This window comes from Nocardiopsis sp. NPDC049922 (assembly GCF_040660275.1).
Classification (GTDB): Bacteria; Actinomycetota; Actinomycetes; order Streptosporangiales; family Streptosporangiaceae; genus Nocardiopsis.
This window is the reverse complement of sequence record NZ_JBFAME010000002.1, coordinates 112796-170466: the sequence shown is the minus strand read 5'-3', so window position 1 is coordinate 170466 and position 57671 is coordinate 112796. Positions and strand designations below refer to the sequence as shown.

Genomic DNA, 57671 nt, shown 5'->3' with positions numbered 1-57671 from the left:
GCAGCCGCTCTCCCTCGACGAGGCCTTCCTGGACGTCTCCGGGGCGCGGAGGCGGCTCGGCGGCCCGGTGCGCATCGCCGCGATGATCCGCGAGCGCGTCCGCGCCGAGCAGCGGCTCACGTGCTCGGTGGGGGTGGCCGCCACCCGGTTCGTCGCCAAGCTCGGCTCCACGCACTGCAAGCCCGACGGGCTGCTCCTGGTGCCCACCGACCACGTCCGCTCCTTCCTCGACCCGCTCCCGGTCGGCGCCCTGCCCGGCGTGGGGGACAAGACCGAGCAGACCCTGGTGAAGCTCGGGCTGCGCACCGTCGGCGCCCTGGCCCGGACCGACCCCGACCTGCTCAGGGGGGAGCTCGGGGACAAGGCCGGAACCCGCCTGTCGGAGCTGGCGCGCGGGGTGGACGGCACCCCCGTGGTCCCCGAGACCCCCGACAAGAGCATCGGCGCGGAGGAGACCTTCGACACGGACGTGGACGACCCGGAGGTGATCCACCGGGAACTGCTGCGGCTGTCGGAGAAGGTGGCGCGACGCCTGCGCGCCTCGGGACAGGTGGGGCGCACGGTGAGCGTCAAGCTCCGCCGGGCGGACTTCTCCACCATCACCCGGTCGCGTACCCTTCCGGAGGCCACCGACGTGGGCCGGGAGATCAGCGCGGTGGCACGCGCGCTGTACGCGGCGGCCGGGCTGGAACGGGTGCGGCTCCGCCTGGTCGGGGTACGCGTGGAGGGCGTCGTCCCCGAGGAGGAGGCCCCGCGCCAGCTGGCCCTGGGCGAGGAGGAGACCGGCTGGCGGGACGTCGAGCGCGTGATGGACGAGGTCGCCGCGCGGTTCGGTCCGGGCGCGATACAGTCGGCGGTACTCGCCAAGCGTGACGAAAACGACGTATGATTCCGCAACTTCCGGGCCCTTCCGAGCGTTCCAACGGTAGGACCGGAGTCAGGGTAGGCAGAGAGGCATGGAAGCCGGTGTTTCCGATACGGAGTGTGGGTACCGGGACCCCAGTGGGTCAGGTGGTCACACAGCTTTTCTTTCCAGTAGGCGCTAGCGCGCCGTATTCTGGGCATACCACTGACCGAGAGACTGTTCATCAGTACCCGTCACCCCAACCGGGGACTGTCGTAGGGAGGCGCCGTGCCGCTCTCTGAACACGAGCAGCGCATGCTCGACCAGATCGAGCGGGCGCTGTATGCCGAGGACCCGAAGTTCGCGAACACCGTTCGGCAAACGAACCCCGCGGTCCATTACAAGCGCTGGATCATCAAGGCCGTACTCGGATTCGTCATCGGCGTCGTTCTGCTGCTGGCGGGCCTCCTGATCGGTAACCCGGTCATGCAGGTACTCATCAGTGTCCTCGGCTTCATCGTCATGCTCGCCTGCTTCCTGTGGGGGGCCAACGCATGGCGCAAGGCGGCCGGAGGGGGAGCCGAGGCCGCCGCGCCCGCCGCGGACGCCAAGCAGAAGCGCAAGGGTGCGCGCCCGGGCATGATGCACAGGTTCGAGGAGCGCTGGCGCCGCCGCCAGGAGGGCGAGGAGTAGTCCGGTTCCTCGGACGGCGCCCCGGCTTTCACCTCTCGGAGAGACGGGTCCGTGACCGGGAACGGATACGACGAGCACGGAAGCGGTGGGGTCCACGTGAACGCGTGGGCCCCACCGCTTCTCGCGTCCGCCGTCCATCGCGACCCCGACGGGACCGGAGCGGACACACACGAACGGACGAGCCCCCCGACCTGCCCAGGTCGGGGGGCTCGTCCGTCACCCGCTCAGGCCGTGGTCGGCACGGGTCGCGTGTCCGGGCGCGGACGGTTCCACGGAGCCAGCGACCGCGGCAGCAGCACCGCCCGGGCCCTCGCGGCCCGGCCGCTGGCCGCCGCCAGCGCCGCACGAGCCACCGCCAGGTCCGCGCGCGCCCCCGGCGCCGCGACCGGTTCGGGGGCGTACCGCGCCGACTCCTCGCCCAGGGCCAGGCGCCACAGCGCCGCCCGGGCCTCCTCCGGGACCGGTCCCCGCCGCGCCAGGCGCTCGGCCGTGCCCCGGGGGCTCTCCGCCAGGTCCCAGGCCACCCCCAGGTCCAGGCAGGTGTCACGCAGCTCCCGCCAGGCGGCGTGCGCCGCGGGGGCGGGGGCGCCGCCCGACACGGTGGCCGTCCGCGACCCCCGCACCGCGACGCGGACCAGGGCGGGCAGGGCCGCCAGGAGCAGCGCGACCAGGACGGCGCCCACGACCGGCAGCCACACCGGGACGGAACCCGCGTCCGCGTCCGCATCGGAGGCCGCGGCCGTCCCGTCGGTCTCCTCGTCCTCGGGCGCCGCGCTCTCCTCGGGGCGGTCGGACGGCTCGTCGGACTCGGACTCGGGCTCGGACTCGGCACTGGCGGAGGGCTCGGTCTCCGGATCCGGGCGCTCGTCCGTGGACGAGTCGTCGGACTCCCCGCTGGTGTAGTCGGGCATCGTCGCGGTCCCCTGCCCCTGCCCACCGGCGGCGGCCGGGGTCGGCTCGAACCGCAGCCAGCCGACGCCCTCGAAGTACAGCTCCGGCCAGGCGTGGGCGTCGCCCGAGGACACGGCCCACCGGCCGTCGCCCATCCGCTGGCCCGCGGTGTAGCCGGTCGCGACGCGGGCGGGGATGCCGGCCTGCCGTGCCATGACCGCCATGGCGCCCGCGAACTGCTCGCAGTAGCCGACCTTGTCCTCCAACAGGAAGTGGGACAGCGGGTGGGCGCCGTCGGGGACCGGCGGCGGCGTCAGGCTGTAGTCGAAGGACCCGTCCGTGAAGTACTCCTGCAGGGCGAGCGCGCGCTCGTAGGGCGACCCCGCGCCGCTGGTCAGCGTCTCGGTCAGGTGCTCCACGCGCGGATCCACGCCGGGGGGGAGGGTGAGGAAGGCGTTCGGCACCGACCGGGCGTCGCCCGCGTCGGCCAGCGCCTCGGCGGAGGGCGCGCGCGTCGCCGACTCGACGGTGTAGCTGAGCCCGGTGCGCGGGTCGTCGGTGGTGAACACCATGAGGCTGGCGGGGTCGGTGTACCACTCCCCGGACACGTCCACCGAGCGGGGCCAGTAGGGCACCGGCAGGAAGTCCATTCTGGTCGCGTCGGCGTCCAGGGAGACGCGGGTGGTCGAGGTCGCGCCGTCGGGCTCGGCCGCCCAGCCCGTCGGCAGCGGCAGGTCGTCCGTCATCCGGGTGTCGCGGGTCGCGTCGACCGGTGACATCGTCCAGTTCACGCCGTCGAACTCGTCCAGCACGTACATGCGCAGGTAGTCGGGTTCCTCGGCGTCGGTCGTGTAGGTGAGCACCGTGCGGCCGGAGTCCGAGGCCAGGTCGCGGCGCAGGGAGACCATCGGGTGCGTCGTGGTGAAGTCGGTCGGGCCGTCGCCGAAGGCGGACCCGTCCGCGGCCCCGTAGATGACGTCGGTCCGCAGGGACGGCGCCGCCAGCGGCACCGCCAACGCCACCAGCACGGCCACCACGACGGACACGGTGACGATCGCCGCACGCCACAGACCGCCCGGGACCCGGGCGGAGGGGTCGGGGATGAGCGTCCCCCACTCGCGCCCGCGCAGCCACACGTCCACGGCCAGCAGCGCGAGGAATCCGACCGACGCGCTCACCGCCGCCCCGGCGCTCACCCCTCCGTCGTCCACCACCAGGGGGACCACCAGCAACGCGACCAGCAGGGCGCCGACCATGCCGGGGCAGCGCGCGGTCACGGCGAGGAAGTCGGCGGTGCCGACGAGCACGGCCAGGGCCAGAGCGATGATCAGCGCGACGCCCGGGGTGCCGGTGACCGGCGGAACGCTCACGTTGATCGTGTCGACCCCCTCGTTCAACAGCTCGCCCAGGGCGGGGAGGGTGTCCCCGGTGGGGATCACCCCGAGGACGGCGGTGTCGGCGGCGAACAGCGGCGTGATCAGCACCGTGGCCACGAGGATCTGGAGGAACGGCACCGTGAGGGAGGTCCACCCGCTCAGCCGGTAGAGCGCGGAGGCCCCGGCCACGGCCGTCATCATCACCACGGCCGGAATCCACCAGCCGGCGCCCGTCACGACCGTGCCGAGCAGCGGAACCGCCGCCAGCAGGCTGATCAGTGTGGCCAGGGGCATCAGGGCTCTCAACGCGGACCCTCCCGGAGGGTGGTCGGCCCGGCCGCCGGGGAAAGGGCGGGGGCGGTCGCCCGCTGCCACAGCGGCGGCAGCTCGGTGGGCGAGGAGACGGTCAGGACCCGCCACCCGGACGCGCTCAGAATCTCGCCGGTGCCGCGGAGGGTGTCGGGGGAGGGCCAGGCGGCGTGGGCGCACAGCACGGCCACGCGCGCGCCGCGGACCCGCGCCAGCGCGGCGGCCTCGTCGGCGGACACCGCGCCGAGAACCGCCACCACCAGGCTGGGGGAGCCGCCCCGGTGGGCGGCGAGCATGTCGACGCCGCCCAGCAGGGCGGGGACGTCGGTGGGCTGGACCACGGCCAGGTCGTTGAGGACCCCGAAGGACGAGGCGGAGCGGCCCCGCCCCCACTCGGTGTACAGCCGCAGCTCGTGGCCGTGGTCGACGAGGTGCACCGCGACCGAGGCGGCGACGCTCACGGCGGTCTCCAGCGATCCGGCGGGGCCGTACCCCCAGTGGGCCCGGAGCCGGGTGTCGACCAGGACCGCGCAGTCCTCGCGCCAGTGCTGCTCGTCGCGCCGCACCATGAGTTCACCGTGCTTGGCGGTGGACCGCCAGTGCACCCGGCGCAGTTCGTCGCCGTGCTGGTACTCGCGGGGGATCGGATCCTGTTCGCCGGCGCCGGTCATCGCACGGCGGGGGGACTCCTCGCCCTGGTAGCCCCCGGCGGGGCCGAGGGAGGACAGCGGAACGGTCGGCGGCGTCACGAGCAGCGAGGAGGGAGCGCCGACCACGCGGGTGACGCGCACGCAGCCCAGCGGGTCGGAGACGCTGACCACCAGGGGGCCGATCGAGTACCTCCCGCGGACGGCCGGGCGCACCAGGTAGGAGACGTCGCGGACCGCGCGCGGCCGCAGGTAGCCGACGGTGAAGCGGGGCTGGGAGCCGAGGGGGACGGGCAGGCCGTCCTCGACGAACACCGACGCGACCGGCCACCTGGCCGAGGCGTTGCCGATCCGCACCAGCACGCGCGCGTCGTGTCCGGCCGGGACCCGGGCGGGGACGACGGTGCGGCTGTGCACGACCCGCGACACCGACCCGATCAGGGTGAGCACGGCCACCAGCGGCACGGCGGTCAGCAGCGCGCCCAGCCCCACGATCTCGCGCTGACCCACGACGAAGCCGACGACGAGGGCGACCAGGCCGAAGACGAGCATGAACCCGCCGCGGACGGTCAGGGTCCGCCGTGTGGGGGGCCGCACCACGGGTGTCTCCGGGGGGTGAGCCGGGGGAGGGGGGCCGTGACCGGTCACTGCGGGCCGGGGACGGGCAGACGGGAGACCAGCTTCGCGACGATCTGCTCGGCCGACAGGCGCTCCATCCCCGCCTCGGGGCTGGGCAGCAGCCGGTGCGCCAGGACCGGCACCGCCAGCGCCTGGATGTCGTCGGGGACGACGTAGTGCCGCCCGTCCAGGGCGGCGTAGGCGCGGGCGGCGCGGACCAGGTGCAGGGTGGCGCGCGGCGAGGCGCCCAGGCGCAGCTCGGGGCTGGTCCGCGTGGCGTTGACCAGGTCGACGACGTAGCGGCGCATGCCCGGGGCGACGTGCACCGAGCGCACCCGGTCGGCGAGGTCGCGGATGTTCGCGGCGTTGGTGACGGGCGCCAGGCCGTCCAGGGGGGAGTGGGCGCTGTGCGCGTCGATCATGTCCAGTTCGGCCTGCGGCGCGGGGTAGCCGACCGAGACGCGGGCCATGAAGCGGTCCCGCTGGGCCTCGGGGAGGGTGTAGGTGCCCTCCATGTCCGACGGGTTCTGCGTGGCCACGACCATGAACGGCCGTTCGAGCCGGCGGGTCTGGCCGTCGGTGCTGACCTGGCGCTCCTCCATGCACTCCAGGAGGGCGGCCTGGGTCTTGGGCGAGGCGCGGTTGATCTCATCGCCCAGCACGATGTTGGCGAACACCGGACCGGGGTTGAACTCGAACTCGTGCCGGTCCTGGTGGTAGACGTTCACGCCGGTGATGTCGCTGGGCAGCAGGTCCGGCGTGAACTGGATCCGCTGCACCGAGCAGTCGACCGCGCGCCCCAGGGCCTTGGCGAGCATCGTCTTGCCCACGCCGGGCACGTCCTCGACGAGCAGGTGGCCCTCGGCCAGCAGGACGGTCAGCGCGATGCGCAGGACCTCCGGTTTGCCCTCGATGACGGTCTCGATCGCGTGGCGGACGCGGTCGGCGACGCCGACGATCTCGCCGACGTCCGCCTGGGCGCCACCCCCGTGACCGCCGTGGTGTGTGCCGAGTGACACGAGACCCCTCCCACTCGTCCTGACTCCGTGTGTCGGTGTCGCTCCGAGGCTAGGCCCATTCGGAGTGATTGCAAACCAAAGTGCCGGAATCATCCGGCTCCGTCCCAGGTCGGAGAGGTCGGATGTGAGAGCACGGTTCCGACCTTCCGATCCGTGTCCGGTCAGATGCCTCCGCCGCCCTTCGGGTTCGCCCCACGTGTTCACGCGCCCCGACCGGAGGCGGCGTCGGTGAGGGGGAAGCGCCAGGCCGCGGCACGGCGCCCCACCCGGCCCACACGCTCCTGACCTGCGCTTTCAGTGTTGGATCCGGTGGTGGACACGGGCTTGCGCTGTTGACGGTGGGGAAGAGTGGAGTAAGGTGGGGCAGCGTGGGGAGAGTGAGTTCCCCATCACGGGGTGAGGGAGGTGGTGCTGTGTTTCTCGGCACGCACACGCCCCGCCTCGACCAGAAGGGGCGGCTGTTCCTTCCGGCGAAGTACCGCGACGAACTGTCGGGGGGGTTGGTGATCACCAAGGGCCAGGAGCACTGCCTCTACGTCTTTCCGCTGGAGGAGTTCCGACGCGTCACCGACGCGCTCAGCTCCGCCCCGGTCACCGCCAAGGCGGTTCGCGACTACGGTCGGGTCCTCTTCGCCAGCGCGTCCGACGAGTCCTGCGACAAGCAGGGCCGGATCACCATCCCGCCGAAGCTGCGCGAGTACGCGGGCCTGGACCGCGAGTGCGTCGTCATCGGCGCCAACACGCGGTTGGAGATCTGGGCCGCACAGGCCTGGTCGGACTACGAGGCCGAGCAGGAGCAGGCCTTCGCGCGGCTCTCGGAGGAGGTGCTGCCCGGGGTGCTGTGAACCCGGCGAGGATCGCCGGTGTGACCAGCACGACAGTCCACACCCTCGCAAGCCGGGGTCCGGCCGGACCCGCGGACGCGGCACGGACGAGCTGGCGCGACTTCCCCGGCGCCAGGTCGTCAACGCGAGTCCGCCGAAAGGTGGACAATAGCGGCCGTGTCCGGACGAGGTCCGGCCGGAACCCGGTCGGGCCACGCCGAGGACACCGCGCGACGCACGATCCCGTGCGCCCGCGTGGAGACTTCAGGGGGAGACGGCGACAGCGTGGAGGAACGGCACCGCATGGGGGACACCCGGAAGCACGAAGGCCCGGACGACGACATCGCGGCCAGGATCGCGGCGGCCAGGGCAGGGCTCGACCCCCTGCACGTCCCCGTCATGCTCGACCGGATCGTGGAGCTGCTCGCTCCCGCGCTCAGCCACCCCGGCGCCGTGTTCGTCGACGGCACGCTGGGACTGGGCGGCCACTCCGAGGCCCTGCTCAAGGCGTGCCCCACCGCGCGCCTGGTCGGCGTCGACCGCGACACGACCGCGCTGGAGCGCAGCGCCAAGCGCCTCGCCCCCTACGCCGACCGCACCCACTTCGTGCACGCGGTCTACTCCGACATCCCGCGCGCCCTGGACGAGGCGGGCGCCGCCGAGGCCGACGCCGTCCTGCTGGACCTCGGGGTGTCCTCGCCGCAGCTCGACGAGACCGACCGCGGGTTCGCCTACGCGCACGACGCCCCCCTGGACATGCGCATGGACCGCACCCAGGACCTCACCGCGGCGGACGTCGTCAACACCTACCCGGTCGCCGAGCTCACCCGGGTCCTGCGCACCTACGGCGAGGAGCGCTTCGCCTCCCGCATCGCCCGCGCGATCGAGCGGCAGCGCGCCCGCGCCCCCATCGCCTCCACCCGCGAACTGGCCGAACTGGTCCGCACGGCCATCCCCGCCGCCACCCGCCGGACCGGAGGCCACCCCGCCAAACGCACCTTCCAGGGCCTGCGCATCGAGGTCAACGCCGAACTGTCCATCCTCGAACACGCCCTGCCCGCCGCGATCTCCCGCCTGGCGGTCGGCGGCCGGATCGCCGTGCTGTCCTACCACTCCCTGGAGGACCGGATGACCAAGCGAGCGCTGGCCGCCCTGTCCACCGACACCACCCCCGCCGACCTTCCGGTCCCGCTCCCCGACCGGCAGCCGGAGCTGCGGCTGCTCACCCGGGGCGCGGAACTCCCCACGGACGCAGAGATCGAAGGCAACCCGCGCGCCCAGTCCGCCCGCCTCCGTGCGGCCGAACGCGTACGCGCGGCGTCGCGGTAGAGCGGTAGGAGAGCAGATGAGTTCGAGTACGGACACCCGCCGCGCGCCCGACCGGGGCGAGGGCGCCGGGCGGACGCGGTCGGCTCGATCCGGCGCGCGCGGGCGCGGGGCCGAGACCGCCGTCCGCGACGCGGCCGGACAGGGGCGCGCGCCGCGCATCCCGTTCGTCCTGCTCATCCTCTGCCTGCTCGGCGGGGCGCTGGTCAGCCTGCTCGTGCTGCGCGGCGTCATCGCCCAGGAGGCCTTCACCATCACCCGTCTGCAGGCCGAGAACCGCGAACTGGCCTACGCCCAACAGCAGTGGCGGGACCGGGTCGCGCACCTGGAGAGCTCCGAGCGCATCGCGCAGGAGGCCGAGGAACTCGGCATGGAGCAGCCCGAGGAGGCCCCGCGCTTCCTGGACCGGGACAGCGGCGAGGTCCTCGGCGGCGCCGGGAGCGCCGAGTGAGTCCGTCGCGCGACCGTCGCCCGCGCGGTCCCCAGCGCCCGGGGGCGACGGGACGGTCGGGGTCGCGGCCCGACAAGCGTCCCCGCGCGTCGTCCAGCCGCCCCGCCGGGGGCGGTCGGCCCAGCGCCGGCGCCCGCTCCGGGGGCCGACCGGCCAAGGGCGCCCGCCGGGAACGGGCGCCGGAGCGCCACCGGGCCGCCCCGCCGCCCCCACCGCTGCTCAGACGGACCTTCCGCCGCGGCGACCCGTACAAGCGCGTCAAGGTCGGCGGTGTGCTGATCGTCGTGATCCTGCTGCTGTTCGCCGGTCGGCTGGTCCAGATCCAGGGGCTGCAGGCCGACACCTTCGCCGAGGCCGCGGCCAACCTGCGGCTCCAGACCATCGCCATCCCCACGCTGCGCGGCCAGATCACCGACGCCGACGGCAACCCGTTCGCGCTCTCGGTGGAGGTCCGCACGGTCTTCGTCGACCCCGAGGAGGTCGAGGAGGACGAGCGCGACCAGCTCGTCGACGAACTCGTCGCCCGCTTCGACCTGGACGAGGACGAGGTCGCCGCACGCGTGGACGCCCGCCCCAGCCGGTACCAGGTCGTGGCCACCGACGTGCTGCCCCGCGACTGGGCGGACCTGCGCGACCTGGGCCTGTCCGGCGTGGGCTCCCAGGTCGACTACCGCCGCGTGTACCCCGACGAGACCGGCGCCGCCGACCTCGTGGGCTTCGTCGGCTCCGAGGGCCACGGCCTGGAGGGGCTGGAGGGGTACCTCGACTCCACCCTCGCGGGCGAGGAGGGCAAGCGCCAGGTCGAGGTCGGCAGCGACGGCACCCAGATCCCCATGGCGGGCGGCCTGGTCCGCGAACCCGTCCCCGGCCAGGACGTGCGCCTGACGCTGGACCGCGACCTCCAGTGGTACACCGCCCAGGTGCTGGCGGAGCGGGTGGAGGAGCTGGAGGCCGAGGGCGGCAGCGCCATCGTCATGCGCCCGAGCGGCGAGATCCTCGCGATGGCCGACTACCCGACCTACTCCCAGGAGGACATCTCCGACGCGAGCCCGGAGGACTGGGCCAACGGCGCGGTCCACGACACCTTCGAACCGGGCAGCACCAACAAGGTCATCACGATGGGCGCGGCCCTGGAGGAGGGGGTCACCACCCCCGACACGGTGTACACCGTGCCCTACGCCATCCAGTACTACGACCAGACCTTCCGCAACTCCAGCAACCGCGGGACCCAGCGGCTCACGGTCAACGGCATCATGGCCCAGTCCAGCAACGTGGGCACGATCCAGATCGCCGACCAGGTCGGGGCGGGGGTCCTGCACTCGTACCTGGAGCGGTTCGGCCTCGGCCAGCCCACCGGACTCGCGCTCCCCGGCGAGGAGGCGGGCATCCTCACCGACCCCGAGGACTGGTGGGGCACCCAGCTGCCGTCGGTGTCCATCGGCCACGGCCTGTCGGTCAACGCCGCGCAGATGGCGTCGGTGTACGCCACCATCGCCAACGGAGGGGTGCGGGCCGAGCCGCGCGTCGTCGCCGGGACCGTGGACAGCGAGGGCGAGTTCACCGCGGCCGAGCCGGGCGAGCGCAGCCGGGTGGTCAGCGAGGAGACCGCGGAACGGCTCGCGCTGATGCTGGAGGCGGTCACCAGCGACGAGGGCACCGCGCCCCAGGCCCGCATCGACGGCTACCGGGTGGCGGGCAAGACCGGTACCGCCAACCGGATCGACCCCGAGACCGGCCGCTACGAGCGCGGCGCCTACACCGCGACGTTCGCCGGGTTCGCCCCCGCCGACGACCCCGAGCTGGTCGTCCAGGTGGTCCTGCACAACCCGCAGGAGTCCTACTACGGCGGCGAGGCGGCCGGACCGGTGTTCAACGACATCATGTCCTTCGCCCTGCGGTCGATGCGGATCCCGCCCACGGGCACCGAACCGCCCGCCGTCCGGCTCTTCGAGGACGAGGAGGGCTAGAACATCCCGTCCACGCGGGCGCGGATCGCGCGCACGTGCTCCGGTCCGGTGCGGCAGCACCCGCCCACGAGCACGGCCCCGGCCGCGCACCAGCCGACGGCGGCGGCCCCGAACTCCTCGGGGTCGCTCGTGCCGGTCCAGCGACCGCGTCGGGCGTCCCATGCCTCGCCCGAGTTGGGGTAGGCGACCGCCGGCAGCCCCGCGGCGGCCACCGCGCGCACCAGGGACGGCACGAACCCGGGCGCCGTGCAGTTGACCCCGACCGCCACCAGCCGCCCGTCGGCGTGCCACGGCGCCAGCTCCCGGGCGACCTCCGCCAGCGGCGTGCCGTCGCTGATCCGCGCCCCGTCCACGCAGGAGAAGCTCATCCACGCGCGCACCCCCGGCGTCTCGCCCAACAGCCGGGCCAACGCCCTGGCCTCGTCCAGCGACGGGATGGTCTCGCACGCCACCAGGTCGGCCCCGGCGCCGGTCAGCAGCTCCCAACGCTCGCGGTGCCAGCGCACCAGCCCGTCCTCGTCCAGGTCGTAGTCGCCGGTGTACTCCGACCCGTCGGCCCGCGCCGCCCCGTAGGGCCCCACGCCCGCGGCGACCAGACCCGCGCCGAACGCGTCCCGTTCGGCGCGCGCCAGCTCCACCGAGCGCACGACCAGTGCCCGGGCCTCGGCCTCGCCGAACCCCCGGGCCGTGAACGCCGCCACGGTCGCCTGGTACCCGGCGGCGATCGCCACGTCGGCGCCCGCCTCGAAGTAGTCCCGGTGCACCCGGCTCACCAGCTCCGGTTCCTCCGCCAGCAGCCGCGCCGACCACAGCCCGCCGCCCAGGTCGCGGCCGTAGGCCTCCAACCGGGTCGCCAGTCCGCCGTCCAGCACCAGCGGCCGCCCGCCCACCACGCCTCGGACCATGGGCACCTCCCCGTGTCCCCCTCACCGTATCGAGCGGCTACGGTCCGCCTCCCGCGCGCGCACCCGGCGTAACCTGGGAGAAACGCCCACCGGAGAAACCGCGCCGAACGCAGCGTGGAAATTACCGAGCGGTCGTCCACAGCCGTTAACCTCCACACGTGCCACCGGTAATGCGACCTGAACACACCCAACTCCGTCCGCTGTCCGCCCTCGCGACGCTGCTCGGGCCGGACACCACACTGCTGCGCCCGGGGTCGGGCGCCGACGACACCGCCGAGGTGCCCGGCGAGGAGGTGCACGTCCGCGGCATCACCCACGACTCACGCCAGGTACGCCCCGGCGACCTGTACGCCGCCCTGCCCGGCACGCGCGCCCACGGCGCCGACTTCGCCGCCCAGGTGGCCGAGGCGGGAGCCGCCGCCGTCCTCACCGACGCCGAGGGGGCCGAGCGGGCGTCGGCCGCCGGGCTGCCGGTGCTCGTCGTCCCGGACGCGCGGGCCGCGCTCGGGACCGCGGCCGGATGGGTCTTCGGCGATCCTGCCCAGGACCTGCTCCTGATCGGCACCACCGGCACCAGCGGCAAGACCACCATCACCTACCTGGTCGAGTCGGGCCTGCGCCGGGCCGGGATGAGCACCGGCCTGGTCGGCACCGTCGAGATGCGGGTCGGGGACGAGCGCGTCGCCTCCTCGCTCACCACCCCCGAGGCCACCGACCTGCACGGCCTGTTCGCGGTCATGCGCGAGCGCGGTGTCACCGCCGCCGCCATGGAGGTCTCCAGCCACGCCCTCGCCCTGGGCCGGGTCGGCGGCACCCACTACGACGTCGCCATCTTCACCAACCTGTCCCAGGACCACCTGGACTTCCACTCCGACCTGCGCGACTACTTCGAGACCAAGGCGCGCCTGTTCACCCCCGAGTACTGCGACATCGCCGTCGTCAACACCGACGACCGGTTCGGCCGCGCCCTCGTGGACATGGTCCGCGGCGACGGCGCCGTACCCGTCACCACCTTCGGGGTGGACGGCTTCTCCGACGCGGCCCCCGAGGCGGGCGGCACGGCGGCCGACTGGCGCGCCGTCGACGTCCGGCTGGGCGCCACCGGCAGCACCTTCCGCATCGTGGGCCCCGGCGGCATGGAGGCCGACGCCTCCATCGCCCTGCCCGGCCCGTTCAACGTCTCCAACGCCATGGCCGCCATCGTCGGCCTGGTCGAGGCGGGGCTGCCCCTGGAGACCGCCATCGCCGGCGTGGCCGCCGCGCCCGGCGTGCCCGGGCGCATGGAGTCCGTCGTCGTCCGCGACGTGCCGAGCGCGCTCCAGGACTTCACCGCGATCGTCGACTACTCGCACAAGCCGGGCGCGATCGAGGCGGTCCTGGCCTCCCTGCGCACCACCACCCGGGGACGGCTGACCATGGTGGTCGGCTGCGGTGGCGACCGCGACCGCGCCAAACGCCCGCTCATGGGCGAGGCGGCGGCGCGTCTGGCCGACCACCTGGTCATCACCAACGACAACCCCCGCAGTGAGGACCCCGTCACCATCGCCGCCGCGATGCTCGAAGGCGTGGCCAAGGTGCCCGAGGACGCCCGCGCGCGCGTCACCGTCGAACTCGACCGCGCCGAGGCGATCCGCCTGGCCGTGGCCGGGGCCCGCACCGGCGACGTGATCGTCGTCGCGGGCAAGGGCCACGAGACCGGCCAGTACGTCAAGGGCGAGGTCCTGCCCTTCGACGACCGCGAGGTGCTGCGGGAGGCGCTGGAGGACCGGTGCGGCGTCAGTGCCCGCGAACGCCTGGGCGACGCCCTCCAGCACGTCCACAGGGCCCCTGACGAGGGATGACGGAGCCTCAGGTCCGGACGTGACCGATCGAACGCCCGGGGCGGGGGCCGCACCCCCGCCCCGGGCGCGGTCACGGGGATGTGTCGTGCGATCGCGTGGCGCGTTACACCAGGACGGTCACGAAGTGGCGCATATTGCTCTACACAGGCCCCGACAGGACCTCGGACGCCTCAACATGTTCTAAGGTGGGTCCGGCAATCGCAGCCCGGAAACGTGCCGCAGTGGCTCCCACGGCAGCGGCGTGTGCCGATCCGTGGCGAGGCCCGCGCGCCGTCGCGCGCACGGTGACCGCGGTGCCATCCCCTGACCTGAAACTCCGGCCGGGTGGCCAAGCGCCCCTGTGGCGCCGTGAGCCGGGCCTGACATGAGGAGTGGATTTGATCGCGCTCACGCTCGATCGGATCGCCGAGATCACCCAGACCGCCATCGGCGGACCAGCGCGCCCCGACACCGTCGTGGACGGCCCGGTCGTCATCGACTCGCGCCAGGCCGCGCCGGGAGCGCTCTTCGTCGCCCTGACCGGCGAACGCGCGGACGGGCACGACTTCGCCGCCGCGGCCGTCGAGGCGGGGGCGGCGGTCGTCCTGGCGTCCCGCCCCGTCGATGTCCCCCACCTGCTGGTGGACGGCGGCGACGACGAGGTCGTCACGGCGCTGGCGCGCCTGGCCGCGCACGTGGCCAGGGAGCTCGCCGATCCCCGCCGGGGAGCGGACGCCACCGAGGTGATCGGGGTCACCGGGTCGTCCGGCAAGACCACCACCAAGGACCTCATCGCCCAGGTCGTCGGTCGGCTCGGCGCCACGGTCGCCCCCGCCGGCTCGTTCAACAACGAGATCGGCCATCCGCTGACGGTGCTGCGCGCCGGCACGGACACGCGTCACCTCGTGCTGGAGAACGCCGCGCGTGGGATCGGGCACATCGCCCACCTGTGCCGCGTGGCGCCCCCGAGGATCGGCGTCGTGCTCAACGTGGGCAGCGCGCACATGGGAGAGTTCGGCGACCGCGACGCGATCGCCCGGGCCAAGGGCGAACTCGTCGAGGCGCTCCCGCCCGGCGGCGAGCGGCGCGGCGGGGGCGGTGTGGCCGTCCTCAACGCCGACGACCCCCGCGTGAGCGCGATGGCGTCGCGCACCCAGGCGCGCGTGGTCACCTACGGCCTCGCCGAGGACGCCGACGTGCGCGCCACCGACGTGGTCCTGGAGTCGACCGGGGCCCCGTCCTTCACGCTCCACCTGGGCGGCGAGTCCGCCCCGGTGCGGTTGGCGCTCGTGGGCGCCCACCAGGTACACAACGCGCTGGCGACCGCGGCGGTCGCCGACGAGCTCGGCATGGACATCGCGGCGATCGCCGACGCCCTGGGCGCGGCGACCCCGGTGAGCCGGTGGCGCATGGAGGTCACCGAGCACGACGGCGCCACGCTCGTCAACGACGCCTACAACGCCAATCCGGAGTCCATGCGGGCGGCCCTGGCCACCCTGGACTCCCTCGCCCGCGATCGCCGCTCCATCGCGGTGCTCGCCCACATGGCCGAACTCGGCGAGGACGGCCGAGCGGAGCACGAACGGGTCGGTGAGCTGGCGGCCCGCACGGGCGTGTCCCACCTGGTCGTGGTCGGCGAGGAGGCCGAGGGCATCGCCGTCGGCGCCGAGCGCGCCGCCAGAGAGGGCCGGTGGCGTGGCGAGACCGTCCGGGTGCCCGACGCCGAGGCGGCCGCCTCGGCGGTGCGCGAGCGGATGCGCACAGGAGACGTCGTCATTGTGAAGGGATCGCGGGTGGCAGCGCTCGAAAGGGTCATCGACCTCATCACCAAGGGTGATGTCCAGTGATCGGCATCTCCATCGCGGCGGCGCTCTCGCTGGTCGTGTCCATGGCGCTGATGCCGCCGCTGATCAAGCTCCTGTACCGGTTCAAGTTCGGCCAGGAGGTCCGCGACGACGGTCCCGAGGGCCACAAGACCAAGCAGGGCACGCCCACCATGGGCGGCATCGTCATCATCCTCGGCGCCGTGGTCGGCTACTTCGGCTCGCACCTGGTGCTCTGGCTGCTCCAGCCCGCCGCCACCGGCCCCACCGCCTCCGGCGTGCTGGTGATGTTCCTCTTCGTCGGCATGGGCTGCGTCGGCTTCCTCGACGACTTCATCAAGATCTACAAGCGCCGCAGCCTGGGCCTGCGCAGCGGCGCCAAGATGATCGGCCAGGCCATCGTCGGCGTCGGCTTCGCCTACGGGGTCACCCAGTTCCCCAACGGGTACTCCTACACCCCGGCCGCCCCCAGCCTGTCCTTCCTCCGCGACTTCGGCCCCACGCTGATGCTCCCGCTGTTCATCCTGTGGGCGCTGTTCCTCATCGTCGGCTTCTCCAACGCGGTCAACCTCACCGACGGCCTCGACGGCCTGGCCACGGGCGCGACCATCCTGTCGCTGGTCGCCTACGTCATCATCGGCAACTGGCAGCTGCGCCAGTCCTGCGTGTCCTACCTGGCCACCAACTGCTACACGGTCCGCGACCCCCTCGACCTGGCCGTCGTCGCCTCCGCCGTGCTCGGCTCGTGCATCGCCTTCCTCTGGTTCAACGCCCCGCCCGCGAAGATCTTCATGGGCGACACCGGCTCCCTGGCCCTGGGCGGCCTCCTCGTCGGCCTGGCGATCACCACCCGCACCCAGCTCCTCCTGCTGCTCATCGGCGGTCTGTTCGTCATCATCACCCTGTCCGTGATGATCCAGATCAGCTCGTTCCGCCTGACCGGCAAACGCGTCTTCCGCATGGCCCCGCTCCAGCACCACTTCGAGCTCAAGGGGTGGGCCGAGACGACCATCGTGATCCGCTTCTGGATCATCCAGGGCCTGTTCGTGGCGATCGCCATCGGACTCTTCTACCTCGAATGGATGCCGAGGTAGCCGCATGCCCGACCACGAGAACCCCGACACCGCGCCCGCCCTCGCCGGCCGTACGGTCTGCGTCGCCGGACTGGGCGTCTCCGGTCCGCCCGTCGCCCGCGCGCTCCTGGCCCGCGGCGCCCGCGTGGTCGTCGTCGACGGCCGCGACGACGACACCACGCGCGCGGTCGCGGCCGAGCTGACCGACGCCGGAGCCGAGGTCGTCCTCGGCGACACCCCGCTGCCCGAGGGCTGCGACCTGGTCGTCACCTCGCCCGGGTGGCGCCCCGACGCTCCGCTGCTGGTCCGGGCCGCCGAGGCCGGGGTCGAGGTCATCGGCGACGTGGAGCTGGCCTGGCGGCTCAAGCCCGCCGACCAGGTCTGGCTCGCGGTCACCGGCACCAACGGCAAGACCACCACCGTCCGCATGCTGGAGGCGATGCTGCGCGCCGACGGCCGCGACGCGCTGGCCGTCGGCAACGTCGGCACCCCGGTCATCGACGCCGTCCTGCCCGACGCGGACGGACGCGTCCACGACGTCCTGGCGGTCGAGCTGTCCAGCTTCCAGCTGCACTGGTCCTCCAGCGTGCGGCCGCACGCCGCCGTCGTGCTCAACGTGGCCCCCGACCACCTGGACTGGCACGGCGGGCTCACCGCCTACGCCCGCGCCAAGGGCCGGGTGTTCGCGCGCGGCACCGTCCGCGTGGTCAACACCGCCGACCCCTGGTCGGTGCGCCTGGCCGAGGAGGACGGCGACCCGCACACGCCGCTGGTGGGCGTGGGCCTGGACACCCCCAGGGCGGGGGAGCTGGGCGTGGTCGAGGACCTGCTGGTGGACCGCGCGTTCGTCGCGGAGCCGCACAGCACCGCCGAGGAGCTCGCCGGGCTCGCCGACGTGCGCCCCGCCGCACCGCACAACGTCGCCAACGCCCTGGCCGCCGCCGCGCTGGCCCGGTCGATCGGGGTGGCGGCGGAGTCGGTCAGGGCCGGGCTGACCGCGTTCGTCCCCGAACCGCACCGCATCGCCCACGTGGCCACCGTGGACGGCGTCGACTACGTCAACGACTCCAAGGCCACCAACCCGCACGCCGCGGCGGCCTCGCTCCGCGCCCACCGCCCGGTGGTGTGGATCGCGGGCGGCCTGCTCAAGGGCGCCGACGTCGACGACCTGGTCGCCATGGCCGCCGACCGCCTGCGCGGCGTCGTCCTCATCGGCGCGGACCGGGCGCGGCTGCGCGAGGCCCTGGCCAAGCACGCGCCCGACGTCCCGGTGGTCGAGGTCGAGGGTCCGGCCGAGGACGCGCCCGAGGGGCACACCGTCATGGACACGGTGGTGGCCGCCGCCGCGGATCTGGCCGAGGAGGGCGACACGGTGCTGCTGGCGCCCGCCGCCGCCTCCATGGACATGTTCACCAACTACCCCGAGCGCGGCCGGTTCTTCGCCGAAGCCGTCGAACGGCGCCGCTGAGTAGTCTCATCGCGCCCGTGCGTGACCGTCGCGCGCGCGGGCGCCCGCCGATGTGCCCGGTACCACCCTCCCGGGCGTCAAAGATGGCCAACACGCGGAAAATGTCCGCGCTCCCGCATGTGCCCGTGCGCCACTATTGAGGCGCGAATCGTGCGGAGGGTGTGGATGGCGGCGACGACAACGGTCCCAGGGGTGGCCCGGCCACGCGGGCGCGCGGCGACCGGCGGGCGTGAACGCGCACTGTGGCGTGAGTGGGCGCGGTCCCTCGACCGTCCCCTCACCTCCTACTACCTGGTGCTGGGCACCGGGGTGATGCTCATCGCCCTGGGCCTGGTCATGGTGCTGTCGTCGACGATGGTCGACTCGATCACCGCGACCGGCTCGGCCTTCTCGATGTTCCAGCGCCAGATGGTGGCGGCGTGCATCGGCCTGCCGCTGATGATCGTCGCCTCCCACCTGCCCCACACGGTGTTCCGCATCGCGGGCTACCCGGCGATGATCGTCTCCGTCCTGCTGCTCCTGCTCACCGCGTTCCAGGGCACCGAGATCAACGGCGCCATGCGCTGGCTGGAGATCGGCGGCCTGAGCATCCAGCCCTCGGAGCCCGCCAAACTCGCGTTCACCCTGTGGGGCGCCAACGTGCTCGCCCGCAGGGAGGAACTGCGGGAGATGACCGAGTGGCGGCACCTGCTCTTCCCGCTGCTGCCCGGTGTCGGCCTGCTCGCGCTGCTGGTGCTGCTGGGCTCCGACCTGTCCACGACGCTCGTCCTGCTGCTGGTCTTCCTGTCCCTGCTCTGGGTGGTCGGCGCGCCCGGCCGGATGTTCGTGGCGATGTTCGGCCTGGTCCTGGCGCTCGCCGTGATCATCATCGCGATCGAGCCCTACCGGATCACCCGCGTCACGGCCTTCCTCGACCCCGGCGCCGACCCCACCGGGGACGGTTTCCAGTCGCTGCACGGGCTGTACGCGCTGGGCACCGGCGGGGTGTTCGGCGTCGGCATCGGCGCCAGCCGGGAGAAGTGGGGCTTCCTGCCCTTCGCCGAGTCCGACTTCATCTTCGCGATCATCGGCGAGGAGTTCGGTCTGATCGGCACGCTCGTCGTCATCTCCCTGTTCGGGGTGCTGGGCTACGCCGGCCTGCGGGTGGCCCGCAGGGTCGAGGAGCCCTTCGCGCGCCTGGCGGCCGTCGCCCTCGTCGCGTGGATCCTGGGCCAGGCGATGATCAACATCGCCGCCGTCATCGGTCTCGTGCCCGTCACCGGTATCCCGCTGCCCCTCGTCTCCTACGGCGGTTCGTCACTCGTGCCGACCATGCTGGCGCTCGGCGTGCTGCTCGCACTGGCCAAGTCCGAGCCCCAGGCGAGAAAAGCCCTGGCGGCCCGGGGTCCCAGTAGGCCCCAAAGGGCTCTAAGCTGGCTGGGCCTGGAGAATGTCGGCGCCTCGGTGCACAAGCGGGGCGGCGCCACCGTCCCCAGGCGCGCCACCACGGCGCGCGGCCCCCGCGGGACCCGTGGCGGCAGGACGACGGCCAAGCACAGGAGCGGACCGGTCCCGGCGGGTGACCGGCCAAGGAGGAATCGGCGACCATGAGGGTAGCCCTAGCCGGAGGCGGCACGGCCGGGCATATCGAGCCCGCACTCTCCCTTGCCGACGCGCTGCGGCGCGTCGACCCCAGCACCGAGATCCTCTGTCTGGGCACCGAGCGGGGGCTGGAGACCAGGCTGGTGCCGATGCGCGGGTACGAACTCGGTCTGATCCCCGCGGTCCCCCTGCCGCGCAAGCTCACCCCCCAGCTGCTCACGGTCCCCGGCAAGCTCGCCGGTGCGCTCAGCGCCGCGGGGGAGCACCTCGACCGGCTCCAGGCCGACGTCCTCGTCGGCTTCGGCGGGTACGTGGCCACCCCCGGCTACCTGGCCGCGCGGCGGCGGCGCCTGCCGATCGTCGTGCACGAGGCCAACCCGCTGCCGGGGCTGGCCAACCGGCTCGGGGCACGGCTGACCCCGCACGTGTACACCGGCCACCCGCACACCCAGATCCGCAACGGCCGCTACGTCGGCATCCCGCTGCGCGAGCAGATCACCACGCTGAACCGGCTGGCCATGGGCGACAAGGCCCGCGCCTACTTCGGCCTGCGCCACGACCTGCCCACCCTGCTGATCTTCGGCGGCTCCCAGGGCGCCCAGCGCATCAACGAGACCGCCTTCGCCGCCATCCCCCACTTCCGGGCCGCCGGAGTGCAGGTCCTGCACGTCGTGGGCCCCAAGAACGCCGCGGAGCCCCAGGACCTGACCCAGGACGGCGTCCCCTACGTCGCCGTCCCCTACGTGGACCGGATGGACATGGCCTACGCCGCCGCAGACGTGGCGATGTGCCGCTCCGGCGCGATGACCTGCGCCGAGCTCACCGCCGTCGGCCTGCCCGGCGCCTTCGTCCCGCTGGCCATCGGCAACGGCGAGCAGGCCCTCAACGCCGAGCCGATCGTCCAGGCGGGCGGCGGCGTCATGGTCGACAACGCGGACGTGTCGGTCGAGTGGATCACCGGGCAGCTCATCCCCCTGCTGACCGACACGGACCGGGTCGTGTCCATGTCCGAGGCGGCCGCCCGGATGGGCCGCCGCGACGCCGACACCGAACTCGCGCGCGAGGTGATGGCGATCGCCCGCGGTGACCGCCCCACCCCCGACCTCCCGTTGGACGACGCCGACGGCGACGAGGTCTACCACGACGACGGGAAGGACACCCGATGAGCCTCGTCACCCCGACCGATCCGGTCCCCGTGGACAAGCTCGGCCGCACCCACTTCATCGGCCTGGGCGGGGCGGGCATGTCCGGCATCGCCCGCGTCCTGCTCCAGTCCGGGGTCGAGGTCTCGGGCAGCGACGCCCGCGACAGCCAGACCCTGCGCGAACTGGAGGAGATGGGCGCGAAGACGCACGTCGGCCACGCGGCCGACCACCTGGGCGCCGCCGAGACGCTGGTCGTCTCCTCCGCCATCCGCGACGACAACCCCGAACTGGTCGAGGCGCGCCGCCGCGGCCTGCGGATCCTGCCCAGGGCCGCGGCCCTGGGCGCGCTGCTGCTGGGCCGCGAGGGCATCGCGGTGTCCGGCACGCACGGCAAGACCACCACGACGTCCATGATCGCCGTGGTCCTCCAGCACCTGGGCGCCGACCCCGGCTACGTGATCGGCGGCAAGCTGGTCACCACCGGCCTGGGCGCCGACGCCGGGATCGGCCCGGCCATCGCGGTCGAGGCCGACGAGAGCGACGGCTCCTTCCTCATGCTCTCCCCGAAGATCGCCGTGGTCACCAATGTCGAGGCCGACCACCTGGACAACTACAGCGGCCTGGACGAGATCCACGCCAACTTCGCCTCGTTCGTCGACCGGGTCGAGCGCACCCTGATCGTCGGCGTCGACGACCCCGGCGCCCGCCGGGTCGCCGAGATCGCCCGGGAGCGCGGCAAGCGCGTCGTGACCTACGGGGAGGCGGCCGACGCCGACCACCGGATCACCCGGACGGCCGCGCGCGGCTTCACCACCGAGTTCACCATCGAGACCGCGGGCGGGGAGCCCATCGACGGGACCCTGGCGGTCCCGGGTCGGCACAACGTGCTCAACGCCGCCGCCGCGCTCGTGGTCGCGGACGAACTGGGCCACGACCTGGAGGTGGCGGTGGAGGGCATCGCCGACTTCGCCGGCGCCGCGCGCCGCTTCGAGCTCAAGGGCGAGGCGGACGGGGTGGCGGTCTACGACAGCTACGCCCACCATCCCACGGAGATCGAGGCCGACCTGCGCGCCACCCGGGCCGCGCTGGAGTCGGTCGCCGGGGAGGCGGCGGAGCAGGGGCTGCCCGCCGGTCGGGTCGTCGCGCTGTTCCAGCCGCACCTGTACAGCCGCACCCGCTTCTTCGCGGACGAGTTCGCCGCGGCGCTGAGCCTGGCCGACGAGGTCGTGGTGATGGAGGTGTACGCGGCCCGCGAGGACCCCGAGCCGGGGGTGACCGGCGAGTTGATCACCTCCCGGGTCTCCCACGACCGCGTGTGGTACGTGCCCGGCCGGGACGAGGTCGTGCGCCACGTGGCCGAGCTCGCCCGACCCGGCGACATCGTGCTCACCATGGGCGCGGGCGACGTCACCGAGCTGGGGCCGCGGATCGTGGAGGCACGCGCCCGGGCCGCCGAGACCGCGGCGGGTTAGTCGGCTCGGCCACCACGCAGGAACCGAGGAGACACGTGAGCGCTGACCAGGGCGAGGCGACGGCGGAACCCAAGGCGGACCCGAAGCCGGGGGGGAAGCCGCGTCGCGGGTCCGATCCGTGGAAGCTCGCCTTCGCGGCGCTGCTGGTGGTCGCCCTGGTCTGCGTCGTCACCTGGGGTCTGCTCGGGTCCCGACTGCTCGTCGTGCGCGAGGTCTCCGTCACCGGCCTGGACCGCGTCTCGCGGGAGGAGGTCGTGGCCGCCGTGGACGTGGCGACCGGTACCCCGCTGATCCGGGTGGACCTGGCGGCGGGCGCGGAGCGGGCCGAGTCCGTCGACCTGGTGGAGTCGGCCACGCTGTCGCGCGGCTGGCCCGCCACCCTGCGCGTGGAGATCGTCGAGCGCCAGCCGCTGCTGGCGGTCCGGGCCGGGGACGAGTACCGGCTCGTGGACGGGGACGGCGTGCGCGTCGAGGACTCGCCGACCCGTCCCGGCACCCATCCCGTGGTGCGTGTCACGGGCGAGGTCGAGGGCAACGAGGCGGTCCGGGCCGCGGCCGACATCGTCGAACGCGCCCCGGGCTCCCTCCTGGCGCAGGTCCAGCTCATCGACGCCACCGAGACCGACGCGATCGTCCTCGACCTCGGGGGCGGGTCGCTCGTGGAGTGGGGGGACCCCTCCGCCACGGCCGACAAGAGCGCGGTCCTGCGGGTTCTCATGCGCGAGCACCCCCCCGAGGACGGGCGGGTCTACGACGTGAGCACACCGGACCTGGCCATCGTTCGGTGAAGCGGTGACCAGAGAGCGGGAAAGGAACGGTGTCGGCGGTCCGGGCGCCTCGGGGGAGTGTCGCGGGAGCCCTCACGGGACGCTTTACCGACCGGCGCGGACATTCCAGACGCGACGCGCCGGGTGCGCACATCGCTTCCTCGTGTTATGCGCGGTTAGGCTGACCCCAGCATCGGTTGCCCGTACTCGGCAGTCCGCTTACTGTCGGGAAGCACAACCACCGTCAAGAACGTAGCAAAACACGCTTTTCGGGGTACGCAGGAACCGTTGTCCGTCCAGCGGACGGAGGGCGTCGACCGCAGGGTCGGACGCGGAGCGGTTCCGGACGGCCCCGGGTCCCCGGACACCCGCGTCGTGGACGCCGCGGTGCGGGGGAACCCGAAACGCACATGGAGTAAACCGGATGCCGAACCTGAGGCGTTCTCCGGCGGCCCTGGCCCCGGACGCGCCGAGGGGACGGCTCATGCGAGCGGAAAGGCCCCTCGTCGTGGCAGCACCGCAGAACTACCTCGCGGTCATCAAAGTCGTCGGCATCGGCGGCGGCGGTGTCAACGCCGTCAACCGAATGATCGAAGAGGGGCTCAAGGGCGTCGAGTTCATCGCCATCAATACCGATGCCCAGGCGCTGCTGATGAGTGACGCCGACGTCAAGCTCGACGTCGGCCGTGAACTCACGCGCGGCCTGGGAGCCGGAGCCAACCCGGACGTCGGCCGCCAGGCCGCCGAGGACCACCGGGAGGAGATCGAGGAGGTCCTCAAGGGGGCCGACATGGTCTTCGTCACCGCGGGCGAGGGCGGTGGGACGGGCACCGGAGGGGCGCCCGTGGTCGCCAACATCGCCCGCTCCCTCGGCGCCCTCACCATCGGCGTGGTCACCCGCCCCTTCGGGTTCGAGGGCAAGCGGCGGGCCACCCAGGCCGAGTCGGGGATAGCGATGCTCCGTGAGGAGGTCGACACACTCATCGTGATTCCCAACGACCGGTTGCTGTCCATCTCCGACCGCCAGGTCAGCGTGTTGGACGCCTTCAAGGCGGCCGACCAGGTCCTGCTCTCGGGTGTTCAGGGCATCACCGACCTCATCACCACCCCCGGCCTGATCAACCTCGACTTCGCGGACGTGAAGTCGGTCATGTCGGGCGCCGGATCCGCGCTCATGGGCATCGGGTCCGCGCGCGGGGACGACCGGGCCGTCGCGGCGGCGGAGATGGCCATCTCCTCACCGCTGCTGGAGGCGAGCATCGACGGCGCCCACGGGGTCCTCCTGTCCATCCAGGGCGGTTCCGACCTGGGGCTGTTCGAGATCAACGAGGCCGCGCAACTGGTGGCCAACTCGGCGGCGCCCGAGGCCAACATCATCTTCGGGGCCGTCATCGACGACGCGCTCGGCGACGAGGTGAGGGTCACGGTCATCGCCGCGGGCTTCGACGAACCGGGCACGAACGGTGCGCCGGCGCGGGAGCACCGTCCCGTGGACCCTCCTGAGGCCGCCGCCCCCACACCGATCCCCGAGTCCGTCCAGGAGACGCCGCGTGAGCGGGCGTCCTCCGCCGCGGACACGGGAGGGGCGACGGCCGGCGCCGTGCCGTGGACCGCTCCGACGCGCCCCGAACCGACCGCGGCCCCGGAATCGGCGCGCCCGAGCGCCCAGCCGGTCCAGCCGAGGGAGCAGGAGCGCCCCGCGCCGGGTGTTCCGACCGTGTCGACCACCCCGGTCACTCCGGCGGCCCCGACGTCCCCGGTCGATCCGGAGGCGCACACGGAGGCTCCGTCGCACGCACCGACCCCCGGCCCGGACACCCACGCCGAGTTCGGGGTCGAGGCGACCTCCGCCCAGGAGCGGCCGGTCGCGCGGGACGAGGAGGAGTTCGCCGCGCGGGAGGGTCGCGGCGGTCCGATCCACGCGGTCGCCGACTCCGCCGCCGAGCGGCGCGGCGAGGTGCCCACGCCCCGGCGCCGGGTCATCTTCGACGACCCCGACGACCTGGACGTGCCGGAGTTCCTGAAGTAGTCGGAGCGAGCCCCGGTAGCATCGGAGAGTCAGCGGCCCCGCCCCGTGGCGGGGCCGTCGTCGCCCCCGGGGACCCGCGAACCGACCGCACCTCCCCGCGCGGGCCGAGCGAGGGGACACGCGGACGCGCATGGGCACGATCATCGACCTGGGGCACGGCGTCCGCGCGGCCGTGACCGAACGCGCCGGCGGAGTGAGCGCGCCCCCCTACGACTCCCTCAACCTCGGACTCGGCACCGGCGACGAACGCGGGGCGGTCCTGGCCAACCGGGAGACCGCGGCCCGCCGCCTCGGCTTCGACGTGGACCGCGTCGTGTGGATGAACCAGGTGCACAGCGCCGACGTGCTCGTGGCCGCCCGACCCGGCGGCGTGGGCACCTGCGACGGGGTGGTCGCCACCCGCTCCGACCTGGTCCTGGCCTCGATGGCCGCCGACTGCCTGCCCGTCCTGGCCGCCGACGCCGCGGCGGGGGTGCTGGGCGCGGCCCACTCCGGCCGCCTGGGGACGGCGGCGGGCGTGGCCGCCAACCTGGTGCGGACCATGGTCGCCCAGGGCGCCGACACCGGCCGGATGACCGTCTTCCTCGGCCCCGCCATCTGCGGCAAGTGCTACGAGGTGCCCGAACACGTGCGGGACGAGACCGCCCGGACCACCCCCGAGGCCGCCTGCGTCACCCGCCAGGGCACACCCGGCGTCGACATGCTCGCCGCCGTCACCGCGCAGCTGCGCCGCGTCGGTGTCACCGACGTCACCGCCGACGGCCGCTGCACCCTGGAGAGCCCCGAACTCTTCTCCCACCGCCGCGACGCCCCGACCGGACGGTTCGCCTCCTTCATCTGGCGCGACTGAATCCGACCCGGTCACCGGGTTCCGAGGCCGCCCCCGCCCGGACCGCCAGGTCGTACCCTGGATCCGCGGTGACGGCGGGGCCCGTCACACCCCGGCGCGTCACCGCGCACACCACATCTCTCACACCACCCCGCTCCCACGGGAAACAGAAGGAACACAGTGTCACAGCCCGATCCCGCACGCGTCGACCAGGTCCGTGCCAACCTCGACACGGTCCGGGCCAGGATCGACGCGGCGTGCGCCAAGGCCGACCGCGACCCGGGAGAGGTGTCGCTGGTCGCGGTCACCAAGACCTACCCGGCCAGCGACGTGCGGATCCTCGCCTCACTCGGTGTGACCGACGTCGGGGAGAACCGCGACCAGGAGGCCGCGCCCAAGGCCGCCGAGACCGCCGACCTGGACCTGACCTGGCACTTCGTGGGCCAGTTGCAGACCAACAAGGCCCGGTCGGTGGCCGCGTACGCCGACGTCGTGCACTCGGTCGACCGCGCGCGCCTGGCCCGGGCGCTGGGCGAACGCGCGGCGGCGGCCGGGCGCCGCCTGACCTGCCTGATCCAGGTCAACCTCGACGCCGACTCCCAGGCGGGGGTGATCGGACCGCGCGGCGGCGTCGATCCCGAGGACGTGCTCGACCTGGCCGCGCGGATCGGGGAGCACGAGGCGCTCACCCTCGGCGGTGTCATGGCCGTCGCGCCGCGCGAGGGCGACGCCTTCGCCGCCTTCGCCCGGTTGCGCGCGGTCGCCGACCGCGTGCGCGACCGCCACCCGGGTGCCACGGCGATCTCGGCGGGCATGAGCGGCGACCTGGAGGCGGCGGTAGCACACGGCTCGACACACCTGCGACTCGGTACGGCGTTGCTCGGAGACCGGGCGTCGATCGTGGGGTAATGTCCCCACATAGACCTTGGGGCCCGTCTGTGGAGTTCGCCCGAATGGGCGCTCCGCCCCGCGGAGGCGGCGAGTGACGGGTGAAGATGGAGGAGCTGGCTGCGGTGAAGGCCGCGGGGACGACGGAGGGTATGGGATGGCCGGCGCGATGCGCAAGATGGCGGTCTACCTCGGCCTCGTGGAGGACGACCGTTACGATCACCGCTATGCGGACGAATATGATGAGTTCGACGATTTCGACGAGGGGTCGGAGGAGGGGCGTGACGGCGACGCCGACTCTCCGCGAGGCGAGGAAGCACGGGGCGACGCAGTGACGGACACCGACGACTACGTGGGTTCGGGCGACCGGCGCGGTGGCTCGACCACGGTGGCCTCCACCGCTGATCTCGCGCGGATCACGACGCTCCACCCCCGCACCTACAACGAGGCGCGTACCATCGGAGAGCACTTCCGGGAGGGCACGCCGGTGATCATGAACCTGACCGAGATGGTCGACAGTGACGCCAAGCGTCTCGTCGACTTCGCGGCTGGTCTGATCTTCGGTCTCCATGGCAGTATCGAGAGGGTCACCAACAAGGTGTTCCTGCTCTCTCCGGCGAACGTCGAGGTCACCGCCGAAGACAAGGCGCGGATCGCTGAGCGAGGGTTCTTCAATCAGAGCTAGACCATCACACCCGTCCACAGATTGGGTCGAGGAACGACCGTGAGTATCGTCCTGTCAGTGCTGCTCATCGCGCTCCAGATCTTCCTTTTCGTGTTGATCGCGAGAGTGGTCCTGGAGATGGTGCAGTCCTTCTCCAGGACATGGCGTCCCACGGGGTTCGTGCTCGTGCTCGCTGAGGTCGTGTACACGATCACCGACCCACCACTGAGGTTCCTGCGTCGGTTCATCAAGCCGGTGCGGCTGGGGAGCATCGCACTCGACCTGAGTGTCCTGGTCCTCTTCATCGCCGTGGCGCTGCTGATGAACGTTCTCACGGGCCTCGCGAACAACGTCGCATAGGGATGCGCAGGGCAACGAGACACCCCTGATTCCGTTATGTGGTCTTGGTCATGATCTGGATTGCCGTAAGGTCACGATCAGGTAGCGTCCCTACGGACAGACTCCCAAGCGCGCCAAGGAGACGAAGATGCCGCTGACACCCGCGGACGTGCGGAACAAGCAGTTCAGTACCACCCGGCTTCGTCCGGGATATGACGAAGAAGAGGTCGACGCCTTTCTCGACGAGGTCGAGTCCGAGCTGGACCGGCTGATCCAGGAGAATGAGGAACTGCGCGGCAAGCTGGCCGAGTGTCTGCGGGGCAAGGTTCCCAACGCGGGCATGCAGGACTTCCAGCAGCAGGACGCCGCTCCCGAGGTCCAGCACGTGGAGCAGATGCGCCCGGAGCCCGTGCAGCCCCCGCAGGCCGTCGAGGCCCCCCAGCCCCCGGCCCAGCCCGCCCAGATGGGCATGACCGGTGCGAACCTGGCCATGGGCGGCGAGGAGAACATGGACACGGCCGCCCGTGTTCTGGCCCTCGCCCAGCAGACCGCCGACCAGGCGATCTCCGACGCCCGCCGCGAGGCGGACGAGACGCTGGGCCGCGCCCGCCACGAGTCCGAGGACATCCTCGGCAAGGCGCGCCGCCAGGCCGACCAGATCATCGGCGAGGCCCGGGCCCGCTCGGAGAACCTCGACCGCGACGCCCAGGAGCGCCACCGCCAGGTCATGGGCTCCCTCGTCCAGCAGCGCGAGGAACTGGAGCACAAGGTCAACGTGCTCAAGGACTTCGAGCGCGAGTACCGCAGCCGCCTGAAGGACTACTTCGAGCGCCAGCTGCGCGAGCTCAACGACGACGGCAAGTCCGGTGAGCCGAACCCGAACACCACGGGCGGCTTCCAGACGATGGGCCCCCAGACCGGCGGCGCGCCCTCGCTCCAGCAGCACGGCCCCGCCGGCAACCCGTTCGGTCAGCCCGAGCCCGCCCAGCACGGTGGCTTCCACCCGGGCGAGGCTCCGCACGAGCGTCGCTGAGCTCGGCCCGATGCGGCTCCGAACAACTGAAGACTCCGGCTCAACGCGTGTAAAGGCCCTGGTCGACCCGTGATCCTTAGCATCATCGCAACCGTGGCGGTGCTGGCGGCCATCGCCGTCATCGCGGCCGCCCTACTGCTCGCCGAGACCACGCTCGTGTACGTCGCGCTCGGACTCGGCGCGGTCAGTGCCCTGCTCCTCGTGGGGGCGGTGATCCAGGGACGGTTCGGTGGGGGAGGATCGAACCGGGAGCGTTCCGGGACGGACGGTTTGGGGAAGTCGTCCGTCCCCGCGACGACACCGGCCCAGTACGAGCGCTCCGAGGAGCCGGGGCGTGTGCCCGCACCGGCCTACGCGCCGGTGCGGGAGGTCTCCTCTCCCGTGGAGTCCGGTCACGGGGCTGGACCGGTCACGGAGGGGGCCGGTCCACAGGAGCCGGAGTCCGACGTCCCCCGTGGGGAGACCCCCGAGTTCGCCGCGTGGCCGGTTCAGGACACCGCGGCCCCGGACCCCTCGCCGGGGGAGCGGCCCACAGCCACGGAGACGTCCGAACACGACGCGTCTCCCGCCCCCGAGGTCGCGGCGCCCCCGCCGATCCCGCCGGAGACCGCCGCCGAGCCCGCCCCCGAACCCCCGGGCGAGGAGGACACCCCCGCCCCGTTCAGCTACCGCATCCCCGCCTTCGACCGGACGGTCGAGGACGAGAGTCCGACGGTGACGCTGGAGACCCCCGCGCCCGGCGAGACCGTCCCGGCCGCCGAGGCGACCCCGGAGACCGGGGACGTACCGGACGCGTCGGATGTGTCGGACGGCGCCACGGTCGCGCACGAGGAGCCCGAGCCGCACACGGCCGACGGCGCCCCGGCCGCGGACGAGGACGCACCGGTCCCCGAGACCGCCTCCGAGGACACCCGGGCCGACGACGAGGCCGCGCCCCCGTCCGCCGACGACGACACCCACGCCACGGGCGTGACCGCCCCGGAGGACGCGCAGGACGACGCGTCCACCGGCGACGCGCCGACCGAACCCCCGGGCACGGCGCGCACCACGGACGACACCGGGGGAGAGGAACCCGACCCGGCCCGCTGAGCCCACGGCGACCCGCCCCGAACACACGACGGGCGCCGCTCCACCACCAGGAGCGGCGCCCGTTCGCGTCGGCCGTCAGGCCCGGCGGAACCCGAAGGTCACGCCGAACTCCTCCGACGCGACCGTGTACAGGTCCCCGCCCGGCTCACCGGCGACGAACGCGTCGGCCAGCACCTCACCGGCGATCGCCTCACCGTGCTCGGCCAGGGCCCGCTCGGTGGCCTCCTCCGACGCCGTCCACCACACGTGGATCCGGTCGGAGACCTCCAGACCGCTGCGCTTGCGCGCCTCCTGGAGCATCCGGACCATCTCCCGCGCGAGTCCGGCACGGCGCAGCTCCGGCGTGAGCTCCAGGTCCAGGGCGACCGTCTCCCCGGACTCGGAGGCCACCGTCCACCCCTCGCGGGGCTGCTCGGTGACCAGCAACTCGTCCGCGCTGACGTCGACGGGCTCGTCGTCGACCCGCACCTGCGCCCAACCGGTGTCGCGGACCCGGGCGACCAGCTCGGCCGGGTCGGCCGTCTGGATCGCCTTGGCCACCAGCGGCGTGCGCTTGGCGAACCGCTTGCCCAGGGCGCGGAAGTTCGGCTTGACGATGTAGTCCACCAGGTCCCCGCCGACGGAGGCCAGCGCGTCCAGCCGCTCGACGTTGAGCTCGTCGGAGATCTGGTCGCGCAGCTGCTCCGGCAGGTCGGTGAACCCGGGCGCGCCCACCAGGGCGCGGGCCAGCGGCTGGCGGGTGCGCACCGCCGAGTCGACGCGGGCCGACCGGCCCAGCTCGACGAGACGCCGGGTGAGCGCCATCTGCTCGGACAGCCGGGCGTCGATCAGCGCCTCGTCCACGGACGGCCACGACGCCAGGTGCACCGAGTCGGGCGCGTCGGGACGGCGCAGCGCCGACCACACGTGGTCGGTCAGGAACGGCACGACCGGCGCCATCAGCAGCGTGACCGTCTCCAGGGCCTCGAACAGCGTCGCGAACGCGGACGCGCCCTCCGGGGAGCTCGCCCCGCCCCAGAAACGGCGCCGGGAGCGGCGCACGTACCAGTTCGACACGTCGTCGACGAACGCGGTGAGGCGGCGCCCGGCGGTCGTGGTGTCGAAGGCGTCCATCGCCTCGGTGACGTCGCGGACGACCTCGTTGAGCTCCGACAGCAGCCACCGGTCGAGCAGCGGGCGGTCCTCGGGGGCGGGCGCCTGCGCCAGCTTCGCGTGGTCCCAGCCCTCACCGGCGTTGGCGTACAGGGTGAAGAAGGAGACCGTGCTGTAGTAGGTCAGCAGGACCTTGCGGACGATCTCCTCCAACGCCGCGTGGCCCACCCGGCGGGCCGTCCACGGCGATCCGCTGGCCAGCATGAACCAGCGCAGCGCGTCCGCGCCGTGCCGGTCCATCACCGGGATGGGCTCCATGACGTTGCCCAGGTGCTTGCTCATCTTGCGGCCGTCCTCGGCGAGGATGTGGCCGAGCACGACCACGTTCTCGAAGGAGTTGCGGCCGTAGACCAGGGTGCTCACCGCCAGCAGCGAGTAGAACCACCCGCGCGTCTGGTCGATCGCCTCGGAGATGTACTGCGCCGGGAAGTTCTCCTGGAAGGTGTCGGCGTTCTGGTGCGGAGCGCCCCACTGCGCGAACGGCATCGACCCGGAGTCGAACCACGCGTCGATGACCTCCGGCACGCGGCGCGCCACCCGCTGCTCCTCGGGCAGCGAGGGATCGGCGTCCGGGTCGGGGATGACGACGTCGTCGACGTAGGGGCGGTGCGGGTCGAGGTCGGACAGGTCCTGCCCGCTCAGGCGGCTCAGCTCCGCCAGGGAGCCGACACAGATCTGGCGGCCGTCGGGGAACTCCCAGATCGGCAGCGGCGTGCCCCAGTAGCGGTTGCGCGACAGGGCCCAGTCGACGTTGCCCCGCAGCCACTCGCCGAAGCGGCCCTCCTTGACGTTCTCGGGCACCCAGTTGGTGACGTCGTTCTGCCCGATCAGCTCGTCCTTGACCGCCGTCGTGCGGATGTACCAGGACGGGACCGCGTAGTAGAGCAGCGCGGTGTGGCAGCGCCAGCAGTGCGGGTAGGAGTGCTCGTAGTCCAGGTGGCGGAACATCAGGCCCCGGTCCTTCAGGTCGCGGATCAGGGTCCTGTCCGCCTTCTTGAAGAAGACCCCGCCCACCAGGGACAGGTCGGCCTCGAAGGTGCCGTCCTGGCGCACCGGGTTGACCACGGGCAGACCGTAGGCGCGGCAGGTCGTCATGTCGTCCCCACCGAACGCGGGCGACTGGTGCACCAGGCCGGTGCCGTCCTCGACGGTGACGTAGTCGGCGAGGACGACGAAGTGCGCGGGCTCGTCGAACGGCACGAGCTCGAACGGGCGCTGGTAGGTCCAGCGCTCCATCTCGTCGCCCTCGAACCGCTCGCCGGTCAGCTCCCAGCCCTCGCCGAGGACCTTCTCGAACAGCGGCTCGGCGACCACCAGGCGCTCGGTGCCGTCGGTCGCCACCACGTACGCCACGTCGGGGTGCACGGCGACGGCGGTGTTGGACACCAGCGTCCACGGGGTCGTGGTCCACACCAGCAGCGACGTCGGGTGCTCGGGGGCGGCCAGCGGGCCGGAGGTCACCGGGAAGCGCACGTACACCGACGGGTCGGTGACGGTCTCGTAGCCCTGGGCGAGCTCGTGGTCGGACAGGGTCGTGCCGCAGCGCGGGCAGTAGGGGCTGATCCGGTAGTCGCGGACCAGCAGGCCCTTCTCCCAGATCTGCTTGAGCGCCCACCACACGGACTCCACGTACTGGGGGTCCATGGTGCGGTAGGCGTCGTCCATGTTCACCCAGTAGCCCATGCGCTCGGTCATCGCGGTGAACGCGTCGACGTTGCGCAGGACCGACTCGCGGCAGCGGTCGTTGAACTCGGCGATGCCGAAGGTCTCGATGTCCTTCTTGCCGGACAGGCCCAGTTCCTTCTCCACGGCGACCTCGACGGGCAGGCCGTGGCAGTCCCAGCCCGCCTTGCGGTCGACGTGGTAGCCGCGCATGGTGCGGAAACGGGGGAAGACGTCCTTGAACGCGCGGGCCTCGACGTGGTGCACGCCGGGCTGGCCGTTGGCGGTGGGCGGTCCTTCGTAGAAGACCCAGTTGGGGCCGCCGCGGGTCTGGTCGAGCGAGCGCTGGAAGACGTTCTCCTTCGACCAGCGGCCGAGGATCTCGCGCTCCGTCGCGGGTAGATCGATCTGTGCGGGCAGCTGGGGCAGCGCGCGGGGTTCGGGCCGGGGGTCGTGGGCCACCGTCGTACCTTTCCATCAGGGATGTGCCTGACGGAGGGACGAGGCTCGGGCCCCGCGGTACCACCCTCCTTGGAGCCGCGGCCGGTCCGCTGGGCGGACGGGCGACGGATCCCTCTTCGTTGCGCTGGTGCCGGTTCTACTGGGGAGCGCGGGCTCCCGTTCCTCCGGCGGCTCCGGGGTGATCTTCGCGCTGGTCGTGCCCCCGGGCTCCCACCATCCCCGGGTCGCTCGGGCGGATCGGGCCGTCTAGGCTGTGTCCGTCCGGTCGGGGCCAGCGTTACTCGTCCCCATCGACGCCTCGACAGTCAGGATAACGCAGCGCGGTGTGGCGCACGGCGCGTTTCACCGCCCAGGGAGGGTGTCCGTCATGGCTCAGGACACGGACGGCACGGTCGTGGTGAGTCTGCCCGACCGCGACGACGCCGAGGAGCTCGCCGACCAGTTGCTGGAACAGGGCTACGAGCCCTGCCTCGTGCACCGGGACATGCTGGCCGGGGAGGACGACGCCGAGGACGCGGACTGGGTGATCGAGGTGCGCACCGGCCCGCACGGGGGCCCGGCCGTGTTCGACGAACCCCACCTGGCCGCGCTCGCCGAGGACTACGGCGGGTTCGCCGCCGTCCAGTAGCGCCTCCCAGCCGTGCCTCCCGTGCCGGGCGGCACCGCCGGCCAGGGCGGGGAAGCACCCGGGCGGGGTCATCGTTTGACCAGGTGAGGCGGGGGCACACCGCTCGGATCATTGCCTTGGGGTCGTGCATTGCCTAGGCTTCCGGCACCGCTCGCGCCACGGCCCACGGGGGAGGACCCGCGGTCAGCGGGGCACGGGGTCGGGCGAGCCCGTCTGGGAGGGGAAGTGCGATGAAGGCCACCGAAGCCGCCAGGCTGCTGGTCCGTTCGGGGGAGGAACCCTGGACACCGGGGGAGATCGCCGAGGTCCGCGAGCGGCTCCAGAAGGAGATCGCCGCCCTGCGTGAGGAGATCCGCGAGAGCGAGGACGAACTCGCCGCCCGCCTGAGCGACCCGGTCGAGGGCGCGGGGGACGACCCCGCGGACACCGGGGCCAAGGCCTTCCAACGCGAACACGATCTGGCGTTGGCCTACAATACTCGTGACCTGCTCGCCAAGAGCGAGCGGGCGATCGAACGGATGGACGCGGGAACCTACGGGGTCTGTGAGTCGTGCGGCCAGGCCATCGGGAAGGCACGCCTTCAGGCCTTCCCACGCGCCACCCTGTGTGTCACCTGCAAACAGCGCGAGGAGCGTCGCTGACTGAGGTAGAGCCCTCCGGGGACAGGAACATGACCACGCCCGACACCGTCGCGGCGCGACCGCGCAGGTACCTGATCCTGCTGCTGGTCGCGGTCGCCGCGGTCCTGGCCGACCTCGCCACCAAGCAGTGGGTGCTGTCGACCTTCTCCGAGGGGGAGAGCGTCGACGTGATCGGCGGCCTCCTCCAGTTCACCCTGGTGTACAACACCGGGGCGGCGTTCTCGATGGGCACCGACCACACCTGGGTGTTCACCGGCATCGCCATCGTCGTGGTCGGTGTCATCGCCTACATCGGCCTGCGCGTGCGCAACGTCTGGTGGGCGCTCACCCTCGGCCTGATGATGGGCGGGGCCGCCGGGAACCTCATGGACCGGCTGTTCCGCGACCCGGCGCCCTTCCACGGCGCGGTCGTCGACTTCATCCGCGTGCCGTACTGGCCGGTGTTCAACATCGCGGACTCGTGCGTGGTGGTCGGGGCGTGCCTGGTGGTGCTGCTGACGTTCAAGGGCGTCAACCTGGACGGCAGCCTGGCCACGGAGGACGGGGACGGCGCGGCCGACCGGGCGGACCGGGACGAGGACACCGACGAGGGGACGGGCCAGTGAGCGACACACGGAGCCTGCCCGTGCCCGACGGGCTGGAGGGCGACCGCCTCGACGCCGCCATCGCCCGCATGTTCGGGCTGTCGCGCACACGCGCCGCCGAACTCATCGTCGACGGCAGCGTCCTGGTCGACGGCGCCGAGGCCGCCAAGTCCGACCGGGTCCAGGCCGGCGCCTGGCTGGAGATCACCCTCCCGCCGCCGCCCACCGCGCCCGTGCCGCGCCCCGAGGCCGTGCCCGGGCTGCGCGTCGTGCACGAGGACGCCGACATCATCGTCGTCGACAAGCCGGTCGGCGTGGTCGCGCACCCGACCGTCGGCTGGACCGGCCCGAGCGTCCTGGAGGGGCTGCTCGCGTCGGGCGTCCAGGTGGCGACCAGCGGCGCGGCCGAGCGCCAGGGGATCGTGCACCGGCTGGACGCCAACACCACCGGCCTGATGGTCGTGGCCAAGAGCGAGACGGCCTACAGCGTGCTCAAGCGGGCGTTCAAGGAGCGCACCGTGGACAAGCGGTACCACACGCTCGTCCAGGGACACCCGGACCCGCTGCGCGGCACCGTCGACGCGCCGATCGACCGGCACCCCGCCGGGGACGGTCGGTGGGCCGTGGTGGCGGGCGGTCGCCCCTCGGTGACGCACTACGACACCCAGGAGGCCTTCCGAGCCGCCAGCCTGTTGGAGATCAAGCTGGAGACCGGGCGCACGCACCAGATCCGCGTGCACATGGCGGCCCTGCGCCACCCGTGCGTGGGCGACATGCTCTACGGGGCCGACCCCACGCTCGCCGAGCGGCTGGGGGTGCGCCGACAGTGGCTGCACGCGGTCCGGCTGGGCTTCGACCACCCCACCGAGCACCGCCCGGTGGAGTTCTCCAGCCCCTACCCGGACGATCTCGCGGCGGCGGTGGAGACGCTGCGAGAGGACTGATCCGCGGACGTGACGAAGGGGGAGGCCGTCCGGCCTCCCCCTTCGTCACGCCTGGTCGGCGGGGCCGCGTCGGGTGCGCAGGACCCCCTGGCACAGGGCCGCGCCGAGGATGACGACCACCGCGCCCAGCGGCTGGTTCCACGTCAGCGTCTCGCCCATGAGGACCAGGCCCGCGGCGATCGCCACGACCGGCGCGACGTAGGTGACCGTCGTGGCCACCGTCGCGCCCGCGCCGCGCACCACCCCGTACTGGAGGATGTACGCCAGCCCGGTGCCCAACGAGCCCAGTGCGGCCACCGAGGCGACCACCCGCCAGTCCACCCCCGTGGGCATGTCGGTGACCAGCGGCGCCAGGACGATCAGCGGCGCCGAACCCAGCAGGAGCTGGAGCGTGCTCAGCTCCAGGGCGCCGTGCGGGCTGCCCGCGACGAAGCGCCGCAGGTAGGGGGTGCCGAGCCCGTAGCACGCGGTCGCGGCGACCACGAGCAGCATGCCGACCAGCGCGTCCCGGTCGGTCACCGAGACCTCGCCGAGGGAGTTCCACACCCCGAACACGGTGAGCACGCCGACGAACCCGATGCCCAGCCCCAGCAGCCGGTCCCGGTCGGGGCGCTCGTCGGCGAGCAGGAGCATGGAGAACAGCACGGCGAACAGGGGCGTGGCGGCGTTCACGATCCCCATGAGGGCCGAGGGGATGAGCTGCGCGGCGTATCCGAACAGGGTGAACGGCACGGTGTTCAGCAGCAGGGCGGACACGAACAGGTGGCCCCACAGCCGGGGTGAGGTCGGCAGGCGGCGGCCGCGCAGCAGCAGGACGGCCAGCAGCGGGAGCGCCCCGCAGAGCATCCGGCCGAGCGAGAGCTGGACGGGCGCCAGGGCCTCCGCGCCGACCTTGATGAAGACGAAGCTCATACCCCAGATCAGGGCCAGGAGCACGAACTTGGCGCGCCAGCCGGACAGCGCGCGGGTGGTCGCCCCGGACAGGGTCGGGGGAGGGGAGATGACGGACATGGGACCGTTGTACCGTCGTCCCATGTCTTAGGTCTACTTATAATTCCTTAAGCGGTACGTTAGACTTGCTTACATGCTCAGTGTCGACCGGCTCCGCGTCCTGCACGCCGTCGCCGTGCACGGATCCCTCAGTGCGGCGTCCCAGGCCCTCCACGTCACCAACTCCGCGGTGTCCCAGCAGCTGACCAAGCTCGAACGCGAGGTCGGCCAACCGCTCGTCGAACGCACCGGCCGCGGTGTGCGCCTCACCGACGCCGCCGAACTCCTCGTCGAGCACACCGCCCGGATCCTGTCCATGGTCCAACGGGCCGAGGCCGAGCTGGAGGCCCACCGCGACGACGTCGTCGGGCACCTGCGGCTGTCGGCCACCCCCACCGCCGTGCGCGGACTCATGCCGCACGCCCTGACCTCCCTGCGCGAGGCCCACCCCGGCCTGCGGGTGGAGATCAACGAGGAGGAGCCGCACGAGAGCGTGCCCGCCATGGCCCGCGGGGACGCCGACCTCGCCCTGGTCGTGGACTGGGAGGGCGCGCCCCTGGAACTGCCGACCGGGATGAGCCGGGCGCCGCTCATGGAGGACGTCGGCGACATCGCGCTGCCCGCCGTCCACCCGCTCGCCCACCGGGAGCTGCTGGAGCTCGACGAGATCCTCACGCTTCCCTGGATCAGCTGGTCGCGGGGGTCGATCTGCAACGACTGGCTGTACGACATGATCCGGTCGCGCGGCGCCGAACCCCTCATCGTGCACACCGTCGAGGAACACCAGACCAAGCTGACCCTCATCGCCGCCGGGATCGGCGCGGCGGTCATGCCCCGCCTGGGATGCGGCCCGGTCCCGGAGGGGGTGCGGGTCGTGCCGGTGCAGCCCGCGCTGGTCCGCCAGGTGTACGTGTTCTGGCGGACCGAGTCCTCACGACGGCCCGCGATCCGGGCGGCCGTGCGCGCGCTGCGGGAGGCCGCCTCCGTCTACACGGAGTCGGCTCCCCGGCCCTGAGGGACTCCGTCGGGACATCCCCCATGGACGACCGAGGACGGCCGCGACGCGTCGGAGCCTCAGCCCCCCCACCACCGCAGCGCCGCCGTGGTGGCCGCCGCGGCCAGGACCACGACGAGGAAGGGCGCCCGCAGGATCAGCGCGACGACGGCGGCGCCGATCCCGCCCATCCGCGCGGTGTCCCAGGCCAGGGCCTGTCCCTCTCCCCGCAGCGCCTCGACCGCGATCAGCGCGGCGAGCAGGGCGATCGGCACGGCCATGGCGAACCGCTGGAGCCAGGGGACGTCCAGCAGGCGGCGCGGGGCGGCCAGCCCGGCGTACTTGAGCAGGTAGCACCCGGCGGCGGTGGCGATCAACGCGATCCACAGGGTCATCGTCGGCCCTCCTCGACACGTGCTCGGTCGGTCCGGTCCGCGGCCACGGGACGCAGGAGCCCGAGCAGCGCGGCCGAGGCCGCCAGCAGCACCGGGACGCCGGACGGCAGCACGGGCGTGGCGGCCAGGGCGATCCCCGCGCCCAGCAGGGCGATGACCCGCACCCGGGCGCCGTCGTCGCGCAGCCGCGGCCACAGCAGCCCGAGGAAGACGGCCGGGCCCACGGCGTCGAGCCCGAACGCGGACACGTCGGCCACCCGGTCCGTCGCCAGCGCGCCGACCAGCGTGGTCGCCACCCAGAACCCGCCGAGGACCACGTACGTCGCCGTGAACGCCTCCCGGGCCGTGGCCCGGTCCGTGTGGGGCAGGGTCATCGCGGCGGTCTCGTCGATGACCCCGTGCGCCGCCAGGGCACGCCGCGTGCCGCGCCACCCCAGGGTGTCGGCGAGCCGCAGTCCGTAGAGCGTGTTGCGCGCCCCCAGCAGCAGGGCGCCCACCACGCCCGCGACCAGGCTGCCGCCACCGGCGACCACGCCGACCAGGGCGAACTGCGACGCCCCGGTGAAGGCGAACGCGCTCAGGAACACCGCCTGCGCGGGGGAGAGTCCGGCGGTCACCGCCGCCGTGCCGAAGGCCAGACCGGCGGCGCCCACGGCGACACCGAGCCCGACGCCGTCGCGCACCGCGGCGGAACGGAGGATCGAGGATGTCTTCACGACGATCGACGCTAGGACCGCGCCCCGGCCCCCGTCTTGAACGTTCTTGCGCCCCGGGCCGGTGCGGCCCTCAGGACGCCAGGATCGCGCGCTGGTACGCGCCGGGCGCCACCCCCAGGTGGCGCCGGAAGTGCCGGGTCAGGTGCGGTTGGTCGGCGAAGCCCACCTCGGCGGCGACCTCGCCCGCCCGGCGGCCGGAGCGCAGCAGCGCGCGGGCCCGGTCGACCCTCACCTGGTTGAGGTGGGCGTGCGGGGGCAGTCCGTACGCCTCCCGGAACGCACGGAGCAGCGTGAACGGCCGCAGCCCCACGGTCGTGGCCAGCTCCTCCAGCGTGGGCGGATCCTGCAGCCGGGCGGCCAGCAGGTCGCGGGCCAGGGCGACCTCGGGGCGGGCGGCGTGCCCGGCCGGAGCCACGGCGCGTTCGCGCCCGTGGGAGCTCAGCAGCATCCCGAGCCCCCGCCGGGCGTGGGCGGAGGCGGCCAGTGACTCGCCCCGTTCGGCCGCCAGGTGGGCGCGGGCCAGGACCCGGGCGGCCTCCGGCGCGTCGATGCCCGACTCCGTGAACGCGGGGGTGCCGCGCATCCCGAGTTCGCGGGCGACGTCCTCGACCACCTCGGGGGCGGGGTAGAAGACCCGGTAGCTCCATCCCTCCGGGACGCCCGCGTGGCCCGTGTGCACCTCGCCGGGGCCGACCACGGCCAGGCCGCCCGGCCCGACCCGCGCGTGTCCGCGCTCGTGCGCGAACTCCTCGATCCCGCCCGTGATCACCCCGATCGTGTACGTCGGGTGCGTGTGGCGGACGAACGACGTGGTGACGAACCGCGCGGTGAGCAGTTCCGTCCCGGGCAGCCCGGAGAAACGCCAGTAGCGCGCGTGCTCGGCGCGCGCGTCCTCGACGGGCGGGTGGACGGTCTCGGGTCGGCCCATGGACCCAGGGTAGGTCGGTGGGCGCGGACCGGACGCGTCCCGGGGGCGATTAGTCTGCGGACATGACCAGTACCGAACCGCTGATCCGCCTGGCCGAGGACGACCACGACCGCGCCGTCGTGTTCGCCATCCGCGGCGCCGTGTTCGTCTCCGAACAGCAGGTGCCCATCGAGGAGGAGTGGGACGAGCGCGACGTGACCGCCGACCACCTCCTCGCGCTGGTCGACGGCGTGCCCGTGGGCACGGTCCGACTCGTGGACCAGGGCGGGGGCGTCGGTGTGCTCGGCCGCCTGGCCGTCCTGCCCAAGGGGCGGGGGACCGGTACCGGGGTGGCGCTGGTGCGCGCCGTGGAGGTCCGGGCGCGCGAGCGCGGACTGACCACGGTGGAGCTCCACGCGCAGACCCACGCCCTCGGCTTCTACGAGCGGCTCGGCTACACCGCCCACGGCGAGGAGTTCCTGGACGCGGGAATCCCGCACGTGCACATGGTGCGTGACCTGGCCTGACGTCCGCGCCCCTGGAGTGTGACGAGGAGCGCTGGGGTTCGCGATCTCTTCCTGGACTACTACCGAGTAGGATTCGGTTTGACGTTCGTGCCCCCAGCCTCCCGTGCCCACCCCGATCCGACGAGGAACACATGACGGTCAACACGCAGCCGGTCCCGGCACTGCCCGACCCCCGGGAGTACGGTCTCCCCGTCGTCGAGGCCGCCGACATCACCCCGGAACTGCGCTCCCTGGTGGCCCGCGTCCACGACCTCATCGACGCCGTCGCCAACACCGAGGCGGACACCGACACCCTCGCCCAGACCGCCGCCACCGTCGAGACCCTCACCGACCGGCTCAACGTCGCCCGCCGTGACGTCGGCGCCATGGTCCAGCGCGACCTGCGCGACGGCACGGTCGAGTACGGCACCATCACCAACATCGTCGCGGGGGACACCAACCCCGTCGCCCCGCCGCTCTCCCTGGAGCGCACCACCGAAGGGCTGCGCGGCGACGTCACCCTCACCACCACCTACCAGGGCCCGCCCGGGTTGGTCCACGGCGGCTGGATCGCCGCCCTGCTCGACCAGGCCGTCGGCAGCGCCGCCGCGCTCGCGGGCATGCCCGGGCTCACCGCCAGACTCGAGGTCGACTACCGCCGGCCGACCCCGCTGTTCACCCCGCTGGAGATCACCTCCCGGGTGACCGGCGCGGAGCGGCGCAAGGTGTTCGTCGCCGGGGAGATCCGCGTGAACGGCGAGGTCACCGCCGAGGCGACCGCCATCATGGTGCGGTTCGAGCTGCCCGAGCCCGGCGCGTAGGGAGTGTCACGCGGGCGCGCGCCGGACGAAGGAGGTAGGATCGGCGCCATGGTCCACCGCTATCACGTGTTTAGCCAGCCGACGGTCCCGTCGGCCGCTGACACGTAGGCGGACACAGGGATCGTCGGCAACGGAGCACTCGGGCGGTACGCCCGGTGCTCTTTCGTCTTTCAGGCGGCCGACGAGCACCCCGGCGGGACGCGGCGGCCGCGCCACGTACTCACCCGTTGGAGCCCACCGTGCACCGTCCGACCACCTCCGCCGAGCCCACGCCCGACGACCGGATCCGCCAGCTGCGCGGCCGCATCGACCAGGTGGACGCCGAACTCGCCGAACTCCTGGAACGCCGCGCGCTCCTGGCCGCCGAGGTCCAGCGGCTCAAGCCGGTCGGGTACTTCGCCGGACGCGACGCCCGCCGCGAGCGCGAACTGGTCGAGCGCATGGCCGAACACGCGCCGCGCCTGGGCGCCGACCGGCTCGCCGCCATCATGGACAGCGTCATCAGCGCCGGGCTGGCCGCCGCCCAGGAGGAGGCCGAGCGGGACCGCTGACCAGGAACGTCGTGCATAGGGAAGGGTGTTCTACGGGCGAGTCACCCATACTCCGCGGAAGCTCTGGCGGCGTCGGCCGCGCCGATCCCGTGCTCAGGGCCTCCCCACGTCCACCCACACCAACCGGTGGTCCGAACTGGGGAACGGGTGGTCGCCCGTCAACCGGAACAGCGGGTCGTCCGGCGCGGGCCAGAACACCCCGGACCCGCCCACGGGCAGCTCCGCCGAGGGCAGCACGTAGTCCGCGCGCAGGTGACCCGAGGGCACGGCGGCCCCCGCGTCCACGGCGGCTGGACCCAGCCCGCCCCGGCTGGTCGGTGCCACGTCCCTGACGCCGGGATGCTCCAACAGCTGCGTGACGGCCTTGGGATGCCCGTCACCCGCCGCCGGGTCGGCGTTCAGATCACCCGCGATCACGAACGCCGCACCCGCCGCCAGTCCTCCCCGCCGCCCCTCGTCGTCGTACAGGTGCCCGGCGTCCGGGGACGCGTAGTCGACCCAGAACCGGATCTCGTCGTGGTTGCGCAGCACGTTGCGGCGTTCGGGGCCGTCGAACGCCGGTGGAGTCGGATGGCACGCCAACACGTGCACCGGCCGCCGTCCGCCCACGTCCACCGGTACGTCCCAGTGGCTCTTGGAGGACAACCGCAGCACGTCCAGCGCCGCCTCCGCGTAGAAGGGTCGCCCCGTGTCCGGCCGGACGGGCAGCAGGGCCCCGGGCAGGTCGGCCCACCGGAACGTCCGGAAGGTGCGCACACGGTCGGTCAGGATCGGGTACCGGGAGAACAGGACCATGCCGTACTGGCCGGGGAACAGGCCGAACCCGAACGCGTCCCCGGCGTAGCCCGTGCAGCCCGGCTCGGTCACCACCCGTCCGTCGCCGTCCAGGTCCGCGCCCGAGGCCACCCCCGTGTTGACCGGGGCCGTGTAGACGTAGGGGTACTCGATCGGCTCCGCGCCCCGGTGCCCCACCGACAGGTAGCGGTCCTGGAACAGTCGCGGGCCGAGCCCGTCCGGGTCGTGGTCGAACTCGTTGACGAGCAGGACGTCGGGGCGCACCCGCTGGACGATCTCCGCGACGTTGCGGAGCTGCGTGCCGCCCGGCCCGGCCAGCTCCGCCAGCAGCGCACCGGCCGCAGAACGCGTCAACGCGGCGTTGAAGGTGGCGAACCGGACCTCACCGTGCCCCGGCGGTTCGGGCATCGAGGGCGAGACCGTCGACGTCGGCCGCACCGGCCGCACACCGGAGGCCGCCAGCACCAGGGTGGCGGTCGAACGCATGGGAGAACCTCTCGCGGGGGAGACGGGGCGACCCGCCCCATCCGCCGGACGTTAGCAGGTCGTCCGTCCCCAGGGGCCGGAAACCGTTTGTCCCGACCGCGTCCGTCTTGCTTCAATACGCCCCATGGAACCGATGCGCCCCTTCCGTTGGAACGTCGCGCGCGGCGATCGGCTCGGCTCCCTGCTCGACGGACACGACCACGAACCCGCGTACCTTCCCCACCTCGTCGAGTGCGCCGCCAAGGTGCTCGCCCGCAGCTCCGACGGTGACCTGTACTTCGTCGGGCGATCCGCCGACAGCGTGTTCGACCTGCTCAGCGGCGCACTCGCGGACACCCGGTTCGCGTCGCGCCTCCACCAGCTGCCGCTGTCCCTGTACGGCTCCGACGGCGCGGACCTCACCGCGACCGAACGCGCCCAGCTGCGTACCAACCTCACCTCCTCCGGGCTGTCACCGAACGGCCTCGCGGGGCGACGGCGTCCGGTGGTCTTCGCCGACCTCGTGCTGGCCGGGTCGACGTTCACCAACCTCCACCACCACCTGCGCGACTGGATCGACGACGAGCGCGCCTCCTGGAACGTCATCCGGACCAAGATCCGCTACGTGGGCATCACCGTGCGCGAGAAGACCAGCCCGAACACGTGGCGGTGGCAGCAGCACGAGGACTGGGTCACCGAGTTGCCCGGCAAAGCGGTGTGCAACGTCTCGGTCGACCTCTGGCTCTGGCGCTACCTGGGCAACGACCAGCCCAAGACCGCCCACTCCTTCCGACGCACTCGCTGGTCGGACCCGGAGGTGACCGTCCCTCGCCACGACGAGAAGGCGCGCCGAGGCCTGGCCATCGCCGTCGCCCTGTACCAGAGCGGTCGCACCCGCGAGGTGCGCGAGGAGATCCACCGGGTCCTCACCGGTGAGCCGACCTTTCGTGAGCCCTGGCTGCGTGACATCGCCCGCGCGCTCCGGCGGCGTTAGTCCTCTGAGATCGGTTCCGGCTCCGGGTCGACCCAGGAGACGTGCGTCGTGCCGTCGCCGCGACCGCAGACGCGAAGAGCAGAGCGCAACGACCCGAACGTGCCGTGTATCCGTGCGGCGTCTCCCACCAGGGCGACTCGGCCGTCTTTGAACTGCTGGCCCCACGCGATGATGACGCCGTCCTGCTCGACCTCGTCCAGAGCGAAGACCGCGAACCGGCGCGGAGCCTCTTCCCGGGCGAGGGCGTCGGCCTCGGTACGCAGCTCGCCGGGGCTGAAGACGAACGGGTGGACCAGGTGTGCGGTGGTGTTCACCATGCATCGAGACTGCGATACGGATGTCACTCTGCGCCACCGATTCGTGCTCACCCATTGTTTGGTGGATTCCTGTCCGAAATGCCGTAGGGGTCTGTGGAGCGCTGTGGAGTTCGGCCAAGTGCTGTGAGCAGCGTCGGAGTGATTGTGGCCGGGTGACCGAACTGGATCTGTGGAAAACCTCCACCGACGGTGAATGAGGAATTACGCTGAGATTGCCGATTCACGGGGACTCGGTGTCACCCCTCACCCCTTTCGGAGCGCCTGCCATGACCGACCTGCACCTTGTGCCCGAGGACGAGCCCAACGAGCCGCAGCGCACGATCTCGCCCACGCTCAGGTACTACGCGGCTGAACTCAAGCGCTTCCGGGAGAGGGCCGGGCTGACGCAGGCGCAGCTCGCCGAGGTGATCCCGTACTCGAAGTCGATGATCTCCATGGTGGAGACCGCCCGGAGGACGCCGCTGGACGCCCGCGACGGCGACCGGGTCATGTCCAAGTTCACGGAGTGCTGCGACGAGGCGCTGGAGACCGGTGGCGCCCTGGGGCGGATCCTTCCTCTTCTTGAGCAGTCGGATCCATACCCCTCCTGGTTCAGGCCCTACGCGAACATGGAAGCTGAGGCCGCGGCGATCTACGAGTACCAAACCCAGACGGTCCCAGGTCTGCTCCAGACCGAGGACTACGCCCGTGCCGTGCTGGGCTGTGCATCACCGTCGATTGGCGCTGACAATGTGGAGAAGCAGGTAGCCGCACGCCTCAACCGCCAAGCGATCTTCGATCGGAGGCATCCGCCGCTCATGTGGGTGGCGGTTGACGAGATCGTACTCCGAAGGCCAATCGGTGGTTCGTCAGTAATACGGAACCAGCTTGAGCACCTGATTGAGGTGGCCAGGCGCACGTACGTCACATTCGTTATCGTGCCTAGTGATGTGGAGGAGCACGCGGCGTTGGATGGGTCGTTCAGCGTTCTCACGTTCGCTGACGAAGACCCTCTGCTCTACGTTGAGGGGCGCCGTACCGCAGCCATGACGAACGTGAAGCAAGAGGTCACCCCCGTCCTCCAGAGCTTCATGACGCTGTGTGCTCAGGGGTTGTCCCCGAAAGCTTCTGAGCGGCTGCTTATGTCCATCATTGGAGAACTATGAGTGAGATGTGCGATAAGCGCGACCTTCCGTGGCGCAGGTCCAGCTACAGCGGGAGCCAGGGCGGGAACTGCGTCGAGGTTGCATTGGGGTGGCGGAAGTCCAGCTACAGCGGTAGCAAAGGTGGGGAGTGCGTCGAGGTCGCTGACGGAGCCTGCCACATGAACCTGCGGGACTCCAAGAACCCCGGCCTGGGCTACTTCTCCTTCGAGTCAGGGGAGTGGGACGCTTTCCTCGTGTCCGTCAAGTGCGGCTGACTCCTGACGCGCTGTCCGGTGGCGGGGATGCTCCGGCCATCGGGCAGGGGGCGTCAAACAATCGGAACCGGAGTGACGGTCAGCCGAGGGCGAGGCAGCGGTCCCAGCCGCTGAGCGGTTCGGTGTCGGTCGCGAATGTGTGCAACGCCAAGGTGATGCCCGCGCGCCCGGTGAGCAGGCCGTCTGGTGCGTTGTCGAACGCGGGATGGTTCATCACGGCGTGGGCAATCGCCGGTAGCCGTGCCCGGAGTCTGGGATCGCCGCTCGTATGCGCCACGCGCCAGCTGACGTGTAGCACGCCAGCCCATCCATGGCAGAGCGTCGGGTCGGTGATCAAGTCGGTCAGCGCGGGGTTGTCCAGGACCGTGACGAGTCCATCGACGGCCACGCTCATCCACTCCGGTCGGGAGAGTGCCACCCCAGCTATCTGCAAGGCTCTGGCGATTCCCACCGTTCCGTAGCACCACACCGGGCGCTGTGGTCGAACGGGCGGCCTGAACCACTCGTCTGCTTCATCCGGGATCACGATCCCCGGCCAGCCCTGCCACTCTCCGGCCTGCTGAGCGCCGGGGCTCCACTGCATCAGCCCATCCGCGAGCCGGGTGATCGCGTCGGCATGACCCGGCACACGGACCTCCTTGATCCAGGCCTGGGCGAGGAGGGAGAACGGACCAGCGATGCCGTGGGCGACGCCCAGATTGACGTGCCCCCGTGGGTAGGGAGTGGACTGGCCGGGCGTGGGGGAGTCGGGTGTCCACCATCCTGGTAGGCGTCGGCCCCGGCGATCCCGAGTGGGTTCGGCCATCTCCACCAGGGAGGAGAGCAGCGCACGGAGTTCGGCCGGGGCGGTACCCCTGTGCAGGAGGTAGACACCCAGTCCGGTCGCCCCGGAGATCAGGTCGTACGCCCCCAACCGAACGCCAGGAACCCCCGACCTCGCGCGATCCCGCCCATCCCGTACGAGGTCGTGGACCCGGTCGACGACGACGCCGTCCAAGCGGTCGAGCGCGTTCTCGTAGTCGTGTGGCCCTGCCGCGTGCAGGGCCAAGGCCAGTGCGGCAGCGCCCTGGTAGAGACCGTCCTTCTCGCTGACACGGACCTGTTTCGCCGCTTCGGAGAGCCATGCGTGCGCGGTCGAGCGGAGGTCGGCATCCGCGCGACCCAATTCGGCGAACAGCAGGGCGATCCCGGGGCGGCCCTGGTCGAGCGACGTCGGATCGGGGAGGCGCACCCTGGGGTCGGAAAGTCGCTCGGACACCTGGGCCACGATGTCGCGGGCACGTTCGCGCGCCGCATCGACCTCCCTCACGGCCAACCGCACTTCTCCGCGCGTTGCTGGTGGGCTCGGACGGTTGCCCGTGCCACCGCCATCGCCTCCGCCTCGCTCTCCCGGTCGATCCCCAGCAGCCGGTTCGAGTGCATGTGCAGCAACGATGCGAGGACCTGTCCGGGAGCAGGACAGCCGCTCGTCCCTTCGTCGAGACGGGTTCGGTACGCCTCCAGCGCTGCGCGGCGGTCCCGCCACGACTCGACGACGGCGTGACCTCCTGGGACACCACGCAGTTCTGACCAGCCGGAGGCGGGGTCGACGAGTGTCAGCGCCAGGTCACGATGGGCCTGGAAGGCACGATGGTGTGGGCTCTTGCTCAGCATGGCGAACCAGTTCGCCGCCCCAGCGCCCAGAAACGACCACGCGATGTCCGTGAAGTTCGCTGCGGCCAGCAGTACCAGGGGGATATCCGCTCGGTCAGTGCGAACGATGCGGGACTGGTCGAGCACGGAGGCGCTGTCGGCATCGAACACTCGTTCCGCAGCAGTCATGGCTTCCCCCGGGCCGTAGCGGCCCACCTCGGGCGCGTAGGTCGTGAGTTCCAGACGGTCGACCAACCCGGAGGCGCGGAGCGTGGCGACCCAGTCACTCAGTCGGGGCAGCACATCGGCGTTGAGCGTGTCGGGGACACCACGGAAGCGCAGGCGTAGGTGGGGGTGAGGGTCGTCGTAGCGCACGAAGAACCATCGCTCGACCGGCAGCCCCCGAAGCAGCTCCGGCAGGTTCGTTGTGATGAGGTCGTCCATGTGTTCGGGGGTGCACGCGACCTGAGCGCTGAGCCACGGTCCTCCCGGCAGGTGCTCCGGGGCTCGGACAGCGGCCCCCGCGACCGTGGGGGCTGGGCTCTGAGAGGGCGTCGTCCCGAGGGTGAGCGGAAAGACGATCTCGTTACCGCGGCCCGCCAACCATCCCGTTGCCTCAGGTGCGGCGGCCAGACATTCGGAGACGACGATCTCCTTCTCGTGGAGGACTTCGTTCCGGAACAGGTACCGATGGGATTCCTGGCCCAGATCGAGCATCAGGCAACGGTCCCGTGAGACGTTCGGGGCCAGCACCTGGATCCTGTCGGGGACACGCCAGGTGTCACGCCACCGGTTCAGGGTGCGTTCCCACGCGCTGAAGCCCTCGTCGGGGGTGCGCAGTGAGGCGGGCACCCGCCAACGAGCGGGCGCGAGAATCGTTCGACGGTGTCGGACGCGCGGTAGGTACGGCAGGTACGCCGCCGCACCCCATGTCCAGGGCTGCCAGGGACGCGCCCCGCCGAGTCCGATCTCACGGAGGAGCCGCGCGAGCGGGGGAGCCTGGGAACGGTAGTTGAGCGAGTGGAGGCCGACAGGGATGACCTCCTGTTCGCGTGAGTACGAACAGACATGGAGGCGGTGCGGGCTGGCCACCACGGAGAGGTCGTTGGGGTCGAGCACAGCCGGGTCGCGTGGGTCGGAGTACGTTCCCAACGGGATGGTCAGCCCCGACCACTCCGGGCCACGGAGGACGTTGGCGCTACGGCGGTGCGGCGGCGAGAACACGAGGTGAGCTCGTGGCGCGTGCGGGCCGTCCTCCCGGGCGCGGATGGGTCCGACCTGGGACACCGCCCCATCGCCCTGGAACAGGTGAGCGAATCGGCTGGTCATGGCCCCGATCGAGGGTGAGCCGAACGCCGAGGCGACGACGAGGAGGAAGTCACCCGAGATCAGCGCATCGGGCGACGGGGCGAGAAGTTGCGCGCACAGTTCGACCTCGACCGGCCACGGAGGCTGGGCAGCTGGCCTCGACAGTTCCGCCAGCGAGGATTCATCCAGCACCACCTCACGCCGCAGAAGCGTGGCTTCCTGTGCGAGGGCGGAGAGGACACGGTCCCGGTTCTCCTGCCCGCTGACGGCCGAGTGCGTCAGTCCGCGTGTCCAGGGTGGATCCAGTCCACGCTCGGGGTCCAGCACCTCCTTGACGGGGATCGGTGTGTTGACGCCGAACCGTCGCACGAACCGTCGGTGGAAGTCTTCCAGGAGGGCCGGATAGGGCCCGGCCAGGCGGGACAGGACGTTCGCGGTGGCCTCCACCTCCTCTGCGACGAGGGCAGGAAGTTGGACGCTCACACCCAACGCCAGGTCCACTTGGATGTTCTGCTCGTGTGGCACGGCACCGATGGTTCGCAGGCAGCGCTGGGCTGACGTGAGCACGTCACGGCCGGTGCCGACAGGCAGTTGCCCGTAGTGATCGAGGTCCTTCTGCACCTGACGTAGCTGGTCCACCTCCCGGGCCACATCCGAGGGGAGGGCACCCGGAGAGAGAGCCTCAAGGACGGCCAGGACATGCCCGACGGGATCAGGCGCCCCCGGTGTGGGAGGAAGTTCGGTGAGCAGAAATCCCAGTTCCACGAGCCGCCGTAGCAAGGAGTCGATCACCGCCTCGGGAACCCGGGGGTGTCGCTTGCCGATGCTCTCCCGGAGCCGATGGACGGGAACCGGTGTGCGGGCCGAGTCCAGGACCAGCCGCACGGGATCGCTCAGTCGAACGGAGGTGTGCGCGGGCTGGCCTTCGGACGTGTGCCCACACGGAAGCACCAACCGCTCGCCACGGATTCGGCACAGGTTGTTGACGGCCACATGGAGATGGGCGAGGACGGCGGGCTGCGACTGACACCGCCGCACCCAGGAATCGAGCCATCCGAGGTCGATGGAGGCGGCCTTCCGGTGGCGACCGTGCCATTGCGCCGACGCGCCTGTCCCCACCGTGGCGGTGGCCACTCCCGCCAGCGTTCCGAACGGAGTCGACCGGCTGTGCATGCGCAGGAGGTACCGGGCGAGGGACGCGGCGGTTCGACGGGCCCGGCGCGGCGGAAGCTCCTGCCCCGAGACCACCTGCTCCAGCACCCGGGCCAGGGGCGGGCTGGAGATCTGGATCGCTTCATGTAATGCCGCGTCACGGGTGACCGTGTCGCGGATCCAGTCGGTGAGTTCTCGTGCCTCAGCGGGCGACGTACGGTCCAGGGCGGCGACGGGAATGTCGGGTAGGGAGCGGAACGGGTGCAGTGGTGCCCGCAGCATCGCGGTACCCGCACACCTGTACTGGGGTGTTTCGGCGCTCATCGTTCCTTGCCGAGAGGGGAAGACAGAGGCGGATCCGCGCCGCCCCCGGTCGCCCGGGGCGGCGCTCACTCACACCGTGTCGGGGGTGTCGGCGAAGCAGTTGGGCAGGGTGGCGCAGGTGTTGGTGCAGTCCTCGGAGGCCGCAACCGTGGCGCCCTGCCACTGGGACTCCGGGATGATGCGCACGTCGAGCTGGAACTCTCCGTGGGTCTCGTTCTCCGGCATGAACTTCCTCTCCGCCTGGAGCGGCTGTCGACCGTTCGGTCTTCCGCGTTCGCTGCTGCGGACGGCGTCACGGAGACCATTCCCCGAAAGCGGGGCCGCAGGCAGGATTCGCTGCCCACAAGGGGTTCTGTGAGCAGCCGTCCGACATGCCCGGGTCAGTTGTGACCGGCTGTGAGTAGTGCGGATCTCGGGTGACCAGGGAGAGTGATTGGTGAGCGAGTCGGAACGCGGTGCAGTGCCAGGGGCGGGTTGTCCACAGGGGCCCCGAGAGTCGTGGGACGGGCGTAGGCTCGGGAGTCATCACCCATCCGTCGACCCTCCTGGGGGCACCCGAACCATGGCTGACTCCTTCACCCATCTGCACGTCCACACCGAGTACTCGATGCTGGACGGCGCCGCGAAACTCAAGCCCCTGTTCAAGGAGGCCTCGCGGTTGGGCATGCCAGCGGTCGCCATGACCGACCACGGCAACATGTTTGGGGCCTACGAGTTCTTCCAGCAGTCCAAGGGCACCGGAGTCAAGCCGATCATCGGCATCGAGGCCTACGTCGCGCCGGAGTCCCGCTTCCACAAGAAGCGCGTGTTCTGGGGCCGGGCCAGCGGGTCGGACGACACGGCGGCCGAGGGCGGCAAGGACATCTCCGGTGGCGGCCGGTACCTGCACATGACGATGCTCGCGGAGAACGAGACCGGGCTGCGCAACCTCTTCAAGATGTCCTCGCTGGCGTCCACGGAGGGCTACTACATGAAGCCCCGCATGGACCTGGAGCTGATGGCCGAGCACAACGAGGGCATCATCGTCAGCACCGGCTGCCCCTCCGGCGGCGTGCAGACCCGCCTGCGCCTGGGCCAGGAGAAGGAGGCGATCGAGTATGCCGCCAAGCTCCAGGACATCTTCGGCAAGGAGAACGTCTTCCTGGAGTTGATGGACCACGGCGTCCCGATCGAGAAGGAGGTCCGTGACGGCCTGCTCAAGGTCGGCCGCGAACTCAACATCCGCCCCCTCGTGACCAACGACTCCCACTACGTCTACGAGGACCAGGCCGCCGCGCACGACGCCCTGCTGGCGGTCGGTGTGGGCAAGAACCTCGACGACCCCACCCGGTTCCGGTTCAACGGATCCGGCTACTACCTCAAGACCGCCGACGAGATGCGCGGCATCCTGAACTTCGACGAGTGGGCCCAGGGGTGCAAGAACACTCTGCTCATCGCCGAGCGCGTAGCCCCGGACGCCTACGATTCGGTGTTCGCGCACCGCGACCTCATGCCCGAGTTCCCCGTCCCCGAGGGGGAGACCCAGTCCTCCTGGCTGGCCAAGGAGATCGAGCGGCTCCTCAAGGGCCGCTATCCGAACGGGGTCGGTGACGAGGTCCGTAGGCGCGTCGACTTCGAGCTCGGCATCATCAACGAGATGGGCTTTCCCGCCTACTTCCTCGTGGTTTCCGATATCTGCCAGTACGCCCGCAAGAACGAGATCGCGCTGGGCCCCGGGCGTGGTTCCGCCGCGGGCTCGATGGTCGCCTACGTCCTGGGCATCACCGACCTCGATCCCCTCGAACACGGTCTGCTGTTCGAGCGGTTCCTCAACCCCGAACGCGTGTCCATGCCCGATATCGACCTCGACTTCGACGAGCGTCGGCGCGGGGAGATGATCGAGTACGTCACCCGCCTGTACGGCGAGGAGCGCGTCGCGCAGATCCTCACCTTCGGCACCATCAAGGCTAAGGCCGCCGTGAAGGACTCCACCCGCATCCTGGGCATGCCCTATTCGGTGGGAGACCAGATCACCAAGGCCTTCCCGGCCGCGGTGGGCGGCAAGGAGATCCCGCTCGACGCTGTGTTCAACACCGAGCACGAGCGATACAGCGAGACCACCGAACTGCGCAACCTGGTCGACAACGACCCACAGGTCGCCAAGGTCATGGAGACCGCGCGCGGTATCGAGGGCCTGACCCGGGGCACCGGCGTGCACGCGGCGGGCGTCATCCTGTCCAAGGAACCCCTGCTCGACGTCATCCCGCTCCACAAGCGGGACACCGACGGCGCCATCATCACCGGCTTTCCCTACCCTCAGTGCGAGGACATGGGTCTGCTCAAGATGGACTTCCTGGGGCTGCGCAACCTCACGATCATGGACGACGCGGTCAAGAGCATCAAGGAGGCGGAGGGGATCGACATCGACCTCTCCACGCTGTCCCTGGACGACAAGAAGACCTACGATCTCCTCTCCCGCGGTGACACGCTCGGTGTGTTCCAGCTGGACGGCGGAGCGATGCGCAACCTGCTCAAGCGGATGGAGCCGAAGAAGTTCGGTGACATCGCGGCCGTCCTGTCGCTGTACCGACCCGGACCGATGGCGGCCAACGCGCACAACGACTACGCCGACCGATCGAACGGCCGCCAGGAGATCGCCCCGATCCACCCGGAGCTCAAAGAGGCTCTCGACCCGATCCTGGGGGAGACCTTCCATCTGCTCGTCTACCAGGAGCAGATCATGGCCATCGCCCAGCAGCTGGCCGGGTACACACTGGGCGGCGCGGACCTGATGCGCCGCGCGATGGGCAAGAAGAAGAAGGAGGCGCTGGAGGCCGAGGAGGCCAAGTTCTTCCCCGGCGCCAAGGAGCGCGGGTTCTCCCAGGAAGCGATCCAGGCCCTGTGGGACGTCATGCTCCCGTTCGCGGGGTACGCGTTCAACAAGTCGCACGCCGCAGGCTATGCACTCGTCTCGTACTGGACCGCCTACCTCAAGGCCAACTACCCCGCTGCCTACATGGCCGCGCTGCTCACCTCGGTCAGCGACGACAAGGACAAGATGGCGGTCTACCTCGCCGAGTGCCGCGCCCAGGGCATCAAGGTCCTCCCCCCGGACGTCAACGACTCCGGTCTGCGCTTCACCCCGGTCGGCCGCGACATCCGCTTCGGCATGGGCGCGGTCCGCAACGTCGGCGCCAACGTCGTCAACTCGGTCATCAAGACCCGCAACGAGAAGGGCCGCTACACCTCCTTCACCGACTTCCTGTCCAAGATCGAGCTGGCCGCCTGCAACAAGCGGGTCATCGAGTCCCTGATCAAGGCGGGCGCCTTCGACTCCCTGGGCCAGCCCCGCCGCGAGCTGTACCGCCACCACGAGGCGGCGGTCGACGGCATGATCAGCTCCAAGAAGCAGGAGGCGCACGGCCAGTTCGACCTGTTCGGCGGCGCCGACGAGGGCGGCGACTCCACGCCGATCGGCCTCAACATCCAGTGGGGCGACGAGGAGTGGGACCGCAAGACCAAGCTCGCCTTCGAGCGCGAGATGCTCGGTCTGTACGTGTCCAGCCACCCGCTGGCCGGCGCCGAGCGCATCCTGGCCCGCTCGCGCGACACCTCGATCGCCCAGATCGTCGCCGGTGAGCAGGCCCGCGAACGCGGCGAGGTGCGCATCTCCGGCCTCATCTCCAAGGTGGACAAGCGCGTCAACAAGGCGGGCAACCAGTGGGCGATCGCCACGGTGGAGGACCTGGACGCCAGCATGGAGGTCCTGTTCTTCCCCAAGACCTATCCGCTGTACGTCGAGGCCCTGCTGGAGGACACCGCGGTCACGGTGAAGGGCCGCCTGAACGACCGCGACGGCACCTGGTCGATGTTCGCCTCGGAGATGTCGATCCTGGACATCTCCCACGTGTCCGACGGCGAACCTCCGGTCCTGTTGACCGTGGACGAGAAGCGGCTCACCTCCGAACTCGTCACGGAGCTGCGCCAGGTGTTGAGCAGCCACAAGGGGGAGACCCCGGTCCGGATCCGCGTGGACAACCCGGTGCGGTCGCGGATCTACGCCGTCGACCGGTACTCGGTCCGGATCTCGCCGGAGTTCAACGGTGAGATGAAGAGCCTGTTGGGGGCGTACGCGGTCGACTACTGACGCCGCCGACCCCGAGGGGTCCCGGGTGCCGTTCGGGCGCGCGGGACCCCTTTCTCGTGTCCGCGCGCAGGAGACGGGGCCGCAGCCTCTTGCGTCGATGTTCTTAGCGATATATCTTTGAGCTATCAGAATGAAGATCGACTATCGACAAGAAGAGTTGACAGTCGCTTCGTGTCTCAACGAAGGCGAAGGAGTCTCCATGAGCGCCATGGCACTGCCCGGCCCCTGGTCCTGGGAGGGGCGCGGACGCCGGTTCCGCGGTCCCTGGTCCTGGCGGCCCACCGACACCCCGCGCGGCCACCACGGCCACCACGACCACCACGACCACCACGAGCGGCACGCCGGACACGACGACGAGGGCCACCACGGTCACCACCGCGCCGAGTTCGGCCACCGGCCGCCCCGTCCGCCCGAACCCCCCATGCCGCCCGGGGGGCCGTGGGGAGGAGGCGCCTTCCCACCCGGATTCGACCCGTTCGGGGGCTTCGGCCCGCACGGTGGCGGTCACGGCGGCTTCGGACGCGGCGGACACCGCCGAGGCGGCCCCCGTGCCCGCCGCGGTGACGTCCGCACCGGCATCCTGCTGCTGCTCGCCGAGGAACCGCGCAGCGGATACGAGATCATTCGCGAGGGGCGCGAACGCAGCGGAGGGATGTGGCGTCCCAGCCCCGGGTCCGTCTACCCCATGCTCCAGCAGCTGGAGGACGAGGGCCTGGTCAGCCAGATCGAGGGGGAGGGGCGCCGCCGCCCCTACCAGCTCACCGAGGAGGGCGTCGCCCACCTGGAGGAGCACGGCGCGGACCTCACCCCGCCGTGGGAGGCGGTCGCCGACGCCTACGCCGACACCCGGTCGCGCTTCGAGGAGGTCAGCGCGCTCGCCTACCAGCTCAGCGCCGCCGCCGCCCAGGTCGCCCAGGCGGGCACCGACGACCAGGTGGAGCGGGCCAAGCGGCTCCTGAACGAGGGCAAGCGGGGCCTGTACCGGATCCTCGCCGAGGACGACGCCGCCGAGGCCGCGGACGGCGACGACGGAACCGGTGCCGCCGCGCCGGGCGTGGACTGATCCGGGAAAGCACGCGGGGCCGCCGGGGTGCGTCCCCCCGGCGGCCCCGCGCGTACCGCTACTCGCCGGTCACACCGTCGGCGAGTTCGCGCAGCACGTCCAGATGCCCGTTGTGCCGGGCGGTCTCCTCCAGCATGTGCAGCAGGACCCACCGCAGGGTCACCTGCCTGTGCGCGTTGCGGGCGGTCGTGCCCAGCTCCAGCCGGGCGGCGATCTCCCGGGACCGGGAGCACTGGGCGTCGTACGCGTCCAGGAGTTCGTCCAACGGCCGTTGCGCGCCGACGCGGAACTCCGCGTCGGGATCCTCCGCCGAATAGGGGGCGCGGTCGGGCTGGTTGAGCATGACGGTCTCGAACCAGTAGGCCTCCACCCAGCGCAGATGCGACACGATGCCGCCCACCGTCATCAGCGGTGAGGTCGGCAGCGGGGCCGCTCCAGTCAGGTGCGGAGCCAGACCGGCGCACTTGCGACGCACGGTCGCGCGGTGCCAGTCCAGCCAGGTGGTGAGCATCGTGCGCTCGTCGGCGGCCTTGGGCGGGTCCAGCCGTGCGGGCAGGGGAGTCGCGGTCGCGGGGTCGGTGATGTCGCTCATGCGGGTATTCTCCTTCGGGCCGTGCCCCGCGGCCAGTCGTTTTCCGGGGCGTACGACGGGTCCGCGAGAAGGGCGATCATGACCGATCACAGGAGGTCGCGGCTGGGGCGGCAGCTGCTCGTGGGCGCGTGCGTCCTGGTCGCCGTGGCGCTGGTCGGCGCGGCCCTGGGCCCGGTGTGGTGGTTCGCCGCCCCGGACCGCGTGGCGGGCACCGCGCTGGGCGACGGTCAGGTCTTCACCGGCACGGCTCAGGAGGTGTTCGCGGGGGAGGGCTACTTCGCCCTCATCACCGCCGTCGCCGGGATGGTGACCGGCTACGGCGCCTACATGGTCCAGTTCTCCCTGGCCCGACGCCGGATCCAGGATCTGCGCCTGGTGTGCCTGGTCGGCGGCTTCCTGGGCGCGGTGATCGCGACCGTCCTGACCTGGCAGGTCGGGACGGCCCTCGACACCCCCCTGCACGAGGCCGTGTCCGACGCCGCACGCGGGGAGTCCGTGACCGTGGGTCTGCAGTTGCGCGCGACCGCTTTCCTGGTGGCCTGGCCCTTCCTGTTCGTCCTCCAGTACGGGCTGTTGGACGGGATCAGCATGGTGAGGGGCGACCTGCCGGGCGTTCCCCTGCCGGCACCCGCCCCCGACTCCGACGCGGAGGTCGTGGGCGTCTGCGTCACCGACGGCACGGAGTCCACCTTCGCCGCACCGCTCCCGGTGGACACGTCCGCCACCGGCGCGTCACCCGCCACCGACGCCTCACCCGCCACTGTCGAGTCAACCGTGGCCGGTGACTCGTCCGCCGCCGACGGGTCGCCCGTGAGCGCCGAGCCCGGCGAGCGTCCGACCCCCTGACAACGCGCGCCTCACAGGCTCTGCACGGTGTCCTCGTACATCCCGTCCAGCAGGTCCCGGTACTTCTCCTCGATCGCCCGCCGCCGCATCTTCAGACTCGGCGTGATCTCGCCCTCCTCCACGGACAGTTCGTTCGGCAGGATCGCGAACCGCTTCACCGTCTCGTGCCGGGGCAGGTCCCGGTTGAGCGTGTCGATGGCCTCCTGCACCAGCTCACGCACCGCCGGTTCCCTGGTCAGTGCCGTGTAGTCGAGTCCGCCCAGCCCGTTGTCGGCGGCCCACGAGTCGATCGCCTCGGGGTCCAACGCCACGAGCGCCACGCAGTACGGTCGCCGGTCGCCGTGCACGACCAGGTTGCTCACGTACGGGCACAGCGCCTTGAACCGGCCCTCGATGCCCTGCGGCGCCACGTACTTGCCGCCCGAGGTCTTGATCAGCTCCTTCTTGCGGTCGGTGATCCGCAGATGTCCGTTCTCCAGGACGCCGATGTCACCGGTGGCGAACCAGCCGTCCTCGGTCAGCACCGCCTGGGTCGCTCCGGACAGGTTGTGGTAGCCGCGCATCACCCCGCCCCCGCGCAGCATCACCTCGCCGTCCTCGGCGATCCGCACCTCGGTGCCGGGCACCGGCAGCCCCACAGTTCCGAAGCGCACGTCCCCGGGCCGGTTGACGAACGTCGCCCCGCTGCTCTCGGTGAGGCCGTACCCCTCGAGGATGGTGATCCCGGCGCCGTAGAAGAAACGGCCGATCTCCGGGGCCAGGGGAGCGCTGCCGGACACGAAGAACCTGAGCCGACCGCCGAACCGCGCACGCAG

General features: G+C 71.8%; 51 protein-coding genes (2 of these 51 running past the window's edge). 35 read left to right on the top strand and 16 right to left on the bottom strand.

Annotated elements, in window-relative coordinates:
* Together dinB and AB0I72_RS04960 are read left to right on the top strand one after the other, a co-directional pair.
* A protein-coding gene (dinB, locus tag AB0I72_RS04965; protein ID WP_358563116.1) for a DNA polymerase IV crosses the window boundary here: on the top strand, positions 1-889 show its 3' portion. The gene continues 398 nt to the left of window position 1, outside the view; the window shows 889 of its 1287 coding nt (coding positions 399-1287); its start codon lies beyond the left edge, outside the window; its stop codon occupies positions 887-889.
* Positions 890-1132: 243 nt separating this feature from the next.
* A complete protein-coding gene (locus tag AB0I72_RS04960; RefSeq protein WP_358563114.1) occupies positions 1133-1537 on the top strand; it encodes a DUF3040 domain-containing protein in 405 nt (134 codons plus the stop codon).
* 224 nt (positions 1538-1761) lie between these two features.
* Here the strand turns inward: AB0I72_RS04960 and AB0I72_RS04955 are convergent, their stop codons facing one another.
* Genes AB0I72_RS04955 through AB0I72_RS04945 form a run of 3 tightly spaced genes read right to left on the bottom strand, consistent with a single transcriptional unit; the run spans position 1762 to position 6397 of the window.
* Positions 1762-4098 (bottom strand): DUF3488 and transglutaminase-like domain-containing protein, encoded by a 2337-nt coding sequence (locus AB0I72_RS04955; RefSeq protein ID WP_358563112.1) that lies wholly within the window; start codon positions 4096-4098, stop codon positions 1762-1764.
* Between the two features lie 8 nt (positions 4099-4106).
* A complete protein-coding gene (locus AB0I72_RS04950; protein ID WP_358563110.1) occupies positions 4107-5357 on the bottom strand; it encodes a DUF58 domain-containing protein in 1251 nt (416 codons plus the stop codon).
* A 47-nt stretch (positions 5358-5404) separates the two neighbouring features.
* On the bottom strand, positions 5405-6397 hold the full coding sequence (locus tag AB0I72_RS04945; protein ID WP_358563108.1) for a MoxR family ATPase: 993 nt from the start codon (positions 6395-6397) through the stop codon (positions 5405-5407).
* A 413-nt stretch (positions 6398-6810) separates the two neighbouring features.
* Here AB0I72_RS04945 and mraZ point away from each other — a divergent pair, with 413 nt between their 5' ends.
* The 4 genes from mraZ (at position 6811) to AB0I72_RS04925 (ending at position 10965) form a co-directional block, all read left to right on the top strand.
* Positions 6811-7242: a division/cell wall cluster transcriptional repressor MraZ gene (mraZ, locus tag AB0I72_RS04940; RefSeq protein ID WP_358563106.1), complete on the top strand. Its 432-nt coding sequence runs from the start codon at positions 6811-6813 to the stop codon at positions 7240-7242.
* A 282-nt stretch (positions 7243-7524) separates the two neighbouring features.
* Positions 7525-8550: a 16S rRNA (cytosine(1402)-N(4))-methyltransferase RsmH gene (rsmH, locus tag AB0I72_RS04935; protein WP_358563104.1), complete on the top strand. Its 1026-nt coding sequence runs from the start codon at positions 7525-7527 to the stop codon at positions 8548-8550.
* Between the two features lie 16 nt (positions 8551-8566).
* Entirely contained in the window at positions 8567-8998 is a 432-nt protein-coding gene (locus AB0I72_RS04930) for a hypothetical protein (protein ID WP_358563102.1), read from the top strand.
* A complete protein-coding gene (locus AB0I72_RS04925) occupies positions 8995-10965 on the top strand; it encodes a penicillin-binding protein 2 (protein WP_358563100.1) in 1971 nt (656 codons plus the stop codon). Before AB0I72_RS04930 ends, AB0I72_RS04925 begins: the two co-directional genes overlap by 4 nt.
* Here AB0I72_RS04925 and mmuM read toward each other — a convergent pair.
* A complete protein-coding gene (gene mmuM / locus AB0I72_RS04920; protein WP_358563098.1) occupies positions 10962-11870 on the bottom strand; it encodes a homocysteine S-methyltransferase in 909 nt (302 codons plus the stop codon). The genes AB0I72_RS04925 and mmuM overlap by 4 nt on opposite strands.
* Before the next feature lie 170 nt (positions 11871-12040).
* Between mmuM and AB0I72_RS04915 the strand changes: the two genes are divergently transcribed.
* The 15 genes from AB0I72_RS04915 (at position 12041) to AB0I72_RS04845 (ending at position 29890) form a co-directional block, all read left to right on the top strand.
* Positions 12041-13711 (top strand): UDP-N-acetylmuramoyl-L-alanyl-D-glutamate--2,6-diaminopimelate ligase, encoded by a 1671-nt coding sequence (locus AB0I72_RS04915; RefSeq protein WP_358563096.1) that lies wholly within the window; start codon positions 12041-12043, stop codon positions 13709-13711.
* A gap of 377 nt (positions 13712-14088) precedes the next feature.
* Complete coding sequence (murF, locus tag AB0I72_RS04910; RefSeq protein ID WP_358563094.1) at positions 14089-15537, top strand: UDP-N-acetylmuramoyl-tripeptide--D-alanyl-D-alanine ligase; 1449 nt, start codon at positions 14089-14091, stop codon at positions 15535-15537.
* Positions 15534-16607 (top strand): phospho-N-acetylmuramoyl-pentapeptide-transferase, encoded by a 1074-nt coding sequence (mraY, locus tag AB0I72_RS04905; protein WP_358563092.1) that lies wholly within the window; start codon positions 15534-15536, stop codon positions 16605-16607. The genes murF and mraY overlap by 4 nt, the downstream gene beginning before the upstream one ends.
* 4 nt (positions 16608-16611) lie before the next feature.
* Positions 16612-18054 carry a UDP-N-acetylmuramoyl-L-alanine--D-glutamate ligase gene (murD, locus tag AB0I72_RS04900; protein ID WP_358563090.1) on the top strand — a complete coding sequence of 481 codons (1443 nt, stop codon included), beginning with the start codon at positions 16612-16614 and terminating at the stop codon, positions 18052-18054.
* Between the two features lie 165 nt (positions 18055-18219).
* Positions 18220-19644: a putative lipid II flippase FtsW gene (gene ftsW / locus AB0I72_RS04895; protein WP_358563088.1), complete on the top strand. Its 1425-nt coding sequence runs from the start codon at positions 18220-18222 to the stop codon at positions 19642-19644.
* Complete coding sequence (murG, locus tag AB0I72_RS04890; protein ID WP_358563086.1) at positions 19641-20801, top strand: undecaprenyldiphospho-muramoylpentapeptide beta-N-acetylglucosaminyltransferase; 1161 nt, start codon at positions 19641-19643, stop codon at positions 20799-20801. Before ftsW ends, murG begins: the two co-directional genes overlap by 4 nt.
* Complete coding sequence (gene murC / locus AB0I72_RS04885; RefSeq protein WP_358563084.1) at positions 20798-22252, top strand: UDP-N-acetylmuramate--L-alanine ligase; 1455 nt, start codon at positions 20798-20800, stop codon at positions 22250-22252. Before murG ends, murC begins: the two co-directional genes overlap by 4 nt.
* A 140-nt stretch (positions 22253-22392) precedes the next feature.
* Entirely contained in the window at positions 22393-23040 is a 648-nt protein-coding gene (locus AB0I72_RS04880) for an FtsQ-type POTRA domain-containing protein (RefSeq protein ID WP_358563732.1), read from the top strand.
* Positions 23041-23527: 487 nt separating this feature from the next.
* Positions 23528-25048, top strand: coding sequence for a cell division protein FtsZ (ftsZ, locus tag AB0I72_RS04875; RefSeq protein ID WP_358563083.1), 1521 nt, complete (start codon positions 23528-23530; stop codon positions 25046-25048).
* A gap of 130 nt (positions 25049-25178) precedes the next feature.
* The gene (pgeF, locus tag AB0I72_RS04870; RefSeq protein WP_358563082.1) at positions 25179-25898 is read left to right on the top strand and encodes a peptidoglycan editing factor PgeF; all 720 of its coding nucleotides are present in this window, start codon (positions 25179-25181) and stop codon (positions 25896-25898) included.
* Between the two features lie 159 nt (positions 25899-26057).
* The gene (locus AB0I72_RS04865) at positions 26058-26786 is read left to right on the top strand and encodes a YggS family pyridoxal phosphate-dependent enzyme (RefSeq protein WP_358563080.1); all 729 of its coding nucleotides are present in this window, start codon (positions 26058-26060) and stop codon (positions 26784-26786) included.
* 136 nt (positions 26787-26922) lie between these two features.
* Complete coding sequence (sepF, locus tag AB0I72_RS04860; RefSeq protein WP_358563078.1) at positions 26923-27450, top strand: cell division protein SepF; 528 nt, start codon at positions 26923-26925, stop codon at positions 27448-27450.
* A gap of 39 nt (positions 27451-27489) precedes the next feature.
* On the top strand, positions 27490-27789 hold the full coding sequence (locus tag AB0I72_RS04855; protein ID WP_358563076.1) for a YggT family protein: 300 nt from the start codon (positions 27490-27492) through the stop codon (positions 27787-27789).
* Positions 27790-27916: 127 nt separating this feature from the next.
* Complete coding sequence (locus AB0I72_RS04850) at positions 27917-28801, top strand: DivIVA domain-containing protein (RefSeq protein ID WP_358563074.1); 885 nt, start codon at positions 27917-27919, stop codon at positions 28799-28801.
* A gap of 93 nt (positions 28802-28894) precedes the next feature.
* Positions 28895-29890 (top strand): hypothetical protein, encoded by a 996-nt coding sequence (locus AB0I72_RS04845; protein ID WP_358563072.1) that lies wholly within the window; start codon positions 28895-28897, stop codon positions 29888-29890.
* Between the two features lie 75 nt (positions 29891-29965).
* On the opposite strand, the gene ileS is transcribed toward AB0I72_RS04845, so the two are convergent.
* Complete coding sequence (ileS, locus tag AB0I72_RS04840; RefSeq protein ID WP_358563070.1) at positions 29966-33166, bottom strand: isoleucine--tRNA ligase; 3201 nt, start codon at positions 33164-33166, stop codon at positions 29966-29968.
* A gap of 367 nt (positions 33167-33533) precedes the next feature.
* On the opposite strand from ileS, the gene AB0I72_RS04835 reads away from it, so the two are divergent.
* The 4 genes from AB0I72_RS04835 (at position 33534) to AB0I72_RS04820 (ending at position 35963) form a co-directional block, all read left to right on the top strand.
* On the top strand, positions 33534-33794 hold the full coding sequence (locus AB0I72_RS04835) for a hypothetical protein (RefSeq protein WP_358563068.1): 261 nt from the start codon (positions 33534-33536) through the stop codon (positions 33792-33794).
* A gap of 230 nt (positions 33795-34024) precedes the next feature.
* A complete protein-coding gene (locus AB0I72_RS04830) occupies positions 34025-34435 on the top strand; it encodes a TraR/DksA C4-type zinc finger protein (protein ID WP_358563066.1) in 411 nt (136 codons plus the stop codon).
* A gap of 29 nt (positions 34436-34464) precedes the next feature.
* Positions 34465-35040, top strand: coding sequence for a signal peptidase II (gene lspA / locus AB0I72_RS04825; protein WP_358563064.1), 576 nt, complete (start codon positions 34465-34467; stop codon positions 35038-35040).
* On the top strand, positions 35037-35963 hold the full coding sequence (locus tag AB0I72_RS04820) for an RluA family pseudouridine synthase (protein ID WP_358563062.1): 927 nt from the start codon (positions 35037-35039) through the stop codon (positions 35961-35963). Before lspA ends, AB0I72_RS04820 begins: the two co-directional genes overlap by 4 nt.
* Before the next feature lie 45 nt (positions 35964-36008).
* On the opposite strand, the gene AB0I72_RS04815 is transcribed toward AB0I72_RS04820, so the two are convergent.
* Positions 36009-36974, bottom strand: coding sequence for a DMT family transporter (locus AB0I72_RS04815; protein ID WP_358563060.1), 966 nt, complete (start codon positions 36972-36974; stop codon positions 36009-36011).
* A gap of 73 nt (positions 36975-37047) precedes the next feature.
* Between AB0I72_RS04815 and AB0I72_RS04810 the strand changes: the two genes are divergently transcribed.
* The gene (locus AB0I72_RS04810) at positions 37048-37968 is read left to right on the top strand and encodes a LysR family transcriptional regulator (protein ID WP_358563058.1); all 921 of its coding nucleotides are present in this window, start codon (positions 37048-37050) and stop codon (positions 37966-37968) included.
* A 59-nt stretch (positions 37969-38027) separates the two neighbouring features.
* Here the strand turns inward: AB0I72_RS04810 and AB0I72_RS04805 are convergent, their stop codons facing one another.
* From AB0I72_RS04805 to AB0I72_RS04795, 3 genes are all read right to left on the bottom strand, one after another.
* On the bottom strand, positions 38028-38342 hold the full coding sequence (locus AB0I72_RS04805) for an AzlD domain-containing protein (protein ID WP_358563056.1): 315 nt from the start codon (positions 38340-38342) through the stop codon (positions 38028-38030).
* Entirely contained in the window at positions 38339-39058 is a 720-nt protein-coding gene (locus tag AB0I72_RS04800; protein WP_358563054.1) for an AzlC family ABC transporter permease, read from the bottom strand. Before AB0I72_RS04800 ends, AB0I72_RS04805 begins: the two co-directional genes overlap by 4 nt.
* 70 nt (positions 39059-39128) lie before the next feature.
* The gene (locus AB0I72_RS04795) at positions 39129-39986 is read right to left on the bottom strand and encodes an AraC family transcriptional regulator (RefSeq protein ID WP_358563052.1); all 858 of its coding nucleotides are present in this window, start codon (positions 39984-39986) and stop codon (positions 39129-39131) included.
* Between the two features lie 62 nt (positions 39987-40048).
* On the opposite strand from AB0I72_RS04795, the gene AB0I72_RS04790 reads away from it, so the two are divergent.
* The 3 genes from AB0I72_RS04790 to AB0I72_RS04780 all read left to right on the top strand — a co-directional run bounded on the left by AB0I72_RS04790 (position 40049) and on the right by AB0I72_RS04780 (position 41843).
* On the top strand, positions 40049-40492 hold the full coding sequence (locus AB0I72_RS04790) for a GNAT family N-acetyltransferase (protein ID WP_358563050.1): 444 nt from the start codon (positions 40049-40051) through the stop codon (positions 40490-40492).
* Positions 40493-40623: 131 nt separating this feature from the next.
* Positions 40624-41292, top strand: coding sequence for a PaaI family thioesterase (locus AB0I72_RS04785; RefSeq protein ID WP_358563048.1), 669 nt, complete (start codon positions 40624-40626; stop codon positions 41290-41292).
* A 239-nt stretch (positions 41293-41531) separates the two neighbouring features.
* A complete protein-coding gene (locus tag AB0I72_RS04780) occupies positions 41532-41843 on the top strand; it encodes a chorismate mutase (protein ID WP_358563046.1) in 312 nt (103 codons plus the stop codon).
* A gap of 93 nt (positions 41844-41936) precedes the next feature.
* Here the strand turns inward: AB0I72_RS04780 and AB0I72_RS04775 are convergent, their stop codons facing one another.
* Positions 41937-43124, bottom strand: coding sequence for an endonuclease/exonuclease/phosphatase family protein (locus AB0I72_RS04775; protein WP_358563044.1), 1188 nt, complete (start codon positions 43122-43124; stop codon positions 41937-41939).
* Positions 43125-43248: 124 nt separating this feature from the next.
* Between AB0I72_RS04775 and AB0I72_RS04770 the strand changes: the two genes are divergently transcribed.
* A complete protein-coding gene (locus AB0I72_RS04770; protein WP_358563042.1) occupies positions 43249-44097 on the top strand; it encodes a hypothetical protein in 849 nt (282 codons plus the stop codon).
* Here AB0I72_RS04770 and AB0I72_RS04765 read toward each other — a convergent pair.
* Positions 44094-44414 carry a hypothetical protein gene (locus AB0I72_RS04765; protein WP_358563040.1) on the bottom strand — a complete coding sequence of 107 codons (321 nt, stop codon included), beginning with the start codon at positions 44412-44414 and terminating at the stop codon, positions 44094-44096. The genes AB0I72_RS04770 and AB0I72_RS04765 overlap by 4 nt on opposite strands.
* 266 nt (positions 44415-44680) lie before the next feature.
* Here AB0I72_RS04765 and AB0I72_RS04760 point away from each other — a divergent pair, with 266 nt between their 5' ends.
* Together AB0I72_RS04760 and AB0I72_RS04755 are read left to right on the top strand one after the other, a co-directional pair.
* Positions 44681-45559 (top strand): helix-turn-helix transcriptional regulator, encoded by an 879-nt coding sequence (locus AB0I72_RS04760; RefSeq protein WP_358563038.1) that lies wholly within the window; start codon positions 44681-44683, stop codon positions 45557-45559.
* Positions 45556-45813 (top strand): DUF397 domain-containing protein, encoded by a 258-nt coding sequence (locus AB0I72_RS04755; RefSeq protein ID WP_358563036.1) that lies wholly within the window; start codon positions 45556-45558, stop codon positions 45811-45813. The genes AB0I72_RS04760 and AB0I72_RS04755 overlap by 4 nt, the downstream gene beginning before the upstream one ends.
* A 79-nt stretch (positions 45814-45892) precedes the next feature.
* Here AB0I72_RS04755 and AB0I72_RS04750 read toward each other — a convergent pair whose 3' ends face one another.
* From AB0I72_RS04750 to AB0I72_RS04740, 3 genes are all read right to left on the bottom strand, one after another.
* On the bottom strand, positions 45893-47122 hold the full coding sequence (locus AB0I72_RS04750; protein ID WP_358563730.1) for a lanthionine synthetase C family protein: 1230 nt from the start codon (positions 47120-47122) through the stop codon (positions 45893-45895).
* The gene (locus AB0I72_RS04745) at positions 47119-50229 is read right to left on the bottom strand and encodes a lantibiotic dehydratase (protein ID WP_358563034.1); all 3111 of its coding nucleotides are present in this window, start codon (positions 50227-50229) and stop codon (positions 47119-47121) included. The genes AB0I72_RS04750 and AB0I72_RS04745 overlap by 4 nt, the downstream gene beginning before the upstream one ends.
* Before the next feature lie 69 nt (positions 50230-50298).
* Positions 50299-50454, bottom strand: coding sequence for a hypothetical protein (locus tag AB0I72_RS04740; RefSeq protein WP_358563032.1), 156 nt, complete (start codon positions 50452-50454; stop codon positions 50299-50301).
* A gap of 337 nt (positions 50455-50791) precedes the next feature.
* On the opposite strand from AB0I72_RS04740, the gene dnaE reads away from it, so the two are divergent.
* Positions 50792-54355, top strand: coding sequence for a DNA polymerase III subunit alpha (gene dnaE, locus AB0I72_RS04735; RefSeq protein WP_358563030.1), 3564 nt, complete (start codon positions 50792-50794; stop codon positions 54353-54355).
* Between the two features lie 199 nt (positions 54356-54554).
* Positions 54555-55418 (top strand): PadR family transcriptional regulator, encoded by an 864-nt coding sequence (locus AB0I72_RS04730; RefSeq protein WP_358563028.1) that lies wholly within the window; start codon positions 54555-54557, stop codon positions 55416-55418.
* A gap of 58 nt (positions 55419-55476) precedes the next feature.
* On the opposite strand, the gene AB0I72_RS04725 is transcribed toward AB0I72_RS04730, so the two are convergent.
* The gene (locus tag AB0I72_RS04725) at positions 55477-56010 is read right to left on the bottom strand and encodes a DinB family protein (protein ID WP_358563026.1); all 534 of its coding nucleotides are present in this window, start codon (positions 56008-56010) and stop codon (positions 55477-55479) included.
* Between the two features lie 78 nt (positions 56011-56088).
* On the opposite strand from AB0I72_RS04725, the gene AB0I72_RS04720 reads away from it, so the two are divergent.
* Positions 56089-56856 carry a hypothetical protein gene (locus AB0I72_RS04720; RefSeq protein WP_358563025.1) on the top strand — a complete coding sequence of 256 codons (768 nt, stop codon included), beginning with the start codon at positions 56089-56091 and terminating at the stop codon, positions 56854-56856.
* Positions 56857-56867: 11 nt separating this feature from the next.
* On the opposite strand, the gene AB0I72_RS04715 is transcribed toward AB0I72_RS04720, so the two are convergent.
* Positions 56868-57671, bottom strand: partial view of an AMP-binding protein gene (locus tag AB0I72_RS04715; protein ID WP_358563024.1) — the final stretch only. It continues 1065 nt past the right edge of the window; only the last 804 of its 1869 coding nucleotides appear in the window; its start codon lies off the right edge, out of view — the gene reads right to left on this strand; it ends in the stop codon at positions 56868-56870.

Excerpts from the sequence above, each read along its gene's own strand:
- AB0I72_RS04730 (WP_358563028.1), top strand. The coding sequence starts at position 54,555 with ATGAGCGCCATGGCACTGCCCGGCCCCTGGTCCTGGGAGGGGCGCGGA.
- rsmH (WP_358563104.1), top strand. The coding sequence starts at position 7,525 with ATGGGGGACACCCGGAAGCACGAAGGCCCGGACGACGACATCGCGGCC.
- AB0I72_RS04815 (WP_358563060.1), bottom strand. The coding sequence starts at position 36,974 with ATGTCCGTCATCTCCCCTCCCCCGACCCTGTCCGGGGCGACCACCCGC.
- dnaE (WP_358563030.1), top strand. The coding sequence starts at position 50,792 with ATGGCTGACTCCTTCACCCATCTGCACGTCCACACCGAGTACTCGATG.
- AB0I72_RS04795 (WP_358563052.1), bottom strand. The coding sequence starts at position 39,986 with ATGGGCCGACCCGAGACCGTCCACCCGCCCGTCGAGGACGCGCGCGCC.
- AB0I72_RS04830 (WP_358563066.1), top strand. The coding sequence starts at position 34,025 with ATGAAGGCCACCGAAGCCGCCAGGCTGCTGGTCCGTTCGGGGGAGGAA.
- AB0I72_RS04720 (WP_358563025.1), top strand. The coding sequence starts at position 56,089 with ATGACCGATCACAGGAGGTCGCGGCTGGGGCGGCAGCTGCTCGTGGGC.
- AB0I72_RS04835 (WP_358563068.1), top strand. The coding sequence starts at position 33,534 with ATGGCTCAGGACACGGACGGCACGGTCGTGGTGAGTCTGCCCGACCGC.
- murD (WP_358563090.1), top strand. The coding sequence starts at position 16,612 with ATGCCCGACCACGAGAACCCCGACACCGCGCCCGCCCTCGCCGGCCGT.
- pgeF (WP_358563082.1), top strand. The coding sequence starts at position 25,179 with ATGGGCACGATCATCGACCTGGGGCACGGCGTCCGCGCGGCCGTGACC.
- AB0I72_RS04745 (WP_358563034.1), bottom strand. The coding sequence starts at position 50,229 with ATGAGCGCCGAAACACCCCAGTACAGGTGTGCGGGTACCGCGATGCTG.
- lspA (WP_358563064.1), top strand. The coding sequence starts at position 34,465 with ATGACCACGCCCGACACCGTCGCGGCGCGACCGCGCAGGTACCTGATC.
- sepF (WP_358563078.1), top strand. The coding sequence starts at position 26,923 with ATGGCCGGCGCGATGCGCAAGATGGCGGTCTACCTCGGCCTCGTGGAG.
- AB0I72_RS04755 (WP_358563036.1), top strand. The coding sequence starts at position 45,556 with ATGAGTGAGATGTGCGATAAGCGCGACCTTCCGTGGCGCAGGTCCAGC.
- AB0I72_RS04740 (WP_358563032.1), bottom strand. The coding sequence starts at position 50,454 with ATGCCGGAGAACGAGACCCACGGAGAGTTCCAGCTCGACGTGCGCATC.
- AB0I72_RS04790 (WP_358563050.1), top strand. The coding sequence starts at position 40,049 with ATGACCAGTACCGAACCGCTGATCCGCCTGGCCGAGGACGACCACGAC.
- AB0I72_RS04930 (WP_358563102.1), top strand. The coding sequence starts at position 8,567 with ATGAGTTCGAGTACGGACACCCGCCGCGCGCCCGACCGGGGCGAGGGC.
- AB0I72_RS04765 (WP_358563040.1), bottom strand. The coding sequence starts at position 44,414 with ATGGTGAACACCACCGCACACCTGGTCCACCCGTTCGTCTTCAGCCCC.
- murC (WP_358563084.1), top strand. The coding sequence starts at position 20,798 with ATGAGCCTCGTCACCCCGACCGATCCGGTCCCCGTGGACAAGCTCGGC.
- AB0I72_RS04850 (WP_358563074.1), top strand. The coding sequence starts at position 27,917 with ATGCCGCTGACACCCGCGGACGTGCGGAACAAGCAGTTCAGTACCACC.
- mmuM (WP_358563098.1), bottom strand. The coding sequence starts at position 11,870 with ATGGTCCGAGGCGTGGTGGGCGGGCGGCCGCTGGTGCTGGACGGCGGA.
- AB0I72_RS04725 (WP_358563026.1), bottom strand. The coding sequence starts at position 56,010 with ATGAGCGACATCACCGACCCCGCGACCGCGACTCCCCTGCCCGCACGG.
- ftsW (WP_358563088.1), top strand. The coding sequence starts at position 18,220 with ATGGCGGCGACGACAACGGTCCCAGGGGTGGCCCGGCCACGCGGGCGC.
- AB0I72_RS04955 (WP_358563112.1), bottom strand. The coding sequence starts at position 4,098 with ATGCCCCTGGCCACACTGATCAGCCTGCTGGCGGCGGTTCCGCTGCTC.
- AB0I72_RS04805 (WP_358563056.1), bottom strand. The coding sequence starts at position 38,342 with ATGACCCTGTGGATCGCGTTGATCGCCACCGCCGCCGGGTGCTACCTG.
- AB0I72_RS04775 (WP_358563044.1), bottom strand. The coding sequence starts at position 43,124 with ATGCGTTCGACCGCCACCCTGGTGCTGGCGGCCTCCGGTGTGCGGCCG.
- AB0I72_RS04915 (WP_358563096.1), top strand. The coding sequence starts at position 12,041 with ATGCGACCTGAACACACCCAACTCCGTCCGCTGTCCGCCCTCGCGACG.
- AB0I72_RS04810 (WP_358563058.1), top strand. The coding sequence starts at position 37,048 with ATGCTCAGTGTCGACCGGCTCCGCGTCCTGCACGCCGTCGCCGTGCAC.
- murG (WP_358563086.1), top strand. The coding sequence starts at position 19,641 with ATGAGGGTAGCCCTAGCCGGAGGCGGCACGGCCGGGCATATCGAGCCC.
- AB0I72_RS04785 (WP_358563048.1), top strand. The coding sequence starts at position 40,624 with ATGACGGTCAACACGCAGCCGGTCCCGGCACTGCCCGACCCCCGGGAG.
- AB0I72_RS04760 (WP_358563038.1), top strand. The coding sequence starts at position 44,681 with ATGACCGACCTGCACCTTGTGCCCGAGGACGAGCCCAACGAGCCGCAG.
- AB0I72_RS04770 (WP_358563042.1), top strand. The coding sequence starts at position 43,249 with ATGGAACCGATGCGCCCCTTCCGTTGGAACGTCGCGCGCGGCGATCGG.